Origin of the sequence: Streptomyces sp. NPDC058335 (assembly GCF_042723915.1) — a bacterium.
Lineage (GTDB): Bacteria > Actinomycetota > Actinomycetes > Streptomycetales > Streptomycetaceae > Streptomyces.
On sequence record NZ_JBHXHX010000006.1, the window covers coordinates 76,267 to 132,721 of the forward strand.

The following is a 56,455-nucleotide window of genomic DNA, read 5'->3' on the forward strand; positions in this document are numbered from 1 at the left end:
TACTCGTGGTTGCCGGTGACGAAATAGCTGCCGTGACGTGCCTTCAGCTGCGCGAGGGGCGCGGCCGCCGGGCCGAGGTCCTTCACGCTGCCGTCGACCAGGTCGCCGACGACCGCGATCAGGTCCGGCTGCGTGCCGTTGATCGTGTCGACGACCTGCTGCGCGAAACCGCGGCCGAGGACCGGGCCCAGGTGGACGTCGCTGACGACGGCGATCCGGTAGCCGTGCGCCGCGCGCGGCAGCTTGGCCAGGGGGACGGTGACCCGCTTCACCTGAGGGCCGCGCAGCACACCGTAGGTGCCGTAGCCGACGGTCCCGGCGGCGGCCACGGCCGCGGCGCCGCCGATGACCCGGGAGACGAACAGACGGCGGGAGGGGGCGGCGAGGAGCGTGGAGCCGGTGTCCTCGGGCGCCTCGGGGCGCTCCTCGGGCGGCGCGGGCTTCGCGCTCGTCCGGGAGGACGGCGGCACGGTCTCCGTCTCCTCGTGCCGCGCGTCCACCGGCCGCGCCACCGGCACCTCGGCGGACGCCCGCCGCTCCAGAAAGCGCCGCAGCAGCGGCCGTACGGCCTCGCCCGCCAGGACCGCGAGCAGCAGGTAGATCGACAGGGCCAGCCACAGGAAGCCGGGCCAGGCCAGGACGCGCTGGAGCCAGAAGGGGGCGCCCGCGCGTTCGGCGACCAGGGTGCCCACGGCGAGGGCCCAGCCGCCCGCGATCAGCACCGCGCCGCCGCGCCGGACCCAGCCGCCGGCGCGGGTGGTGTCGCGGAACAGGCGGCGCCACAGGTACCAGTTGGCCCCGACCAGGACGGCCAGGGCGAGCAGCACGAAGAGGATGGCCACGGTTGTCGTATCCCCGCTGTGGTTTGTCGGCGTCGGGCTATGAGGTTCGGCGCAGGGCGCGCAGTCCGCGCAACCCGATGCCCCCGACGACCGTCCCCAGTACGAAGGAGACGACGGCGAGCGTCAGATGGACCCAGAAGTAGGCCGTGGGATCGCCGTCGTCGAACGCGAGACCGCTGCCGTCCTTGATCAGGTTTTTGACGAAAGTGACCCAGATGATCCAGCTCCACACCCCGAAGGCGAGAAGGAACCAGGACACCCGGCGGCTGAGCTTCATACGTTCAGTATCGCCGCCCGGTGTCCGGTTCCATGACGGGGGTGGGGAGGGGGGCGGGACTTCCCGTCGTCTGCCAGGTACTTTCTCCGTCGTGCCCGCACCCTTGAAGCAGACCGCCAGGCGAACCCTGCTGGTCACCTCCGCCACCCTCGCGTCCCTCGCGCTGACCGCGCCCGTGTCCCTGGCGGCGCCGACCCCGACGCCGTCGGCGTCGGCCCCGGTCTCCGGTTCGCCGTCCGCCTCCGGTTCGCCGAACGCCTCGGCTTCGGCTTCGGCTTCGGCTTCGGCTTCGACCAGTCCGTCGGCCACTCCCCCGGCGAAGATGTCGTCGCTGGGCGGGGCCCGCCTCGGACAGGCCGGGACGCAGGTCCAGCTCGCCGGCGGCGCGCCGGTGCTGCCGAAGGACGTCACCGCACGGTCCTGGATCGTCGCGGACGCCCAGTCCGGCGAGGTGCTCGCCGCGCACAACGCGCACTGGCGGCTGCCCCCGGCGAGCACCATGAAGATGCTCTTCGCGGACACCCTCCTGCCGAAGTTCCCCAGGTCCACGCAGTACAAGGTCCAGCCGAAGGACCTGGAGGACCTGGGCTCCGGGTCCAGCCTCGTCGGGATAAAGGAGGGCGAGACCTACTCGGTCCACGACCTGTGGCTCGGCGTCTTCCTGCGCTCGGGCAACGACGCCGTGCACGTCCTGTCGTCGATGAACGGCGGCGTCGCGGAGACGGTCAAGCAGATGAACGAGCACGCCGAGGAGCTCCAGGCCCTCGACACCACCGTGGTCTCCCCCGACGGCTACGACGCTCCCCACCAGGTCTCCTCCGCGTACGACCTGACGCTGATCGCCCGCTCCGGGCTCCAGAAGAAGGACTTCCGCGAGTACTGCTCGACGCTGACCGCGAAGTTCCCGGGGGCCACGACGAAGAACAAGAAGGGCAAGACGGTCCGCGAGACCTTCGAGATCCAGAACACGAACCGGCTGCTGACCGGCGACTACGACATAAGCCAGTACCAGGGCATCGCGGGCGTCAAGAACGGCAACACCACCAACGCGGGGGCCACCTTCACCGGCGTCGCCGAGCGCGCCGGACGGGTGCTGCTCGTCACGGTGATGAACCCGGAGAAGGACGACCACAACGAGGTCTACAAGGAGACCGCCGCCCTCTTCGACTGGGGCTTCCAGGCGGCCGGCAAGGTGACCCCGGTGGGCGAGCTGGTCCCGCCGAAGGGTGCCGCGCAGGCCAGCGCGCAGCCCGGCGCGAAGTCCGGTGAGGACGGGGAGGCCGGCGGCGCCGGCAACGTCTCCGAGAAGCCGGTGGCGGGCGCCGTCGCCGAGAACGGCTCCGGTGGCATCGGGATCGCCATGGCGATCACCGGCGGGGTGCTGGTGCTGCTCGCGGGTGCCGCGTTCCTGGTCAACCGGCGCTGGCCGCTGCCGGACCTGGTGCGCCGCCGCCGCTGACCGCGTCCGGGGTGGCAGCGGTTTCCGTGCCGGTATCGGTGCCGGTGTCGGAGTCGGTGTCGGTGTCGGCGGTCCCCGTCGCCGTCCACGCGGCGCAGAACAGGATCAGTTTCGCGGTGAAGTTGATCCACAGCAGCAGGGCGATGGGCACGCCGAACGCGCCGTACATGCTCTTCGCGGCCACGCCCTGCATATAGCCGCTGAGCAGCAGCTTCAGCAGTTCGAAGCCGACCGCGCCGGTCAGCGCCGCCACGATCAGGCGGCGGCGCGGCGGCTCGACGCCCGGCAGCAGCGTCAGGACGTACAGCAGGAGCAGGAAGTCCGCGAGGACGGCGACGAGGAAGGCGGCGACGCGCAGCAGGATGCCGCCCCAGCCGGACTCGTCGATGCCCGCCTGCTCGATGATCCAGCCGACCATCGCGGAGGCGACGGTGGAGATGGCGAGGGTGGCGAGGACGGCGCCGCCGAGGCCGAGGAGGATGCCCAGGTCCTTGGCCTTGCGCAGGACCGGGTTCTCCTCCTCCACGGGCAGTTCCCACACCGCGCGCAGGCACTCGCGCATCGAACCGGCCCAGCCGACGCCGGTGAACAGCAGGGCGGCACCGGCGATGAGGCCGACGGTGCCGGCGTTCTGCACCAGGCTGTCGATGTTCAACCGGTCGGAGATGCCGGGCACCTGATCGGTGATCTTGTCCTGGAGTTCCTGCTGTCGCTCGGTGCTGAGCGTGGCGGCGCCGACCGTGGCGGCCACGGTGAGCAGTGGGAAGAGCGCGACGAAGCTGGTGAACGTCATCGCGGCGGCCAGCATCGTCCACTGCACCCGGTCCAGCCGCTCGTACGACCGCCACGCGTGCGTGGCCGTCAGCCGCGCGATCCACGGCCCGATCCCGGGGAGCTTTTTCAGCCAGTCCATGATCCGACTCTGCCCTTGTTAGATCCGCGCGGTACTCCGGCCGAGCACCCGTGTCCGTCCGCCGACGGACGTTGCGCCCAGGAACCGTCTACCCCGGAACCGTACGAGGGTGACCGACGACGGGACCGCGGGTCACCAATTGGCGACCGCCAGACCGTACATGGCGAGCCAGGCCAGGCCGATGAGCGCGAGGGCGCGGTCGCCGAGGACGACCTCCTCGGGTTCGCCCGCGGTGCCGCGGTCGGCGAAGACGGCGTAGCGCAGGACGGCCAGGATGAAGGCGACCACGGACAGTTGGCGCCAGGGCAGCACGCTGGTGTGCGGGACGCCGCCCTCCCCCAGGGCCCACAGGCAGTAGCCGAGCACGGCGACGCCGGCCGCGAGCTGCCAGACGAAACGCAGGTAGCCGGTGGTGTACTCGGTGAGCAACGCGCGCGTGGCGCCGGCCGTCCCGGCCATCTGGACGGCCTCGGAGTAGCGCTTGGCCGACACCATGAACAGCGCACCGAACCCGGTGGTGATCAGGAACCAGCGCGACAGCGGGATGCCGAGCGCGAGCCCGCCGACCGTGGCCCGCATCAGGAACCCGGTGGTGACGACGACGAGGTCGACGACGAGGACGTGCTTCAGGCTGACGCAGTACGCCAGTTGCATGGCCAGGTAGGCGGTCAGGAGTACGGCGACGGCGGGTGCGGTCAGCCAGGCCGCGGCGGCCGGTGCGAGGACCGCGAGGGCGCCTCCGACGGCGTACGCGACGGGCACCGGGACCTGTCCGGCGGCGACCGGTCGGTGCCGTTTGGTGGGGTGGGCGCGGTCGGCCTCGGCGTCACGGGCGTCGTTGACCAGGTAGACGGCGGCGGCGCAGGCGGTGAACAGGGCGAGCACGAGGGCGAGTTCGGTGAGGGCGTGGACGGTGAACAGCTGCCCGGCCGCGGCGGGGGCGGCGACCACGAGGAGGTTCTTGACCCACTGCTTGGGGCGGGCGGTGCGCAGGAGGCCGGCCAGGAGGGAGCGGGGCGGCGGGGCGGGGTCGGCGCCGGTGTCGGGGCGGTGGGGGCGGGTGCGCTGTCCGCGGAGGGCCGGTTCCGGGGAGCGGGCCTCCGTGAGGCGGTGGGTCTCGGTGAGGGGCACGGCCTCAGTCATGAGCGCCTCCGCGGACGCCGTGCGCGCCTGCTCTCGTCCAGCGGGCGCCGACGCGCGCCGCGAGTGCCCCGAGGGCGGCTCCCGCGGCCACGTCGGAGGGGTAGTGCACGCCGACGACCAGGCGTGAGAGGCACATCGCGGCGGCGAGCGGGGGCACGGCGTACGCCCCGAGGGCGCCGTAGGCGACGGCGGCGGCCGCGGCCGAGGTCGCGTGCGAACTCGGGAAGGAGTGCCGTCCGGCGGTGCGGACCAGGGGCTCGACATGCGAGGGACGCGGGCGTCGCACGATCCGTTTCACGCCCATGCTGGCGAGGTGCGCGCCCGCGGTGAGCGCGGTGGCGCGCAGCCAGGCACCGCGCCGGGCGCCGTCGACGGTGGCTCCCGCGAGCCCCGCCGCGATCCACAGCGCGCCGTGCTCGCCCGCCCCGGACAGGGCGCGTGCGGCGGCCGCCACGCGCGGATCGGCGCCACGGGCGCGGACCGCCGTGAGGATGCGGTGGTCGATGCCGGGCTCCCTGTCGTCCATGCCGGTCTCCATGTCGTCCATGTGGATTCACTGTTCACGCCGGACTCGCCGGAACTCCGGCAATATTGGGCGACATCCCATTAATCACCCATTTCGGGGAGAGTGGAATGTTTCAAAAGTAATCGCTTACAAAGGGGCGATACGGTCACCGACATGCCTGCCGAGACCGTTTCCGTCACGGGGTGGGGCCGCACCGCTCCCTCCACCGCCCGTCTGATCCGTCCCAGGACGTACGAGGAGGCCGTGACCGCCGTCCGGGACTCGGGGGCGCGCGGGAGCATCCCCCGGGGCCTCGGGCGGGCGTACGGGGACGCGGCGCAGAACGCCGGCGGGGCGGTCCTCGACATGACGGGCCTCGACCAGATCCACGCCATCGACGTGGCCGGCGGCAGCGTCCTGTGCGACGCGGGCGTCTCCCTGCACCACCTCATGGAAGTCCTGCTGCCGCTGGGCTGGTTCGTGCCGGTGACCCCCGGCACCCGCTATGTGACCGTCGGCGGGGCGATCGGCGCCGACATCCACGGCAAGAACCACCACGTGTCCGGCTCCTTCTCCCGGCACGTGGTGTCGCTGGAACTGCTCACCGCCGACGGCACGGTCCGCACGGTCCGCCCCGGCACCGCCCTCTTCGACGCGACCGCGGGCGGCATGGGCCTGACCGGCGTGATCCTCACGGCGACCGTCCGGCTCCAGCCCGTCGGGACGACCCTCATGTCCGTCGACACCGAGCGCGCGACCGACCTCGACGACCTGATGGCCCGGCTGACCGCCACCGACCACCGCTACCGCTACTCGGTCGCCTGGATCGACCTCCTCGCCCGCGGCGCCGCCACCGGCCGCGCCGTCCTCACCCGCGGCGACCACGCCCCCCTCGCCGCGCTGCCCGCACGCGCCCGCAGCGCCCCGCTGTCCTTCCGTCCCGCCCGGCTGCCGGCCGCGCCCGCGTACGTCCCCGAGGGGCTGCTCACCCGCCGGACCGTGGGCCTGTTCAACGAACTCTGGTACCGCAGGGCCCCCCGCGCGCGTACCGGCGAACTCCAGCGGCTGTCCGCCTTCTTCCACCCACTCGACGGCGTCCCGCACTGGAACCGCGTCTACGGCCGCGGCGGCTTCGTGCAGTACCAGTTCGTCGTCGGCCACGGCCGGGAGGAGACCCTGCGCCGGATCGTGGGCCGCATCGCGCGGCGCCGCTGCCCGTCCTTCCTCGCCGTCCTCAAACGGTTCGGGGACGCCGACCCCGGCTGGCTCTCCTTCCCCGTGCCCGGCTGGACGCTGGCCCTGGACATCCCGGCGAACCTGCCCGGCCTCGGCGCCTTCCTCGACGAACTCGACGCGGAGGTCGCCGCCGCGGGCGGACGCGTCTACCTCGCCAAGGACTCCCGGCTCCGCCCCGACCTGCTCGCCGCGATGTACCCGCGGCTGGACGACTTCCGCGCACTGCGCTCGGAGCTGGACCCCCGCGGGGTGTTCGTGTCCGACCTCGCACGCCGACTCACCCTCTAGAACCACCCTCCAGAACCCCAGGAGCAGTCGTGAAGGACGCCTTCGGCCTCCCCCAGTCCCTTCTCGTCCTAGGAGGCACGTCCGAGATCGCGCTCGCCACCGCGCGCCGTCTGATCGCCCGCCGCACCCGCACGGTCCGGCTGGCCGGACGCCCCACGCCCGCCCTGGAGTCGGCCGCCGCGGACCTGCGCGCCCTCGGCGCCGACGTGCGCACCGTCGCCTTCGACGCCCTCGATCCCGAGTCGCACGAGAGCGTGCTCGGCAAGGTGTTCGCGGAGGGTGACATCGACCTGGTGCTGCTCGCCTTCGGCGTCCTCGGCGACCAGGCCCGCGACGAACGCGACCCGGTGGCCGCCGTGCGCGTCGCGCAGACCAACTACACGGGCGCGGTGTCGGCGGGCCTGGTCGCCGCCCGCGCGCTCCAGGCACAGGGCCACGGCTCCCTGGTCGTGCTGTCCTCCGTCGCCGCCGAGCGCGCCCGCCGCGCCAACTTCATCTACGGCTCCAGCAAGGCCGGCCTGGACGCCTTCGCCCAGGGGCTGGGCGACGCGCTGCACGGGACGGGCGTCCACGTCATGGTCGTACGCCCCGGCTTCGTCCGGACCAGGATGACCGCCGGACTGGAGGAGGCGCCGCTGGCCACCACCCCCGAGGAGGTCGCGGCCGCCCTCGAACTGGGGCTGCGGCGCCGCTCCGAGACGGTGTGGGTGCCGGGGGTGCTGCGCGTGGTGATGTCCGGGCTACGGCATCTGCCGCGCGGGCTGTTCCGCAGGCTGCCGGTCTAGCGGCGAGCTTCCTGCTCGGCTCAGCGGGCGGGGAGGGAGCCGCGGTCCATGTGGGCCGCCTGCGGGGGCACGACCGGGCCGCCGAAGACGTACTCGTGGAGCTTGCGCCAGATGCCGTCGGCGCCCTGCTCGTAGAGGGCGAAGCCGGTGCAGGACCACTCGGCCCGGTAGTCGGCGAGGTCCTCGTACGCGCGGTCCATCGCCGCCTCGTCGATGCCGTGCGCCACCGTGACGTGCGGGTGGTAGGGGAACTGGAGGTCGCGGGCGATCGGCCCGGAGGCGTCACGGACCTGCTTCTGCAGCCAGGCGCAGGCCGAGGCGCCCTCGACCACCTGCACGTACACCACCGGTGACAGGGGCCGGAAGGTGCCGGTGCCGGACAGCCGCATCGGGAACGGGCGGCCGGCCTCGGCCACCGCGGACAGGTGCGCCTCGACGGCCGGGAGGGCGCTGTCGTCGATCTCGGTCGGCGGCAGCAGCGTGACGTGCGTGGGGATGCCATGGGCCGCGGCGTCGCCGAAGCCCGCGCGCCGCTCCTGGAGCAGGCTGCCGTGAGGCTCCGGGACCGCGATCGACACACCGATCGTTACGGTCCCCACGTCGTCTCCTTCGTCGCGTCGGATGTGCCGGGCGCCGGCCCGGTGCCGGTTGGTGCCCGGCCGTACGGCTTTCGTACTCAGTCGTACGGCTATCGACTGTACGGCCACGGCCGTGCTGGGGGCAGGCGAAGCGGAAGTGATGTGCAGCGCTCTGCCCGGTGGAACGTGCGTGCGGTGGTGCGCCCTCAGTGCTTGGCGGGCAGGAAGCCCACCCGCTCGTACGTCCGGGACAGCGTCTCCGCGGCGACGGCGCGGGCCTTCTCCGCGCCCTTGGCCAGGATCGAGTCGAGCGTCTCCGGGTCGTCCAGATACTGCTGGGTGCGGTCCCGGAACGGCGTGACGAAGTCGACGACGACCTCCGCGAGGTCCGTCTTGAGGGCGCCGTACAGCTTGCCCTCGTACTGCCGCTCCAGCTTCGCGACGCTGGTGCCGGTGAGGGTCGAGTAGATGCCGAGGAGGTTGCTCACGCCCGGCTTGTTCTCGGCGTCGTAGCGGATGACCGTGTCGGTGTCCGTGACCGCGCTCTTGACCTTCTTCGCGGTGGCCTTCGGCTCGTCGAGCAGATTGATGAGCCCCTTCGGCGTGGACGCCGACTTGCTCATCTTGATCGACGGCTCCTGAAGGTCGTAGATCTTGCCCGTCTCCTTCAGGATGTACGGCTTCGGGATCGTGAAGGTCTCGCCGAAGCGGCCGTTGAAGCGCTCGGCGAGGTCACGGGTCAGCTCGATGTGCTGACGCTGGTCCTCACCGACCGGCACCTCGTCGGCCTGGTACAGGAGGATGTCCGCGACCTGGAGGATCGGGTACGTGAACAGGCCGACCGAGGCGCGGTCGGCGCCCTGCCGGGCCGACTTGTCCTTGAACTGGGTCATGCGGGAGGCCTCGCCGAAGCCGGTGAGGCAGTTCATGACCCAGGCGAGCTGGGCGTGCTCGGGAACATGGCTCTGCACGAAGAGGGTGCACCGGTCCGGGTCGAGCCCCGCCGCGAGCAGCTGCGCGGCGGCCAGCCGGGTGTTGGCGGACAGTTCCTTCGGGTCCTGCGGAACCGTGATCGCGTGCAGGTCGACGACCATGTAGAACGCGTCGTGGGACTCCTGGAGCGCCACCCACTGACGGACGGCGCCGAGGTAGTTGCCGAGGTGGAACGAGCCTGCGGTGGGCTGGATCCCGGAGAGCACGCGGGGACGGTCATTCGCCATGCCCACCATTCTCTCAGAGAGCCGGCGGGGTTCGGTGCGTGGGGAACTGCGGGCCGTGTGTGGCCGGTCGCGCGGTTCCCCACGCCCCCGGGCGTGCTGTCCTGACGGCGTCGATCAGCCGAGGTCGATCTCCGGGTACAGCGGGAAGCCCGCGACCAGGTCGGTCGCGCGCCGGGCGATCTCGTCGGAGACCTTCTCGTCCAGGACGTGGGAGGCCTTCGACGGGGCGCCCGACTTGGTCGTGCCCGGCTCCGCGGTGGTCAGGACGCGGTCGATGAGGCCCGCGACCTCGCCCATCTCGGCCGTGCCGAGGCCGCGCGTGGTCAGCGCCGGGGTGCCGATGCGGATGCCGGAGGTGTACCAGGCGCCGTTGGGGTCGGCGGGGATGGCGTTGCGGTTGGTGACGATGCCCGAGTCGAGGAGGGCCGTCTCGGCCTGGCGGCCGGTGAGGCCGTAGGACGTGGCGACGTCGATCAGGTTGAGGTGGTTGTCGGTGCCGCCGGTGACGAGGGTGGCACCGCGCCGCATCAGGCCGTCCGCCAGCGCGCGGGAGTTGTCGACGATGCGCTGGGCGTAGTCCTGGAAGGCGGGCTGCCGGGCCTCGGCCAGGGCCACCGCCTTCGCGGCCATGACATGCGGGAGCGGGCCGCCGAGGACCATCGGGCAGCCGCGGTCGACCTGGTCCTTGAGGGAGTCGTCGCACAGGACCATGCCGCCGCGCGGGCCGCGCAGCGACTTGTGGGTGGTCGTCGTGACGATCTGGGCGTGCGGGACCGGGTCGAAGTCGCCGGTCAGCACCTTGCCCGCGACCAGGCCGGCGAAGTGCGCCATGTCGACCATCAGGGTCGCGCCCACCTCGTCGGCGATCTCCCGCATGATCCGGAAGTTCACCAGGCGGGGGTAGGCGGAGTAGCCGGCCACGATGATGAGCGGCTTGAACTCGCGGGCCGAGACGCGCAGGGCGTCGTAGTCGATCAGGCCCGTCGCCGGGTCGGTGCCGTAGGAGCGCTGGTCGAACATCTTGCCGGAGATGTTGGGGCGGAAGCCGTGGGTGAGGTGGCCGCCGGCGTCCAGGGACATGCCGAGCATGCGCTGGTTGCCGAAGGCCCGGCGGAGTTCGGCCCAGTCGGCGTCGGAGAGGTCGTTGATCTGGCGGACGCCGGTCTTCTCCAGGAAGGGTGCCTCGACGCGGTCGGCGAGGACGGCCCAGAAGGCGACCAGGTTGGCGTCGATGCCGGAGTGCGGCTGGACGTAGGCGTGGCGGGCGCCGAAGAGTTCGCGGGCGTGCTCGGCGGCGAGGGACTCGACGGTGTCGACGTTGCGGCAGCCGGCGTAGAAGCGGCGGCCGACGGTGCCCTCGGCGTACTTGTCGCTGAACCAGTTGCCCATCGCGAGGAGGGTGGCCGGGGAGGCGTAGTTCTCGGAGGCGATCAGCTTGAGCATCTCTCGCTGGTCGGTGACCTCCTGGCCGATCGCGTCGGCGACGCGCGGCTCGACGGCGCGGATCACGTCGAGGGCGGCGCGGAAGGCGGTGGACTCGGTGGAGAGGGGCTGCTGCTCTGACATGACGTCGGCCTCCGGGTGGCGTGGCGTGCAAGCGGTCACGGTCTCGGTCTGGCCCAGGCGCACGGCACTCGGTCACTCCAGGCCGCTCCCCGATGGTCCGTCCCATCCCAGCGCGCCAGTCACGGCCTGCCCGCCAGCCTACCGGGGTCACCGGACGCCGAAGGTGCCGCGTCCACCATGCGAGCGACGGCCGAAGGGGCGGGCGTCCGTCACCCCTGGAGTCTCTGTTCGTGCTCTTCGCAACGGTGTGTGCCCTCGGTTCGGCCGTCTGCTTCGGGGCGGCGGCGGTGTTGCAGGCGATGGCCGCGCGGGCGGTGGCACCGGGTCCGGACGGCGGGGCGGCGCTGTTCCTGCGGGCGGTGCGGCAGTGGCGGTTCGTCGCGGGGCTCGCGCTGGACGGGGTGGGGTTCCTGTTGCAGGTCGCCGCGTTGCGGTCGATCCCGGTCTTCCGCCGTCGGGGCGGCGCTCGCGTCCAGCCTCGCGGTGACGGCGGTGGTCGCGGCACGGCTGCCGGGGGTGCGGCTGAGCAGGGCCGAGCGGACGGCGGTGGGAGTGGTGTGCGGTGGACTCGCGCTGCTCGGGATCGCGTCCGGGCGGAAGGAGACCTCGGTGGGCCGGCCGCGCTGAAGTTCGCGCTGCTCGGGGTCGCCGTGGCGTCCTGCTGCTCGGTCCGGCGGCCGGACGGCTCCCCGAGCGGGGGCGTGCGGCGGTACTGGGGCCGGGTTCGGGTTCGGGGTGGTCGAGGTGGCCGTCCGGCTGATCGACTCGCCCGACCCGGCGGACCTCGCCACGAACCCGGCGGCGTACGCGCTGCTGGTGGGCGGAGCGGCGGCGTTCCCGGCCCTGACCTCGGCATTGCAGCGCGGCTCGGTGACGGCGGCCACGGCGGCGATGGTGATCGGCGAGACCATCGGCCCGGCGACGGTGGGCGGGGTCTGGCTCGGCGACCGCACGAGGGACGGGCTGGGCTGGCCGGCGGTGACCGGCTTCACGGTGGCCGTGGCGGGGGCTCTGGCACTGGCCCGCTTCGGGGAGGCGCCGGAGGATGCCCCCGAGGGGGCGGCTGCCGCGCCGGAGGGCCGCGGGGAGCGGGGAGCGGGGGGCTGACGGTCCGGGGGCCTCACCCGGAGGCTGCGGCAGGCCGGCCCTCGAGGGCCGGCGGCCGGGAGGCTGGTGGCACTGGGCACAGAGCACAGAGCACAGGGCGTCTCGCCGGTGCGAAGTACGCGGCTGCGGGCTTCGCGGAGCGGCAGCGCCCACTCGGGCGTCGGCTCTTACGGCAGCACCCTGCACAGCGCGTTCAGGGCTCCTGTCCAGGCGTGGTCCGGTGGGGTGCCGTAGCCGACGACCAGCGCGTCCAGGGGGGCCGCGCGGGCCGATTCGTGGCGGAAGTAGGAGAGGCCGTGCAGGGCCAGGCCCTGCCAGGCCGCTGCCTGGAGCACCGACTGTTCGGTGCCGGGCGGGAGGCTGACCACGGCGTGCAGGCCTGCCGCGATGCCGGTCACGTGGGCGTCCGGGGCGTGTTCGGCCAGGGCCGTGACCAGGGCGTCGCGGCGGCGGCGGTAGCGCAGGCGGGCCGAGCGGACATGGCGGTCGTAGGCGCCGGAGGTGAGGAACTCGGCCAGGGTCAGCTGGTCCGGTACGCCGCAGGTGTCGATGCCGCCCTTGGCGTCGGCGGCCTGCTCGGCGAGGCCGGGCGGGAGTACGGCCCAGCCGAGCCGCAGGGCGGGCGCGAGGGACTTGCTGGCGGTGCCCAGGTAGATGACGTGGTCGGGGTCGAGGCCCTGGAGGGCGCCGACGGGCTGGCGGTCGTAGCGGAACTCGCCGTCGTAGTCGTCCTCCAGGACCAGGCCGCCGGTGCGGCGCGCCCAGTCCACGACGGCCGCCCGCCGGTCGCGGTGCAGCGGGACGCCCATCGGGAACTGGTGGGCGGGGGTGAGGAGGACGGCTCCGGCGTCGTTCAGCCCGTCGGGGTCGGTGCCGAGGCGGTCGAAGGGCAGCGGGACGGTCCGCAGTCCGGCCGCCGTGAGCTGCTTCTCGTGCTGGTCGAGGCCGTACGACTCGACGGCGACCGTGTGGACGCCGCGGGAGCGCAGGACCTTGCCGAGCACCTGGAGTCCGTGCATGAACCCGGCGACGACGAGGACGTGTCCGGGGTCCGTGCGGACGCCGCGGGCGCGGGCGAGGTAGCCGGCGAGGGCGGTGCGCAGTTCGACGCGGCCGCGCGGATCGCCGTAGCCGAGGGCGTCGTTGGGGGCGGCGGTGAGGGCGCGGCGGGCTGCCTTGAGCCATTCGGCGCGCGGGAAGGAGGCGAGGTCGGGGGTGCCGGGGCGCAGGTCGTACGCCGGGCGGTGGCGTTCCCTGGGCGCGCGTGCCGCACCGGCCGGCGGGACCACCGCGCGGTCCGCCACGCGCGTGCCGGAGCCCTGTCTCGCGGTCAGCCAGCCCTCGGCGACCAGGTCGGCGTAGGCCTCGGCGACGGTGTTGCGGGCGACGCCGAGGTCGGCGGCGAGCGTCCGGGAGGAGGGCAGCCGGGTGCCGGGGGCCAGCCGGCCGCCGCGGACGGCCTCGCGCAGGGCGTCGGTCAGGCCGCGGCGTACGCCGGGACCGGTCGGTTCGAGGTGCAGGTCGACGCCCAGAGTGGCCCACGGTTTCGCCATGGAAATGGACCATACCCGTGGGCAGCCTCGCTCCTAGGGTCGGAGCCATGACGAACGAAGCGATGACGACCGACGGCGTCCCGAACGACGGCATCACGCACGGGACCGACAGCGCGACGGCCGTGGAGTACGCCCCCGAGCACACCCCCCGGCTGGCCTGGACCGAGCTGGCCCCCGAGGTCTACAAGGCGATGGTCCGGCTGGACGCCGCCGCCCGGAAGGGTCTGGACGCGAAGCTGCTGGAGCTGGTGAAGGTCCGCGCCTCGCAGATCAACCGCTGCGCGCTCTGCGTGGACATGCACAGCAAGGACGCCCTCGCGGCCGGGGAGAGCGTGGAGCGGATCGTGCAGCTCAGCGCCTGGGAGGAGTCGGGGCACTTCTACACGGAGAAGGAGCTGGCGGCGCTGGAACTCACGGAGTCGGTGACCGTCCTCACGGACGGGTTCGTGCCGGACTCGGTGTACGAGCGGGCCGCCAAGCACTTCGAGGAGGCGGAGCTGGCGCAGCTGATCGCCGCGATCACGGTGATCAACGCGTGGAACCGGTTCGGCGTGACCTGCCGGCTGGTGCCGGGGCACTACCAGCCGGGGCAGCACCGGTGACCGGCCGCACGGCCGGCGCCCGCGACGCGTTACGGGGGAGCACGACATGGTGACCAAGGCCGACACCTTCCGCGCCCTGCACCGCGGACGGCTCCCCGACGACCCCCTGGTCCTGCCGGGGCCGTGGGACGCGGCGAGCGCCCGCGCTCTCGCCGACGCCGGTTTCCCGGCGCTGGCCGTCCCGAGCGCCGGGGTCGCCGCCTCGCTCGGCCACGCGGACGGGGAGACACCGCCCGAGGAGATGTTCGCGGCGGTCGCCCGGATCGCCCGCGCCGTGGACGTGCCGGTGTCCGCGGACGTCGAGGACGGCTACGGCCTGCCGCCGAAGGAGCTGGTCGAACGGCTGCTGGAGGCGGGGGCGGTGGGCTGCAACCTGGAGGACTCCGACGGGGGTGTCCTCAAGGACGCGCACGCGCACGCCGACTGGCTCGCCGAGGTACGGTCGGCCGCCGCCGACCAGCTCTTCGTGAACGCGCGGATCGACACCTTCCTCCGGGGCGAGTCCGACCCGGCTCGGGCCATGGAGCGGGCCGCGCTGTACGTCGCGGCGGGCGCCGACTGCGTGTATCCGATCGGCGCCCCCGTCGCCGTACTGCCGCTGCTGCGGTCCGGGATACGGGCGCCGGTCAATGTGCTCGCACGGATCGACGAGGGCCCCTCGCCCGCCGAACTCGGCGAACTCGGGGCCACTCGGGTCACGTTCGGGCCGGGGTTGCAGCGGCGGGCGACGGCCGCGGTCGCGGAGATCGCCGCGCGGATGCGCTAGCCGGGTGGCATGCGCCGGCCGGGTCAGAGGCCTCTCGTCAGGACAGCCACGCGCGCCAGGTGGACTCGTGGCTGTCCACCCACTTCTTCGCCGCCTCCTCGGGGGTGAGCTTCTGGTCGGCGATCAGCAGGGAGACCATGTTCTGGTCCTCGGTGGTCCACTCGAACTTCTTCAGGAAGGCCGCCGCCTTGCCACCGGTCCTCGCGAAGTCCGCGTTGAGGTACTTCTGCAACGGGGTCTGCGGATAGCCGCAGGCGACCTTCTTCGGGTCGGCGTCGCAGCCGTCCTTGTACGCGGGCAGCTTCACCTCGGTCATCGGGACCTTCTCGAACAGCCACTGCGGGGAGTACCAGTAGGTCAGGAAGGGCTTCTTCTCCTGGGCGAACCGGCGGATCTGGGTGATCTGCGCGGCCTCGGAGCCGGCGAAGACGACCTGGTAGTCCAGGTCCAGGTTCTCCACCAGGGCCTTGTCGTTGGTGACGTACGACGGGGAGCCGTCCATCAGCTGGCCCTTGCCGCCGCTCTCCGGGGTGCGGAACCGCGAGGCGTACTTGTCGAGGTTCTTCCAGTCGGTGACGTCCGGGTGGGCCCTGGCGAAGTAGGTGGGGACGTACCAGCCGATGTGCCCGGTGACGCCGAGGTCGCCGCCGCGCGCGATGGTCTTCTTGTCGTCGACGTAGCGCTGTTCCTGGTCGGGGTGGCCCCAGTCCTCCAGGAGCGCGTCGACGCGGCCCTGGCTGAGGGCGTCCCAGGCGGGCACCTCGTCGACCTGGACGGTGTCGACGCGGTAGCCGAGTTCGTGCTCCAGGAGGTACTGGGCGACGGCCACGTTGGCCTGCGCGCCCACCCAGGACTGGACGGACAGCGTCACCGTCCTGGCGCCCTGGGCGTTGGCGAAGGGCGAGGCCTGCTCGGTCATGTCGGCGGCGCCGCAGCCGGTCAGCAGCAGCAGACCGGCCGCCGCGGCGGTCGTGGTCGTACGGACTCGCATGTCAGGCTCCCTTCTTCGCGCGCCGGACGGCCGGCTGGGTCACGCGGTCGAGCATCAGGCCGAGGCAGACGATCGCGGCGCCGGCCACCAGACCGGTCGCGAGGTCGCCCTGGGCGAGGCCGAAGACGGCGTCGTAGCCGAGGGCGCCGCCGCCGACCAGGCCGCCGATGATGACGACGGCGAGGACCAGGACGACGCCCTGGTTGAGGGCGAGCAGCAGCGCGGGCCGGGCCAGCGGGAGCTGGACCTGGCGCAGTTGCTGGCCGCCGGTCGCGCCGAGCGAGCGGGCGGACTCCAGGGCGGCCGGGTCGACCTGCCGCAGACCCTGGGTGGTGATGCGGACGACGGCGGGCAGCGCGTACACGACGGCCGCGGCGACCGCCGGTGCGCGGCCGACGCCGAACAGGGCGACGACCGGGATCAGGTACACGAACTGCGGCATCGTCTGGAAGACGTCCAGGACGGGGCGCAGCAGCCGTTCGACACGGTCGCTGCGGGCCGCCGCGACACCGGTCGCGAAACCCAGCACGAGGGTGACGGCGACCGCCGCGAGGACCTGCGACAGCGTGTCCAGGGACGGCTCCCACACGCCGAGCACACCGATCGCGGCCATGGCGAGGACGGCGGTCAGCGCGGTGCGCCAGGTGCCGATCAGCCAGGCGAGCGCGGCGACCAGCAGCAGCACCGACCACCAGGGCAGCCACTGGAGGCCGTCGCGGACCGGGTCCAGGACCCAGGTGGTGAACCGGCCCGCCCAGTCGGCGGTGCCGCCGACGACGGGCACCCCCGAGTAGAGGTGGTCGGTCATCCAGTCGACGACACGGTTGACCGGCTCGGCGACGGCGACCGTCCACGCGTCCGGCCAGTCGAGCCGGCCGGCCAGCCGTACGGCGACGGCGACGGCCACGACGGCGGCGAGCAGCGCGTACGTCGTGCGGCGCCCGTGGGCCGGCTCGGTGCCGCGTCCGGCGGCCGCCGTCACCCGGTCCAGGACGACCGCGAGCAGCACGATGGGGATGCCGGCGGCGAGGGCCGCGCCCACGTCGACCGAGGCCAGCGCCTGGTAGACGCGGTCGCCGAGACCGCCGCCGCCGATCACCGACGCGATGACCGCCATCGACAGCGCCATCATGATCGTCTGGTTGAGGCCGAGGAGGAGTTCCCTGCGGGCCAGCGGGACACGGGCCGTCAGCAGGCGCTGGCGGGAGGTGGCGCCGAGCGACTCGACCGCCTCCAGGACCTCCTTGTCGGCGCCGCGCAGACCGAGCGAGGTGAGGCGGGCCATCGGCGGGGCGGCGTACACGACGGTGGCCAGGACGGCCGCCGGGACGCCGATGCCGAAGACCAGGACGACGGGGAGCAGGTAGGCGAAGGCAGGCAGCACCTGCATGGTGTCCAGGACCGGGCGCAGGGCGCGGTCCATACGGTCGGAGAGACCGGCGGCGAGGCCCAGCAGCGCGCCCACGACGACGGACGCGAGCACCGCGACCACCATGAGGGCGAGGGTCTGCATGGTCGGCACCCACATGCCGAGCAGACCGCAGGCCAGGAACGCGGCGGCGGTGCCGAGCGCCAGCCGTACGCCCGCCGTGCGCCAGGCGACGAACGCGCCCAGCGCGGTGACGCCGGCCCAGCCCGCGGCCAGCAGGAACAGGTAGACGGCGCGTACGGAGAGGACGACTCCGTTGCTGATGTGGCCGAAGAAGTAGAGGAACAGAGGGTGGCTGTCCCGGTTGTCGATGATCCAGTCGCTGACGTGGGTCAGCGGGTCGGTCAGGTCGACGGTGAGGGCGGCGGGCCAGGTGCCGCTGTGCCAGCGGGCGTGGGCGAGGGGGGCGAGGATCGCTGCCGCGAGGGCGAGGAGGAGGAGTTTGCGGAGGGCTCGGTGCTTCAGGACGCCGGGGAGGGTGCCCCGGAGGGCCGGGGCGGTGACCGTCGCCATCAGACCGCCTCCTCACGGGGTTCCGCCCCCGCGGCGGCACCGGGTGCCGCCCCCGCCACGACCCCCAGCAGGGCGTCCGAGTCGACCACTCCCAGGCAGCGGCCCCGGTCCATCACCCGGGCCGGGGTGCCGGTGCGGGCGACGGCTTCGATGGCCTCGGAGACCGTGGCGTCGGGGGCGACGGCCGGGCCGTTGCCGGCCTCCGCGTGGGTCGCGGCGCGCATGGCCGTGCGGACGGTGAGGACCTGCTCGCGGGGCACGTCGCGGACGAACTCGCGGACGTAGTCGTCGGCGGGCGAGCCGACGATCTCCTCCGGGGTGCCGAGCTGGACGACACGGCCGTCGCGCATCAGGGCGATGCGGTCGCCGAGCTTGAGCGCCTCGCTCAGGTCGTGCGTGATGAAGACCATCGTGCGGCCCTCCTCGCGGTGCAGGCGGATCACCTCCTCCTGCATGTCCCGCCGGATCAGCGGGTCGAGCGCGCTGAACGGCTCGTCGAAGAGGAGGACCTCCGGGTCCGCCGCCAACGCCCGTGCCAGGCCGACCCGTTGGCGCTGGCCGCCGGAGAGCTGGCCCGGCCTGCGGTGTTCCATGCCCTCCAGGCCGACCTTGGCGACCACCTCACGGGCCCGCTCGCGGCGTTCGGCCTTGCCGACTCCCTGGATCTCCAGGCCGTAGGCCACGTTGTCGAGGACCGTGCGGTGCGGGAGGAGACCGAAGTGCTGGAAAACCATCGCGGCGCGGTGGCGGCGGAGTTCGCGCAGGCGGGTGCGGTCCATCGCGCGGACGTCCTCGCCGTCGACGGCGATGGCGCCGGCCGTCGGTTCGATCAGCCGGGTCAGACAACGCACGAGGGTTGACTTGCCGGAGCCGGACAGGCCCATCACGACGAAGACCTCGCCCTTGCGCACGTCGAAGGAGACGTCCCGCACGGCGGCCGTGCAGCCGGTGCGGGAGCGCAGCTCGGCGGCCGGGAGGGCGGCCAGCTCGGCGTCGAGCGGGACGCGTTCGGACTTGGGGCCGAAGACCTTCCAGAGGCCTTCGACGGAGAACACGGGGGTGTTGGGGAGCGTGGTCATCACGCATCGCCCCCGATCAGGTCGACGGCTTTTTCCCCGACCATCAGCACGCCGATCATCGGGTTCACGGCGGTCATGGTCGGGAACACGGAGGCGTCGGCGATGCGCAGGCCCTCCAGGCCACGGACGCGCAACCGGGGGTCGACGACGGCGAGTTCGTCGTCGGCCGCGCCCATCCGGCAGGTGCCCGCCGGGTGGTACACGGTGTGCGCGACCTTGCGGGCGTACTCGCTCAGCTCCTCGTCGCCCGTGATGTGCGGGCCGGGGGCCACCTCGCGCTTGAGCCAGCCGGCGAGCGGCTCGGTCTTCGCGATCTCGCGGGCGATCCTGATCCCGTCGACGAGGGTGCGGCCGTCGTAGTCGTCCTCGTCGGTGAAGTAGCGGAAGTCCAGGGCGGGCTTGACGGAGGGGTCCGGGCTGGTCAGGTACAGCCTGCCGCGGCTCTTGGGCTTGGGGATGTTGGGGGTCATCGAGACGCCGTGCGGGGGGCGTTCGTAGCCGAGGCGCTCCGGGTTGTCCGTGAAGGGGATCTGGTAGAAGTGGAACATCAGGTCGGGGCCCGCGTGTTCGGGGTCGCGGCGCACGAAGAGGCCCGCGTCGGAGTCCATCGCCGAGTTCTCCGGGATCGGTCCGTGCGTCTCCCACACGATCACCGACTCGGGGTGGTCCAGGAGGTTCTCGCCGACGCCGGGCAGGTCGTGGGCGACGGGTATGCCGAGGGCGTCCAGGTCGGCCTTCGGTCCGATGCCGGAGTGCAGGAGCAGGCGGGGCGTGTCGACGGCGCCCGCGCACAGCACGACCTCGTTGCGGGCCCGTACGACGAACTCCTCACCGTCCCGCGCGCGTACCTGCACGCCCGTGGCCCGGGTGCCGTCCAGCTCCAGCCGGTACGCCCAGGTCTCCAGGAGGATGTGGAGGTTCGGGCGCTGGTCCATGACCGGGTGCAGATAGGCCACCGAGGCGCTGGAGCGCTTGTTGTCCTCGGGGTGGTAGGCCAGGTCGAAGAAGCCGGCGCCGTCGGTGAACGGCCGCCGGTTGAAGCCCTCGACGCGGGGTACCCCGAGTGCCGCGAGGGCCGCGTCGACGAAGTCGCGGGCGATGGCGTTCCGGTCCTTCTCGTCGACCGGGACGATGTTGTTCAGCAGGCGGTCGTAGTAGGCCTCCATGGAGACCGCGCCCCAGCCGCGGGCGCCGGCCGCCTCCCACTCGTCCCAGTCGGAGGGGAGCGGCTTGAAGGCGATGAGGGTGTTGTGGGAGGAGCAGCCGCCCAGGACGCGGGCGCGGCTGTGCCGGATGTGGGAGTTGCCGCGCGGCTGTTCGGTGGTGGGGTAGTCGTAGTCGAGTTCGCCGCCGAGCAGGCCCATCCAGCGGCGCAGGGTGAGGACGTCGTCGCGGCCGACGTCGCTGGGGCCGCCCTCGATGACGGCGACGGTGACATCGGGGTTCTCGGTGAGGCGGGAGGCTATGACGGAGCCGGCGGTGCCACCGCCGATCACGACGTAGTCGTAGACGTGGGGGGACTCGGGCATGAGGGACTCCAGGGTGGGGGGAGGTCGGGGGTGGGGGCGGCCGGGGGCGGGGGACGCCGGTCGGTGTGCGGGTCAGCCCGCGAACCAGCGGACCGGCTTCGGCGCGAGGTTCTGGTAGACGTGCTTGGTCTCGCGGTACTCGGCGAGTCCGGCCGGGCCGAGCTCGCGGCCCACTCCGCTCTTGCCGAAGCCGCCCCACTCCGCCTGCGGGAGGTAGGGGTGGAAGTCGTTGATCCAGACGGTGCCGTGCCGCAGCCGGCCGGCGACCCGGCGGGCGCGGCCCGCGTCGGTGGTCCAGACGGCGCCCGCGAGGCCGTACTCGGTGTCGTTGGCGAGGGCGACCGCCTCGTCCTCGGTGCGGAAGGTCTCCACGGTGAGGACCGGGCCGAAGACCTCCTCTCGGACGACGCGCATCTCGCGGTGGCAGTGGTCGAGGACGGTCGGCTCGTAGAAGTAGCCGTTCTCCGGCCGCTGCGGGGAGGGGTCGGGGCGCTTGCCGCCGGAGCGCAGCACCGCGCCCTCGGCGAGCGCCGATTCGACGTACTCCTCGACCTTGGCGCGCTGCTGCGCGGAGACGAGGGGGCCGCATTCGACGCCGTCCTCGGTGCCGCGGCCCAGGCGGATCCGCCCGGCCCGGCGGGCGAGTTCGGTGACGAAGCGGTCGCGGACGGACTCCTCGACGATGAGGCGGGCACCCGCCGAGCAGACCTGGCCGCTGTGGACGAAGGCCGCGTTGAGTGCCTGGTCGACGGCGGTGTCGAAGCCGTCCTCGGTGGCGCAGGCGTCGGCGAAGACGACGTTGGGGTTCTTGCCGCCGAGTTCGAGGGCGACCTTCTTGACGCTCGGGGCGGCGGCCTGCGCGACCTTGGTGCCGCTGGCCAGGCCGCCGGTGAAGGAGACCAGGTCGACGTCGGGGTGCTCGGCGAGGCGGGCGCCGACCGTGTGGCCCGGCCCGGTGACGATGTTGGCGACGCCGGCGGGCAGTCCGGCCTCGGCGAGCAGGTCGATGAGGGCGATCGTCGTCAGCGGGGTGATCTCGCTGGGCTTGACGACGAAGGTGTTGCCGGCGGCGAGCGCCGGGGCGATCTTCCAACTCGCCTGGAGGAGGGGGTAGTTCCAGGGGGTGATCAGCGCGCACACGCCGACCGGTTCGTGGACGACGACGCTGTGGATGTCGGGCGAGCCCGCGTCGACGACCCGGCCGGGGGCCTCCCCCGCGACGAGGTCGGCGAAGTAGCGGAAGGCGTCGGCGACACAGTCGATGTCGACGCGGCCCTCCTCGACGGTCTTGCCCGCGTCCCGGCTCTCCAGCAGGCCGAGTTCCTCACGGTCGCGTACGAGCAGTCCGGCGACGCGGCGCAGCAGCGCGGCGCGCTCGGTGACGGGGGTGCGCGGCCAGTCGCCGTGGTCGAAGGCCTGCCGGGCCGCCGCCACGGCGAGATCGGTGTCCTTCTCGTCGCCCTCCGCGACCAGGGCGAACGGCAGGGCGTCCGCGGGGTCGAGGATCTCGCGCGTGGCGCCGGAGACGGCTTCGCGCCATTCGCCGCCCGCGCAGATGGTCTTCCGCGCCTGGAGTTCTGTAGTGTCCGCCATGATCGGGATTGCCTTCCGTTCCTGTTCGGTGCCCGTGCGTGACATCCGCGTCACCCACCGGGACCGTGAGCGCATGCCCTTCGGCCCCGGTTGCATGCGCGATCCATGGCCGAAAGTGCGCCGCGTCACTGAGAATGCGGACAAAACGGGTAAATGACGGGCTCGGTGGTCCTCCCCCGTCATCGGCGCCGGCCGCCCGGACCTTGCCGGGGGTCTGGTCCGCATTCGTCCCGTCGATCACAATGCTGGGGTGTCCACAGCGATGAACGCCGAGTTAGACGACGGCACGCCGATCAGATTCCTCGTCGGCCCCGCGCCGAGCGGGCCCGCGCCGAGGGCCGACGACCTCCCCGAGGGCATGGGCCGGGCCGTCCCCGTGGCCACCGGCGGCGGTGCCGTCGCCGGCCTCGCGGCCGGGGCACTGCGCGGGGCCCTCAGACCGCTCGGACCGCTGCTCCAGGAGGTCCACGACGCCGTCTCGGCCGTACCGGACCCGCCGGACGAACTGAGCGTGACGTTCGGCGTGCAGGTCGGGCAGGACCTCAAGCTCGGGATCGTGGGCGGGAGCGGACAGGCGCATCTGACCGTCACCGCCAGCTGGAAACCCTCCCCCGGCACGGGGTGAGGGGTGGGCTGGTTCAAGGTCGCGGCGGCGTCCGGCGACGAGGCGGCCTCGTGCGTCGCGTCGGTACGCCGGTCCGCGGACGGCATGACGGCGGGCGGCGCGGTCGTCCTGGGCGTCGACACGCTGCTGACGTGCGCACACGTCGTCAACGACGCCCTGGGCAGGCCCCTGTTCGAGACCCGGGTACCGGCTCTCGACGAGGTGGTCGTCGACGTCCAGGGGCCCTGGAAGAGCGAGCGGGTCCCCGCGCACGTGGTGCACTGGATAGCGCCCCGCGCACGGGACGGCGGGGCCGTTCGCGAGGGTGACGGCGAGTGGCTCGGCGACCTCGCGGTGCTGCGGGTCGACGCCCCGCCCGGCACCGTCCCCGCCCCTTCCCGCCGTACGGGCATGGCGCCGGGGCAGAAGGTGCGCGCCTGGCACGGCAGCGGGCACGGCGCGACCTTCGCCGATCTGGAGGTCGCCGCCCTCGACGGGCCGGTCGGCTACCTCGACGGCAAGGGCACCGGGATGGCCGTGGGCCCCGGCTACAGCGGCGGCCCGTTGTGGTCGGAGCAGGACAACGCCGTCGTGGGCCTGGTCGCCGCCCACTTCATGCCGCCGTGCGGCCCCGACGGGACCCCGCTGCCGCCCAGCTTCCAGCACATGATCCGGCGCAGCTGGGGCATCCCCTGGCAGCGGGTCGAGGCCGAACTGCGGCCCCTGGGCGTCCTGGACACGGAGAACGGGCCGGGCGACGAGGCCGACGAGCCCGCCCACGACATGCTCGTGTCGGCGATCCGGGACGCCCTGCCGTCGCAGTACTCGCGCGGCGACACCGCCCGGCAGCTCGCCCACGCGTGCGGGGTCGAGCCGGGCAGCCCGGTGACGCCGCCCGGGGTCGAGGAGTTCGCGCGGTTCCTGCTCACCCGGCCGCGGGCGCTGGCCGCCCTCAGCGAGATCCTCCGCCAGCGCGACCCCCGGGCCGCGGACCGGGTCCTCGTCGCCGGACGGTTCTCCGGCAGCCCCCTGCTGCTCTCGCCCCGCGAACACCGCCGCCTGCACCAACTGCTGCGCCGGGTGGAACGGCCGGTGCTCACCCGGCTGCCCGAGGCGGTGCGGGAGGCGACGAAACGGGTCGCCGCCCCGGCCGACGGAGACACCCTCGACGTCCTGCTCGACCAGCTGGAGACCCTGTCCGGGGACGGCCACTCCGACGACGGCGGGCCGCGCGTACCGGTGCTGCTGCGCGTCGTGGAGTACCTGGCCGCGCTGTGCCCGGCGCCCCGCCAGGCGGACCTGCGGCTGTGGTCGGACGGCGTGGCGGGGCGGCTCGGCATTCCGCTCGCCGCGCTGCGCGAGCGCCGGTCCGACGCCGAGGAGTGGGCCCGCATGCTGCGCGGCGGGGTCCGGCGGGTGCGCGTCCTGGCCCGGGTGACCCGCGCCGGACGGGGCCGGCACCGGCTGCGCGTGTGGTGCGACGAGGGCACCGGTCCGCGCCAGGTGTCGACGGACAGCTCCGCCACCTACTCGGCCTCCGAGGCCGCGCGCGAGCTGCTGCGCGTCCTGGAGTCCCTGGCGCCCACGGCTGCCACGGACGCCGGACGGCCGCTCGTGGAGGTACTGGTGGACCGCGCCGACCTCAACCTCCCGGTCGACGAGTGGGCCGCGCAGGCACCCGGCGAGGTGGTGCCCGGTGTCCTCGGCGTGGAGTTCCCGCTGGTCGTGCACTGTCCCGAACTCCTGCACCGGCACGAGCGTTTCCTCCCCGACTGGCGCGAGCGGTGGAGGCAGCTCGACTCGGGCGAGACGCTGGTCCTGTCGGACGCGGCCCAGGACCCGCACCAGGTGTACTACGAGCTGATGGGCCGTCTGGAGACGGTCCGGGTCTCCGTCGACGTTCCGCCGGGCCCCCGCGACGCCATCGTTCAGGTCTGCCTCGCCGTGGGCATACCGGTCGTGGTGTGGGACCGCGGGCACGACAAGGCACCGGCCGCGCCACACGTCCCGGCCCCGTCCCACGCGGTCCGGCACATGGCGCGGGTCGCCACCCGTGAACTGCCCGACGGAGTCCGTGTCTACCGGGCCAACGCCCGCGGGACCCGCGCCCCCGAGTTCCCCGGCCGCCCGGTCCTCGCCTGGGCTGACGCCGACCGCACCGTGCCCCGCCTGCATCTGACCGAACCCCAGGAGAGCGCATGACCTCCGCACCCGAGGCCGACTGGCGCCTCTTCCGCGGCGACGGCGTCCCGCGCGCCGTCGCCCTGCCGTCGGCTCCGCCCTGGCGCCGCTTCAGCCCGGCCCCGGACGCCCGCCCGGAACTGCCGTACCTGATCGAGCCGCAGCACGCCGACGTCGTCAACGCCGCGCTCCATCTGCGTCGGCCGCTCCTGGTCACCGGCCCGGCCGGCACCGGCAAGTCCTCCCTGGCCCGCGCCGTCGCCCACGAACTGCGGCTGGGTGAGCTGCTGCGCTGGTCCATCAACAGCCGCTCCACCGTCCGCGAGGCCCTCTACCAGTACGACGCGATCGGCCGGCTGCGCGAGACGACCCTCAGCCGCGACCGGGGTGAACGCGAGCCGTCCATCGGCACCTTCATCCGGCTCGGCTCCCTCGGCACCGCGCTCGTGCCGTCCGCCACCCCGCGCGCCCTGCTCGTCGACGAGATGGACAAGGGCGACGTCGACCTGCCCAACGACCTCCTCACCGTCTTCGAGGAGGGCTACTTCGACATCCCCGAACTGACCCGGCTGCCCGAGGACATGGCGGACATCGACGTCCGGACCGCCGACCACCGCGACACGGTGACCGTCCATCAGGGCCGCGTCCAGTGCGCCGAGTTCCCGGTGGTCGTCATCACCAGCAACGGCGAGCGGGACTTCCCGCCCGCCTTCCTGCGCCGCTGCGTCCGGCTGGGCCTCGAAGTTCCCACCGAGGAGCGGCTGCGGGAGATCGTCACCGCCCACCTCGGCGAGGAGGCGCTACGCGAGGCGGACGATCTGATCGCCGCGTTCCTCAGCCGGCGTGCCCCCGGCGAACTCGCCACCGACCAGCTCCTCAACGCCGTGTTCCTGCGCACCAGCGGCGTCGACCTCGACGCGGACGGCCTGCTGGACGCCGTACTGCACCAGCTCACCGGAGCGTTGTGAGGCCATGAGCGGGTCGGGGGGCGGGGCGCGGCTCGCCGAGGTGCTGCGGGTGCTGCGGGCCGGCGGGCGTGAGCTGGACGCGGGCCAGGTGCTCGACGTGCTCTGGCTGGCCCGGCGGCTGCCCGCCGGGGCGGCCGCCCCGCTGCACAGGGCCGCCCCCGCGGAACCCCCGGCCCCCGTCCCGCCGCGGCCTCCCGAGGAGCGGGAGCCGACGCCCGCCCGGCCCGCGCCGGAACCGGGCGAGCCGGACCTGCCCGACCTCACCGGGCCCTCCCTCTACGGCTCGGCCCGCCCGGCCGCACCACCCCCGTCGATCCCCGACATCCGGCTGCGGCAGAGTCCCGAGCCGGACCGGGCGATGCCCGTCCGCGTCCCCGAGGACAAGGCCCTGACGGGCGAACTGGAACTGGGCCGGGCGCTGCGCCCGTTGCGGCGGCGCCGCGCCAGCCCGCACCGGCTGGAGATCGACGAGGAACGCACCGCCACGGAACTCGCCGAGACCCGGCTGCCCGACGTGGTGCAGCGCCCCGTGCAGGAGCGCTGGCTCCATCTGATCCTGCTCGTCGACGACGGCCTGTCGATGCTGCTGTGGCACCGTCTCGGCGCCGAACTTCGCACCCTGCTGGAGCGGTTGGGCGCCTTCGCCACCAGCCGTGTCCTCGGCCTCGACACCCGGGCCGCCCAGGAACCCCGGCTGCACGCCCGCCCGTTCCGGCACGACAGCACCCCCGTCCCGCTGAGCGCCGTCAACGACCCGTCGGGGCACACGCTCGTCCTCGTCGTCAGCGACGGCATGGGCGCCTCCTGGCGCAGCGGCACCCTGCACCGGCTGCTGGCGTCCTGGGCGTCCCGCGGACCCACCGCCGTCCTGCACACCCTGCCGCCCGACCTGTGGGAGGGCTCCGGCATCCAGGCCGAGCGGTGGCAGGCCACCACCCGGCGCATCGGTGGCGCCAACGCCTCCTGGGACATCACCGATCCGGTGCTTCCGGCCGAGCTGGCCGAGTTCGGCGGCGTACCGGTCCCGGTCCTGGAACCGACGGCGGCCTCCGTGCGGAACTGGGCGCACCTCCTCGCCTCGCCCGGCGCGACGGTCTCCCTGCCCCTGCTGGCCCCGCCCGGCCGCCCGCCCGCACTCGCCCCCGCCGACGGCCGGGCCGACGCCCAGCGGTTCCGGGACGCGGCGACCCCGGAGGCGTACCGCCTCGCCGCCCATCTGGCGGCGGTGTCGCCGCTGACGGTGCCGGTCATGCGGCTCGTGCAGACGGCGGTTCCCTGGCGGGCGCGCACCTCGCACCTCGCCGAGGTCTTCCTGGGCGGCCTCATGCGCCCGCACCCCGCGCCCGTGCCCGGACCGCTCCCCGCCAAGCACCAGGTCTTCGACTTCTCCGAAGCGTCCCGGCTGGTCCTCCTCGACGCGGTCCCGCAGGCCGAACTCCTGCGCACCAGCCGCAGCATCGGGCGCCGTCTGGAGCTGCTCGCGGGCCGCTCCCCCGACTTCCCGGCCTGGCTCGCCCACCCGGACGGCCCGGCCCGGCTGTTCGGCAGCCGCCGTCCGTTCACCAGCGTCGAGCGGCGGCTGCTCACCCGGTTCGGGGTGTCGTTCGACCCGGAGTCGGAGGGACTCGGGCCGGGCCGGGCGCAGACCGCCGCCGCGGAGGACGGCTGGGGCCGGCTCACCGACGACGACCCGCGCCGCCTCGGCCCCTACCGGCTGACCCGCCGCCGCCGCCTGCGCCGGCTCACGGAGTACTACGGCGTCGACGACGAGGGGACGCCCGCCCTGGTGCGCACCCCGCGCCTCGACCTCCCGGCCGGTCACGCCCGGCTGATCGAGGTCGAGGCCGAAGCACTGCGCCGGCTCGGCGGGCAGTACGCGCCCGCGCTGCTCGCCACCGGAGCCGAGGAGGACCCGCCCTGGCTGGCCGCCGCCCCGATCGACGACAGCTCCCGGCAGCACGCCGCGCCACGCCTGTCGGAGATCTTCAACGCGGCCCACGCCGACGGCACCGCCCCCTTCGACAAGATCACCGCGCTGGTCGTCGGCTGGCACCTGGCCGGCGCCCTCGCCCTGTGCCATCTGCACGGACTCGTGCCCGCGGGCCTCAACGCGGAGAACATCTTCGTGCTGCGCCGGTCGGTGGTCCTCGCCGACCTGTCCGACTGCGCGGTGGACGGCGTATGGGCGGGGGCCGGAACCCCGCCGACCCCCGAGGACAACGTGCGGGCGCTGGGCGAACTGCTCCAGCTCGTCAGCAGCAAGGCGGGCTGGGAACTGCCCGGCCGACCCGAGGGCATGCACCTGTGGCAGGGCGACACCTGGAACCGGCTGCGCCGGCTCGTCCTGCGCTGCCTCGACCCCGCCCCCGAGCGGCGCCCCGCCGCGGCCGACGTCGCGGACGTCCTCGCCCGGTACATCGCCCAGTCCCGCGTCGAACGCACCGTTCCGCCGTCGTCCACGGTCACCGCCCGGCCCACGGAACGCGTCCCGCTCGCCCTGTCACCGGCCGCCGTCTCGTCCTACCCGGTCGACCTGCCGCTGCGGCGGTCCCCGTTCGGCGCCGCCCGGCGCGAGGCGGAGGCCCGGCTGGCCCGGCTGCGCGCGCCGCTGCGCCACAGCCGGCGTCTCACCCTCGTCGGCGCCTACCACTACAGCGGCCGGGCCACGACCACGATGGTGCTGGGCACGCTGCTCGCCGCGGTGCGGGGCGAACCCGTCCTCGCGCTCGACGGGGCCGCCCACGAAGGGGCCCTCGACCGCTTCCTCAGCCATCGCAACCCGGCCACCGTCCGCGACCTCGCGGGCCTGCCCGCCGACTCCTCCTACGAGGAGGTCCGCGCCCTCACCACCCGGCTCCCGTCCGGCCTCGAAGTGGCCGCGCACCCGTCCGGCCACGCCAACCCGAACCTCGTCCACGCCCAGGCCTACGAGCACGTCCTGGCCCGCACCGAGCCGTACTACTCCTTCGTCCTCACCGACTGGGCACCGCAACGGCTGGACGCCTCGGCCGACACCGTCCTCGATCTGACCGACCGGCTGATCCTGTGCTGCGGCACCGCCGACTGGTTCCTTCGCGCCGCCCGGCAGACGCTCGACCGGCTGCGCGAGGCACGGCGGTGGCGGCTGGCCGACGAGGCGCTCGTCGTCGTCACCGAGGTCGAGGGGCCCTCGGCCCGCCGGGTCCCGGCCGCGCTCGCGGGCCGCCTCGGGATCAGCGTCAACCAGGTGGTGCCCGTCCCCTTCGACAAGGCGCTCGGCTCGCCGCGGTTCCGGCAGCTCAGCCGGTTGCGGCCCCCGACGCTGAACGCGTTCCTGGACCTGGCGGAGCGGATCGTGGCAGGCACCTAGGTGCCGACGGACGCGCCGGACGCACCGATCCCCGGGCGGTCGGTGCCGCCCGGGGATCGGGGAGTCGGACGCGTGGTGGAGCCGGAGGGCTCAGATGAGGCCGAGCGAGCGGACCGCCTCGCGCTCCTCCGCCAGCTCCTGCACGGAGGCGTCGATGCGGGCGCGGGAGAACTCGTTGATGTCCAGGCCCTGGACGATCTCGTAGGCGCCGTTCTTCGTGGTGACCGGGAAGGAGGAGATGAGGCCCTCCGGGACACCGTAGGAGCCGTCGGACGGGATGCCCATGGAGGCCCAGTCGCCCTCGGCGGTGCCGTTGACCCACGTGTACACGTGGTCGACGGCCGCGTTGGCGGCGGAGGCGGCGGAGGACGCGCCACGCGCCTCGATGATGGCCGCACCGCGCTTGGCGACGGTCGGGATGAAGTCCTCGGCCAGCCACTTCTCGTCGTTGACGACCTCGGCGGCGTTCTTGCCGGCGACGGTGGCGTGGAAGATGTCCGGGTACTGCGTGGCCGAGTGGTTGCCCCAGATGGTGAGGCGCTTGATGTCGGCGACCGTGGAGCCCGTCTTCTTCGCGAGCTGGGTCAGCGCGCGGTTGTGGTCCAGGCGGGTCATCGCGGTGAAGCGCTCGGCCGGTACGTCCGGGGCGGCGGCCTGGGCGATCAGCGCGTTGGTGTTGGCCGGGTTGCCGACGACGAGGACCTTGATGTCGTCCGCGGCGTTGTCGTTGATGGCCTTGCCCTGCGGCTTGAAGATGCCGCCGTTGGCCTCCAGGAGGTCACCGCGCTCCATGCCCTTGGTGCGCGGGCGGGCGCCCACGAGGAGCGCGACGTTGGTGCCGTCGAAGGCGACGTTGGGGTCGTCGGTGATGTCGATGCCCTGGAGCAGCGGGAACGCGCAGTCGTCCAGCTCCATGGCGGTGCCCTCGGCGGCCTTCAGAGCGGGCGTGATCTCCAGGAGGCGCAGCTTGACCGGCACGTCCGCGCCGAGCAGCTGGCCGGAGGCGATGCGGAAGAGCAGTGCGTAACCGATCTGGCCGGCCGCGCCGGTGACGGTGACGTTCACGGGAGTGCGGGTCATGGCGTTCTCCGTATGACAGCTGGCGGTGGGGCGTCCCTGCCCCGGACGTTTGATCGATCTCTTGGCATCAAGAGATCCATCCAGCGGTCAGGCTATCGCGCATCCGGGACGACGTACGTCCGGGGTTGTGTGGCCCGTCCCACAGAGTGACATCGGCTTGCGGTTCGGTACGGCGTCCAGGTGCACGGCCCCGGAGACGAAGAGGCGGCCGCCGGTCCGGGAGAGGGGGGAACCGAGCGGCCGCCGGTGGGGGTACCGGGTCGTGCCGGACTCCCGTGGGGGTACGGTTCGCGTGCCCGGGGCGGAGCCGGGTATTCCTGCGGACGCGAGTTTTTCCCACCCGTTTTCCCGGCCCCCTGCCGGCGCCGCGTGTCGGCCTAGGTGCAGCCCCGCTCCCCCGACGCCAGTTCCGCGCACGCGCGCATCTCGCCCGGTTCCTCCACCGCCACCATCGGGGTGTACGCGAGCGTGTCGCCGACGGTCGTGATGCCGCCGCTCTGCTGCACCCGGCCGACCGTCACCCGGACCGTGTCCCCCTGCACCGCCCGGACGATCCGGCCCCAGGCGGCACCGCAGGTATCGCTGTAGCGGACCTCCACCAGGGTCGTGCCGACGGTGATGCTGGCGGCCGTGGTGACGTGTTCGTCGCCGCACCCCGTCTCCTCCGGGTCCCTGCCGGTGCAGTCCGGACCCGCGCACAGCACGCCGGGCGGCAGGCTGCGGGTCGGGGTGGCGGACGGGGCGGGGGTCCCGGCGGCGGTCCGGTTCCGCTCGGCGGGTCCGCCGTCGGTCAGGAAGAAGGCGCCCACGGCGACGATCACCACCCCGAGCGCCCCGGCGAGGAACATCGTGGGGCGCCGCGTGGGGCGGGCGGCGGCGGGAGGCGGCCCGGCCGCGGATGCCGCCGGGGCCGTCACCGGCCGGGCACGGGACAGGCGTACGGCCTCGGTGGCGTTGTCGTGGCGCAGTTCCGAGCGGCTCCAGGCGCGCTCGGCCAGTTCCCACAGGGTGATCAGCGGGACCGGGTCGGTGCCGGTGACCTCGGCCAGGGCGACGACCGCGCCCTTGGGGGCGAGCAGCCGGCCGTTGAGGTAGCGCTCCCAGGACGTCCTGCCGTAGCCGGTGCGGTCGGCGAGCGCGGCGAGGCTCGAACCGTCGCCGTCCACGATCCGGCGCAGTTGCGCGACGAACTCCGCGACCTGCGGATCCAGTCCGTCGGGCAGATCCTTCCAGCGAGGCATCGATCCCCCTTCCTCCGCCGTGTCCCCCTGCGGTCACCGTAGCGCCCGTCCGACGACCACGGCTTCCCCGGCGGGATCGGTTCCGGGAACGGGGGCGACTGTGGCGTGGCGCGCACACGGTGGCGGAACGGTCACCGCTGTGCCACAGCGCACGGCCGGGCGTTGAACAGGAGCTTCACGGTGAGGCAGCGTGGAACACGGCGCGGCGGCCCGTCCTTCTCGGGGGAGAGGACGGGCCGTCGTACGCAGGGACCGGACCGGACCGTCAGCCGTCGACCGTGAAGTGCAGGGTGTCCTTCAGGAAGGGGATCTGCAGCAACGGGTCGGGCTGGGCCATCAGCGCCAGCAGGACGATCGCCGCGCCCAGCAGGCCGTACGTGGCGATGTCGGTGAAGCGGGAGCGGACGGCGAGCATGCCGACGCCGGGCAGGAGCCAGCGCAGGGCCGCGCCGCCGAGCAGGGCGGCGCCGATCAGGATCGTGCCGACGCGGAACTGGTCGAGGGCGGTCACCAGCAGGCCCAGCGCGACCAGGCCGAGGACGGCGAGCATCGGCCACTGCCGGGCGGGGGCGGGGGCGTCTCCGGGTGCGGCCCGGCCACCGCCCTCGGGGCGGGCGGTGTCCCGCGTGAACCGGGGGAAGCGGCGCGTGGTCCGGCGCGGGACGCCCTCGGCGTCGGGTGCGCTGACCGGGTCGCGGACGACCGGCTCCGTGAACGCCCGCTCGTAGGCGGACGTGTTCGCGTCACCGTCGGCGTCGGTGCCGTCCGTACGGTCGCCGCGGTCGGGGTGGTTCCTCTGGTCAGCCGACACTGCGCTCCGCCGCCTCGACCACGTTGACGAGCAGCTGGGCGCGGGTCATCGGGCCGACGCCGCCGGGGTTCGGGGAGATCCAGCCGGCCACCTCGCGGACGTCCGGGTGGACGTCGCCCACGATCTTGCCCTCCGCGTTGCGGGAGACGCCCACGTCGAGGACGGCCGCGCCCGGCTTGACGTCCTCGGCGCGGACCAGGTGTGCGGAGCCCGCGGCGGCGACGATGATGTCCGCGCGCCTGAGATGTGCCGAGAGGTCACGGGTGCCGGTGTGGCACTGGGTGACCGTGGCGTTCTCGCTGCGCCGGGTCAGCAGCAGCGGCATCGAGCGGCCGATGGTCACGCCGCGGCCGATGACGACGACGTCGGCGCCCTTGATCTCGACGCCGTGGCGGCGCAGCAGGGTCAGCACGCCGTTGGGCGTGCAGGGCAGCGGGGCGGGTTCGTTGAGCACGAGGCGGCCGAGGTTCGTCGGGTGCAGGCCGTCGGCGTCCTTGGCGGGGTCCATCAGTTCGAGGACGCGGTTCTCGTCGATGCCCTTGGGCAGCGGGAGCTGCACGATGTAGCCGGTGCAGTCCGGGTCCTCGTTCAGCTCGCGGACGACCGCCTCGATCTCCTCCTGCGTGGCCGTGCCGGGCAGCTCGCGCTGGATGGAGGCGATGCCCACCTGGGCGCAGTCACGGTGCTTGCCGGCGACGTACTTCTGGCTGCCGGGATCGTCCCCGACGAGGATCGTGCCGAGGCCGGGCGTGACGCCCTTCGCCTTCAGCGCCGCCACTCGGGCGGTCAGGTCCGACTTGATCTCGGCCGCGGTGGCCTTGCCATCGAGAATCTGGGCGGTCATGGACCCATCCTCCCGGATGACGCCCTCCCGGTTCCAATCCGGGTGACTCCGGCCCGGCGCCCCCGACCCGGCCGGTACGACGATCACTCCGGCGGTGATCCATGGGGTTGCACTTGCACAACGTCCCGGGCAACCGGCTGGACAACGAACCGGCCGCTGACGAACGATTGACGCCCAGTGCCGCGGGCAGTACCGGGGGGACGCACCGCATCCGTACGACCTTCCTCCGCATGTGCCACGCGTCGTCCCCGCACGTCAGTGCACACGGAGGAAGGACCGCCATGAGTTTCGGCGAGCCGAACAACCCCTACGGGCCGCCGCCCCAGCAGCCCCCGACCGCCCCCGGCCACGGCCAGCCGCCGCAGCAGCAGCCCGCCTCCGGCTACGGCGTCCCGCAGGCCCCGCCGTACCAGCAGCAGCCCTACCCGCAGCAGCCGTATCCGCCGCAGTACCCGGGCGGGGACCCGCGGTTCCCGGGCGGCTACCACCCCGGCGGCCCGGCGGAGATGCCGCGGCCGACCCGCGTCGCGCAGATCCTGGTGGGCGTGATCGCGCTGGCGCACGCGATCATCGCCGGTGCGTACGTCTACTTCCTGACCCAGTGGGACGAGGTGATGACGGAGGCGGGCATCACCGGCGACGCGGAGGCGGAGAGGTTCGCCGACCTGGGCAAGGGGGTCGTCGTCTTCTTCCTCGCTCTGGCCACGGTGTTCGCGATCCTCGGCCTGGTGCTGCTCCTCCAGTACGCCAAGGGCGGCAACACGGTGCGCGTGTGCTCGATCGTGTACAGCTCTTTCGCGATCGTCACCGGCATCTTCATGCTCGCGTACTGGGGTCTCGGCCTCCTCCTCATGGCGGTCTCCATCGTGGCGATCGTCCTGTCCGCGAAGCGCGAGAGCGCGGCCTGGTTCCAGCGCCCCCGCTACTGAACCTGACGCCTCCCTCTCCGTCCGACGCGCCCGGGAAAGGCATGGGAGTCATGGGAGCAAGCCCTTACCCTGACTCGTCGGACTAGGGGGAGGCCGACGTATGTACACCATCATCGTCGTACCACCGCACTGCGACGGGACCGCCGAACAGCTGAGGATCGGGCCGGGCGAGCGACTCGCCTTCGGCCGGGCGGCCACGGGCAACGACCTGGTGATCTCGCACGACGGAGTGTCCCGGCTGGCCGGGGAGATCACCGCACATCGCGCGTTCTGGATGCTGACCAACCACAGCGCCCACCAGACGTACGTGGTGGAGAACCCCGAAGGGGCCGGCGAACACGTCAAGGTCGCTCCCGGCCGGCAGGACTCGCCCATCCCGTTCGAGTTCTCCCGGGTGGTCCTGCCCGCCGCCGGCGACCTGCTCAGCTTCGACGTATGGGCGCCGTGCCACGGCTTCCGCGCCCGCGCCGCCGGCCCCGGCACTCCCGGCACCACCACGGCCCCGGCGTTCGCGCTCGACCGCACCAAACGCTATTTCGCCGTACTGGCCGCCCTGTGCGAACCCCGTCTGCGCGGCGCACCGCACGCCCCGCTGCCCACCGTCGACGAGGTGGTCGAGCGGCTGCGTCCCTCCTGGCCCGCGGCCGGCCGCTCCTCCGTCGCCTGGAACATCGACTACCTGGCCGTCAAGCTCCGTCTCCGGCCCGGCCCGGACACCGCGATGCCCGGCCAGCGCCTCAACGGCAAGAAGGAGTCCCTGGTCTCGCTGGCCCTGCGCTTCGACCTCGTACGCGAAGAGGACCTGCTCCTGCTCGACGCCCCCGCAACCGGAAAGCTCGGCATCCCCATGTCCGGAAAGGCGGCGTCATGACCGGGTCCACCCACGGGCGGCCGTACGCCGTCGCCGTACCCAAGGGCTACCGGATCGGCCGCTGGGAGGTGCGCGAGCCGCTAGCGTCCGGCGCGTTCGCGACCGTGTACGCGGCGCGGAACACGCTGCCCGGCACCGGACTGCCGCCGGCCGCGGCGCTGAAGTTCCTGCCGACCGGCACCCGCACCCCGCGCCAACTGCACCACCTGCGGGAACTGGCCGAGCGCGAGGTCGAGTTGCTGGAGCGGCTGCGCGCACCCCGGCTGATCCGCATGTACGAGACCCTCACCGTCGAGGACCCGGACCACCCCGAACTCGACGGCGCCACCGTCCTCGTCCTGGAGCGGGCCGAAGGCTCCCTGGACACCCTGCTCGACCAGGCTCCGGCACCCGCCTCCGGTCCCGCGCTGCTCGCCCAGATCTGCGAGGGACTGAGCCAGCTGCACCACGCCGGCTGGGTGCACGGCGACCTCAAGCCCGGCAACGTCCTGCTGCTGAAGGACGGTTCGGTACGCCTGGCCGACTTCAACACGGCCGCCGAACTCGAAGGCACCCACGCCTACTCGCCCGCCTTCACCACCCCCGACTACACCCCGCCGGAACTCCTCTGGCCCGAGGTCAGCGAACGCGGCACCCGCATCCGCCCCACCGCCGACATCTGGGCCTTCGGGGTCCTGGCGCACGTGGTCCTCACCGGCACGTACCCGCTGCCGGGCGCCACCACCGAGGCCCGCACCGACGCGGCGATGCGCTACGCCCGGGGCGCCGAGGAACTCCGCCTCTCGCCCCGGCTCCCCGCCGTCTGGCGGCAGATCATCGCCGACTGCCTCTCCCGCACCCACCAGGGCCGGGCCGCCCACGACGCGCCCACGCTGCTGCGCCGCGCGGAGGAGGCCGCGGGCACCACCCGCTCCGCCCGCCTGCCCCGGCTGCGCCCTCGCAGATGGCGCCGCCCCGCCCTGGTGGCCGCCGTGACCGCGGCGCTCCTGGCGGCGGCCGGGACGGTGACGTACGCGACCCTGCGGGACGAGGGACCGTCGTACGGCTATCACCGCTGCCCGCTCCCCTCCGTCTGCTTCTTCAGCGAGGAGAACGGCAACGGCGAGATGTGCGCGTGGGAGGAGAGCGACCCCGACTGGCTGTCAGGCAGGGAGACCTGCATGTGGACCGCCGACCGCCCGGTGAAGTCGATCTTCTACAACGGGGACGAGTCGACGGGCCTGGGCGGCGTCGCCTACTACCGGGGCCGCGACTACACCCCCCTCGGCGCGGACATCACCCGCCCCAACGCCCGCATGCGCACCGGCTGCACCGGTCAGCACGCCCAGGGCAATCTGGCGGGCACCTACGCGCCCCGGTCCCACCAGCTCATCGGGCACTGCGGGGACGTGACCACCGGCTGAGCCCTGATTCCCTGAAATGTTGCAGGTACCCCCGGCCACCGACCCCGGCCAGCATGGTCCTGGCAAAGCAGCACGTACACACCAACGGGGAAGGAACCACCATGACCCTCCGTATGACGCGCACCCGCCTCGGCGCCGCAATCGTCGCGGCGTCGGCCGCCTGCGCACTGGCGGTCAGCGCCTCGCCGGCCTCGGCATCGGCCTCCAGCGGCTACATCAACGGGGGCGCCACCTGGACGGACGACTTCGGCGACGAGGGGCTGCTGTCCACCTCGTCCTACAGCAACTCGTCCGCCACGTGCCTGTGGCAGCAGATCCTGTGGGCCGAGGGCGCCAACGAGTCGGACGGCACGGACTACGACCTCGCGGACGTCGACGGCATCTTCGGGCCCAACACCGCGCACGCCACCAAGAGGCTCCAGGTGACCTGGGGACTGGCCGACTCGTTCAACGACGCCGACGGAAAGGTCGGCACCAACACGTTCGGCTACGCCGACAGCAAGCTGAGGTACGACTCGGGGAGCAGCGCGTCGGGCGAGTGGCTCCGGGTGAGGTACGACGGCGCGGTCCGCGACCTCGACTTCCTCCGTACCGCCGAGGGCAGGTACATCCTCTACACCTCCGGCTCCCAGGCCGGGGGCGGCGCGGTGTACGCCTCGTACACCGCCAACTACTGCGACTGACCCACGGCGGAGGGCCCGCCGGTCCGCCGGCGGGCCCTCCGCGTGCTCGTGCCGCTCAGTGGAAGAAGTGCCGCGTCCCCGTGAAGTACATGGTGACGCCCGCCTTCTTCGCGGCCTCGACGACCAGCTCGTCACGGACCGAACCACCCGGCTGGACCACGGCCTTCACCCCGGCCTCGACGAGGATCTCCAGCCCGTCCGGGAAGGGGAAGAACGCGTCGGAGGCGGCGTACGACCCCTGCGCGCGCTCGGCACCGGCCCGCTCGACGGCGAGCTTCGCGGAGTCCACCCGGTTGACCTGCCCCATGCCGACACCGACCGAGGCGCCGTCCTTGGCGAGCAGGATCGCGTTGGACTTCACGGCCCGGCACGCCTTCCAGGCGAAGGACAGCTCGGCCAGCTCCTCGGCGGTGAGCGCCTCGCCCGTCGCCAGCGTCCAGTTGGCCGGGTCGTCGCCCTCGGCCTGGAGGCGGTCGGCGACCTGGAGGAGGGCACCGCCGTCGATCGGCTTGACGTCCACGGGGTGGGCGGGGCCGTCGGCGCAGCGCAGGACGCGGATGTTCTTCTTCCTGGCCAGGGCCTCCAGCGCGCCGTCCTCGTAGCCGGGCGCGACGATGACCTCGGTGAAGATCTCGGCGACCTGCTCGGCCATCTCCTTGCTGACCGGCCGGTTGACGGCGATCACGCCGCCGAACGCCGACAGCGGGTCGCAGGCGTGCGCCTTGCGGTGCGCCTCGGCGACGTCCGTGCCGATCGCGATGCCGCACGGGTTGGCGTGCTTGATGATCGCGACGGCCGGCTCGGCGTGGTCGTACGCGGCACGGCGGGCTGCGTCCGTGTCCGCGTAGTTGTTGTACGACATCTCCTTGCCGTGCAGCTGCTCGGCCTGCGCCAGGCCGCCCGTGCCCGCGGTGTAGAGGGCGGCGGGCTGGTGCGGGTTCTCGCCGTAGCGCAGGGTGTGCGCGCGCTCCAGGCTGGTGGCGAGGAACGACGGGAACGGCGAGTCGTCGGCGGGGGCGTAGGAGGAGGCGAACCAGGAGGACACCGCGATGTCGTACTCGGCGGTGTGCCGGAAGGCCTCGGCCGCGAGCCGCTTGCGGCCGGCCAGGTCGAAGCCGCCGCTGCTGACGGCGGCGAGGACGTCGCCGTAGCGCTCGGGGCTGGTGACCACGGCGACCGACGGGTGGTTCTTGGCGGCGGCGCGCACCATGGACGGCCCGCCGATGTCGATCTGCTCGACGCACTCGTCGGGCGAGGCACCGGAGGCGACCGTCTCGCGGAACGGGTAGAGGTTCACGACGACGAGGTCGAACGGCTCGACGCCCAGCTCCGCGAGCTGCCGCCGATGATCCTCCAGCCGCAGGTCGGCGAGGATGCCGGCATGCACCCTGGGGTGCAGGGTCTTGACGCGGCCGTCCAGGCACTCGGGGAAGCCGGTCAGCTCCTCGACCTTGGTGACGGGGACGCCGGCGGCGGCGATGCGGGAGGCGGTGGACCCGGTGGAGACGAGGGTGACACCGGCCTCGTGCAGCCCGCGGGCCAGCTCCTCGAGGCCGGTCTTGTCGTAGACGCTGACGAGCGCGCGACGGATCGGCCGCTGGGTGCTCTCGTTGCTCTCGGCGGTCACTGGATAACTACCTTTCGTCCCTCGATGCGATAGCCGTTGCGGGCCAGGCGCCCCACGACCTCGACGAGCAGCCTTCGCTCGACTTCCTTGATGCGCTCGTGCAGCGCGCTCTCGTCGTCCTCGTCCCGGACCTCCACCACGCCCTGCGCGATGATCGGGCCGGTGTCGACGCCGTCGTCGACGAAGTGGACGGTGCAGCCGGTGACCCGGGCGCCGTACGCGAGCGCGTCACGCACTCCGTGGGCCCCCGGGAAACTGGGGAGCAGGGCGGGATGGGTGTTGACGAACCGCCCACCGAACCGCGCCAGGAACTCCTTGCCGACGATCTTCATGAACCCGGCGGACACGACGAGGTCGGGCTCATGGGCGGCGACGGCCTCCGCGAGGGCGGCGTCCCACTCCTCCCGCGTCCCGTGGTCCTTCACCTTGCACACGAAGGTGGGGATGCCGGCCCGCTCGGCCCGCGCGAGGCCCTCGATGCCCTCACGGTCGGCGCCGACGGCCACGATCTCGGCGCCGTAGGACTCGACACCGGTCGCGGCGATCTCGTCGAGCAGCGCCTGAAGATTCGTACCGGAACCGGAGACCAGCACGACGAGGCGCTTGGCCACGGGCTTGGCGGCCACTGTGGGGCCCTTTCTCGGGGGAGCGTCTGTACGTCGGCCGACTCACGACGCCGCGCTTGTGCATTCATACGAATGCTTCGCGTCCCGGGATACGGGGAAGTCTACGAAGCGGCCGACCGTCAGCAACGATACCGGCACACCCGGCGGCCCCCGCGGGACGGGGGCGTGGCCGGAAGGTAGCGTCTGGGGCGAACGGGCTCGGGAACGCGGTCGTCGTGCGGAGCGTTTCCCGGGTGACCGCTCACACCGAACAACCACCGTCGTGATCACTTAGGGGAAGACGCTCTCTTGATGCCGGACCGCAGTCTGCGACTCCTCACGCTCCCCCCGCAGTCACCACAGGGAGGGGAGCGCGGCGCCGTGCTGCTGCGGGAGCGCCCAACCTCCCCGCCCGACGAGGACTCCTCGTCGAGGGATTCCTCGTCGAAGGACGACAACCCCTTCGCCCCGCCCCCGGAAGGCACCCCCGACCGCCCCTGGCAGCCCCGCCGCCCGGCTCAGGGCGGCGGCGAGCCTCCCGCCGGCGACACCCCCCCGGGGTACTCCCCCTGGGGCAGCCAGTGGAGCGACCGCCAGCCCGGCCGCTCCGGCGACGGCTTCGGCGACCGCCCCGGCGGCCCTCCCGAGGGCGGCAGCCCCGGCTCCGCGCCCAACCCGCGCTGGGACCCCAAGGACCCGTCCCAGCGCCGCGCGCGCTACGCCCTCCTGTGCGGCATGTGGGCCTTCTTCTTCGCCCTCTTCGGCTGGCCCTACGTCGCTCTCCTCCTCGGCGCCCTCGCCCTCAACTGGGGCATCAGCGCCCTCCGCGCCAAGCCGCGCACGCCCGACCCGGACAACCCCGAGCCGCCCGCCCGCCCCCAGACCACGGCAGCCATCAGCGGCCTGGTGACCGCGTCCCTGGCCCTGGCCCTGGTAGCCCTCACCTTCACGGCGCAGTTGGTCTACAGCGACTACTACACCTGCACGAAGGACGCCCTGACCAACGAGTCCAAGCAGTCCTGCGACAGCCTGCTGCCGGAGCCGTTGAGAGACGTCCTGGGGGAGAACAACTAGGGGCCGCTGGAAACGCCGTCGGGCCATCCAGCCCGTCCGGCGTCTGAGGACGAGGCCCGTTCAGGGCCGAAGCGGGGATCCGGGGGCGGCAGCCCCGGTTCGGGCCGGGAAGGGGCGGCGGGGGCGAAAACACGCCTCACGGCGCCCCGTCGCCCTCCCGCTCGAAGTCGTACGGCTCGGCATCGGAGCCGGACGCAGGCGCGGGCACGGCCACCGGCACCGGCACCGGCCCAGCGACCGGCGCAACGCCAACGGCCGCAGCCGCACCCCGCCCCCACCAGCCCCGCAGCCCCAACCCCACCGGCACCCCCACCGCCACCACCCAGACCGCCACCGCGGCCCCCACCTGCCACCCCACCGGCCCGAACGAAGCCAGTGCCCCCACCCCCAACGGCCCCCCGGCCATCCCCGCCAACACCGCGAACCCGACCGCACACATCACCCCCGCCAACCCCACCACCCCGACAACCCGCTTCCACGACCAACCCCCCACCACGGCCCCCCGCGCGACGAACGCCCCCACCACACCCCCGGCGAGCAGGGCGATCACCACCGCGGCCCAGTTCAGCCCCCCACCCACCCCTGCCTCCGGCACCGCCGCCAACAGCGGAAACGGCGGCAACAGCGGAGCCGGGTCGGAGGCCGGCGGCGCCACCACATGCCCGGCCCCCAGCGCGAACCCGGGCCCCACCGCATACGCCGCCCCCCACACCGCCGCGTTCGGCACCAGCACCACGCACAGCAGCAGCACCGCGAACCGCCCCGACCACCCCTCCGTCAGCTCCAGAAACGCCCCCCGCGCCGCCCCGAGGTGCCACACCGACGAGGCCGCCACCAGAAAAGCTCCGCCGCCGACCAGCACCGCGGCCCCCGCCCCCGCCGCCCGCACGGCCATCCCCACCCGCTCGCGCCCCTCCACCCCGAGCACCAGCCGCCGCACCCCGCGCGGCAACAGCGCCAGCACTTTCTCCACCGGCCCACGAGGACGGCCGTACGCCGTCCACACCCCCACCCCCGCCGCGGCGACCACGACCGCCGGCAGGCACGCCGCTGCCCACACCCACGAGGGCCGCAGGGGACCTCCCGCCGCGTATCCCGCGACGGCCGCCGCGACGGCGAGATACCCCACGACGACCCCGGCCCACGCGGTACGGGCGCTCACCAGAGGCGCGTCTTCCGCCCCGCCCCCGTCCACCGCGTCCCGTGCGGCCCGGAGCAGCAGCCACACCGGCACGGCGAGCAGCAGCAGGGGCGTGACGCCGACGGGCGCGGGAACCCCGGACAGGGTGTCGGCACGCACCAGTTCCACCCCGTGCGCCAGCAGCCACAGCGCGGCGGCGACATGCAACGCACCGCCGGGCCCGCTGTCGGGGTAGGGCGAGCTGATCCACAGCACCATCACCAGCACGACGAACGAGCCGAGCCCGAGCCCGGCCGCCAGGACACCGCCGAGCAGTCCGGCGGCCAGTCCCGGGGATCGGTCACGCAGCCGGGCGAGGAGGAGCGACAACGACGAACGGCGAGCGGTCATCTGGATCACGCCCGCCATGGTCGCAACGACACGCGCTTTCCCGTCGTAACAGGCGAACCTCCGTTGTGTCGCTCAATATACGTTTATGTACTTTTTCGTACGAAGGGGTGCCCTGTGACGCAGAGCTTCGACACCCCGCTCCCCCCGCCCGGGGAACGCCGACGCCTGCGCGAGAAGGCCTCGCTGACACAGGCTCAGCTGGCGGCACAGCTGGGCGTCAGCAGGGAGACGGTGCGCGCATGGGAGACCGGCCGCTCGACTCCGAGCGGCCGCAAGAGGGAGTCGTACGGGAAGCTGCTGGCCTCACTGGCGGTCGGACCGTCGGCCGACGTGACGGCCCCGCAGGACCCGCAGCCCGCACCGGAGCTGACGGTCAGTCTGGTGAGGACCGGGAAACCGAGACCCCCCGTCCCCACCGCCGGCCTCACTCCCCCGCCCCCCGCCTCCGCCCCCCTGACCCCCGCTCAGGCCTTCGACGCCCTGTACGCCTTCTGCGCGCCCGCCCTCGTCCGCCAGACCTACCTCCTCACCGGCCGCCGCGAGCTGGCCCGCGAGTCGGTCGAGCAGGCCTTCCAGGTCGCCTGGCAGCGCTGGCCCGAGGTGGCCGTGGACCCCGACCCGGCGAGCTGGGTCCGGGCGACGGCGTACGAGTACGCGCTGTCCCCCTGGCACCGGTTCCGCCCCCGTTACCGCCACCCCGAACCGCCGCCCGCCGACGCCGCCGACCGCGCCCTGCTCGACGTACTCCTGACGCTCCCGCCGTCGTACCGCCGCACCCTGCTGCTGTACGACGGGGTCGGCCTGGGGCTGCCCGAGACCGCGGCGGAGACGGAGGCGAGCACACCGGCGGCGGCGAACCGGCTGCTGCACGCCCGCTCGGCGATCGCCGCCCGGCTGCCGGATCTGGCGGAACCGGAGGTGTTGCACCGCCGCCTGGCCGAAACGGCGTCGACGGAGCGGCTGCGCGCCGCCAAGCCCCCGACGGTACGGAACGGCAGCGAGCGCCGGGCACGGTTCTGGACCAGGGCGGCGATCGCCGTCACGGTGGCGATCATCGGCGCGACGGCCCTGACCCTGCACTCGGCCCCCACCCGCTACGAGCCCCCGGTCCCAGCCGGCGAAACGGTCCCCGGCCTCCCCCCGAGGGCGGCTCCCGGCACCCTCTCGACCGCGGAACTGACCCTCCGGGCGAAGCTCCGGGCGGAATCGGCGAACGGCCCGGAGAAGCTCCTGCCGGAGCCCCGCTGACGCGACGGCTCCGCCCGGCGCACCTCCGGACACACCGGTGGGCCCGCCCCCACGAAGGGGACGGGCCCACCGACGTCCAGCCGGAGGTTCAGCCGGCCAGGCGATGCTTAGCTGCCGAGAATGGCCCGCGCCAGCTTCGCCGTCTCGGTCGGCGTCTTGCCGACCTTGACGCCGGCGGCCTCGAGGGCCTCCTTCTTCGCGGCGGCCGTACCGGAGGAGCCGGAGACGATGGCGCCGGCGTGGCCCATGGTCTTGCCCTCGGGTGCGGTGAAGCCCGCGACGTAGCCGACGACCGGCTTCTTCACGTTGTCCTTGATGAAGGCCGCGGCACGCTCCTCCGCGTCGCCACCGATCTCACCGATCATGACGATCAGGTCGGTGTCGGGGTCGGCCTCGAAGGCGGCCAGCGCGTCGATGTGGGTGGTGCCGATGACCGGGTCGCCACCGATGCCGACGGCCGACGAGAAGCCGATGTCCCGCAGCTCGTACATCATCTGGTACGTCAGCGTGCCGGACTTCGAGACCAGGCCGATACGGCCCGGCTTCGTGATGTCGCCCGGGATGATGCCGGCGTTCGACTGACCCGGGGTGATGAGACCGGGGCAGTTCGGGCCGATGATCCGCGTCTTGTTGCCCTTCGACACGGCGTACGCGTAGAACGCGGCCGAGTCGTGGACCGCGATGCCCTCGGTGATGACGACCGCGAGGGGGATCTCGGCGTCGATCGCCTCGACCACGGCGGCCTTGGCGAAGGCCGGCGGGACGAAGAGGACGGACACGTTGGCGCCCGTCTTCTCGATCGCCTCGGCGACCGTGCCGAAGACCGGGATCTCGGTGCCGTCGATGTCGACGGACGTGCCCGCCTTGCGGGGGTTCACGCCACCGACGATGTTGGTGCCGTCCGCGAGCATGAGCTTGGTGTGCTTCATGCCCGTGGCACCGGTCATGCCCTGGACGATGACCTTGCTGTCCTTGTTGAGGAAGATAGCCATGGCTGTGTCTGTCCCTCTTCCTTACTTCGCAGCCGCGAGCTCGGCGGCCTTGTCGGCCGCGCCGTCCATGGTGTCCACGCGCTGCACCAGCGGGTGGTTGGCGTCGGAGAGGATCTTGCGACCCAGCTCGGCGTTGTTGCCGTCGAGGCGGACGACGAGGGGCTTGGTGACTTCCTCGCCCTTGTCCTTGAGCAGCTGCAGAGCCTGCACGATGCCGTTGGCGACCTCGTCGCAGGCGGTGATGCCACCGAAGACGTTGACGAAGACGGACTTGACGTCCGGGTCGCCGAGGATGATCTCCAGGCCGTTCGCCATGACCGCGGCGGAGGCGCCGCCGCCGATGTCGAGGAAGTTGGCGGGCTTGACCCCACCGTGCGCCTCACCGGCGTACGCGACGACGTCGAGGGTGCTCATGACGAGACCCGCGCCGTTGCCGATGATGCCGACCTCACCGTCGAGCTTGACGTAGTTGAGGTTCTTCTCCTTGGCCGCGGCCTCGAGGGGGTTGGCCGCCGCGTGGTCGACGAGTGCCTCGTGGTCGGGGTGGCGGAAGTCCGCGTTCTCGTCCAGGGAGACCTTGCCGTCGAGGGCGATGACATCGCCGGAGGCGACCTTCGCCAGCGGGTTGACCTCGACGAGGAGGGCGTCCTCCTCGATGAAGGTCTTCCACAGCGTGACAAGGACGTTGACGACCTTGTCGGCGACCTCGGCCGGGAACTTCGCGGCTTCGACGATCTCGCGGGCCTTCTCGGGGGTCACACCCTCGTTGGCGTCGATCGGCGTCTTGGCGACGGCCTCGGGGCGGTTGGCCGCCACCTCCTCGATCTCCATGCCGCCCTCGACGGAGGCGATGGAGAGGAAGGTGCGGTTGGTGCGGTCGAGGAGGAAGGAGACGTAGTACTCCTCCAGGATCTCCGGGGCCGTCTCGGCGATCATCACCTTGTGGACCGTGTGGCCCTTGATGTCCATGCCGAGGATGTCCGTCGCGCGGGCGACGGCCTCGTCCGGGGTGGCGGCGAGCTTCACGCCACCGGCCTTGCCACGGCCGCCGACCTTCACCTGGGCCTTGACTACGGACTTGCCACCGAGACGCTCAGTGGCTGCGCGGGCCGCCTCAGGCGTGTCGATGACTTCACCGGCCAGCACCGGTACATCGTGCTTGGCGAAGAGGTCCCTCGCCTGGTACTCGAACAGGTCCACGCGCTTCCGTCCCTATCAGTGATCTCGCGGTTCGTTGTCTGCGTGGGCGTGCCGCGAGGGCAACGTGACGTCCGCCGTCTGTCAGTCACAAGGGAGGCGCACACGGTGTCCGAGCGCGCGGCATGTCCGCCTCGCAGGTTATCCCTGCTTGCCGGGGGCCTCTAAATCGCGGGTCACACCTGAGCGGTGATACCTGTCACATGATGCCGAGATCACTGGCACGCGGTGCCGCTTGTGAGGTGCCGGGGAGGGGACGAGAGGCACCGGAAAGGGGCCTCACCGGGCTGGGGTTGACCCGGTGAGGCCCCGTGAACAGCCCCGGAGGGCTCAGGACCGGGGCCGCCCCCACCCCAATGGGGACGCCCGGCCCTGTCCGCGGGGTACGGCCGGACACGACCGACGGCTTTCGGCCGTCCGGGTCCTTCCTCCCACGGAGCCGGTACCCGTCGGCGCGTGGCCGACGGGGATCTGCGGGGCCCGCGCGGCGCGGTGCACGCGGGTGCACGCGTCGCGTGCGCGGGCCGGTGGATCAGACGCGGTAGGTGTCGACGGCGTGCCGCACGGAGGCGGGGGCGATCGCCCCGGCAGCCGCCTCGGCACCCGTGAGGGCGTGCCCGGCAGGCGCCTGGGCGGCGGAACCGGCGGTACCGGCCAGGCCGTGCGCCAGCGAACCGGCGTCACCGCTCACGTCGTACGCGAAGGGGGCGACGGGAGCCGTCACATCCTGGCCGAACCCGTGAGCCGTACGGGTGACGGTCTGCGTGAAGGAGGCGACCGGGGCGGTGACGTCGTGGGCGAAGGGGCCGGCCGGGCCGGTGACGGCGTGGGCGAAGGGGGCGACCGGGGCCGTCGCGTCCCCCGCGAACGGGGCGACGGGGGCGGAGACGTCCTGGGCGAACCCGACCACCGGGGCGGCCACCTCGTACGCGAGGGCGACGGCGGGGGCCGACACCTCGTGGGCGAACGGCACGACCGGGGCCGTCGTCTCCCCGGCGAACGGCACGACGGGGCCCGTCACCTGCTGGGTGAAGGGGGCGACGGGCGCCGTCACGTTCCCGGCGAGTGGGGCGACGGGGGCCGTCAGGTCCGTGACCAGCGGGGCTACCGGCGCCGCCACGGCCGCGGTGAAGTCGTCGGCGGTGCCGGTCACGCCCTGGGCGAAGGAACCGGCCTCGCCGCCGACGCCGTACGCCAGCGTGGCCGCGTCCGCGACCGCCTGCCCCGCGACCGGTACGACGGCCCGCACGGCGGTGTGCGCGACGGGCGGCAGGACGGCGCCGGTCGCGTCATGGGTGACCTCGCCGACGAGCCCGGTGACGTACGGCGGGACGTCCGCGAGGGCACCCCCGACGACCGGCCGCAGGCCGTGCACCGCTCCGCCGGCGACCGGCTGGACGTCCGCCACGACCCCGTGGGCCAGTGCGGTCGCGGCGCCGGCCGTGTGCGCGGCGACGGGGGCGACGCCGTGCGCCGTCCGCCCGGCGACCGGGACCGTCCCGTGCACCGCGCCGGTGGTGACGTGCCGCGCCCCGTCGACGGCGGAGGCGGCCACCGGCGGGACGACCCCGTCGGCGGTCTCTCCCGCGACCGGAGCGAGCTTCGTCTGCGCGGCGGCCAGCGCCTGCTCCACCTCCGGCGCGAAGGCGGCGAGGGGTCCGAAGAGGTAGTCGCTGTCGACGTCGCTGTCGATGCCGTCCGCCGGGGCCGTCGGGAGGCCGGAGGCGACGGGGAGCACGGTGTCGGTGACCTTGGTGGTGTCGACGGCCTGGATGCGGGCGGCGGCGTGCGTGGTGTCGACGGCGTGCCTGGCGGCGGTCGCGTGCGTGGCGGCGACCTCGGCGGTCGCGGCGGTCGCGGCGGTCGCGGCGGTCGCGGCCCGTGCCGCCCGCGCGCCCTGGATGGCCTGCGCGCCACGGACCTTGGCCGCCTCGGCCCGCGGGACGGTGGCCTCCGCGTCGACGGCCGTTCCGGTGACCGTTCCCGTGACCTCGGTGGTCGCGGCGGAGGTAGTGGTGGTGGCGGCTTCGAGGGTGTCGTCGACCGTGCTGGTCACGTCCGGGAGGGTGAGGGCGGAGGCGGGCAGTTCGTCCGCTCCGGCGGTGGCGGAGCCGAGCGCCCACGCGCCCGTGACACCGGCGGCTATGACGATGGAACGGCGGATGTTCTTGTTCATGCGTACGTCAGATCCTTGAGACTTGAAGACATCCCGGCGCCGGAGCGACCAGACACAGGCTCCGGGCCGGCGGGCGGCGTGTCTCCACCCGCGCGGCAGGTCCACGGCGGGCGGAGAGAGACCTGCCCTAGCCGGGGAAGACGGGGATGTCCCGGTACCTGTCCCTGATCCCGGCCGCGTCCATACGCACGGCACTGCCGGGCACCAGCAGCAGCGGCACCCGGTGACACGGCGTCACCGCGTGCGCGTCGGCATGGCGCGGACCACCGCTGTCGAGCAGCGACGCGCTGCCCAGCGCCCCGTCGGGCACCCCGGCAGGCGTCACCTGCACGGCTGTGTGACCGCCGGTCGCGGCATGCCCGCCACGATGCTGCCCACCGCCGTGCGCCACCGGCCCCACCGGGGCCTCGCGCACAACACCCCGGGGCCCGTACGACGGCTGCGGCGCCGCCGCCGCTTCCACGGTCCCGAAGCCGGAGTCCTGCCCCGGGCCAGACGCCACGGGCGCCGGAAGCGCCGGTCCCGGCTGCGGCACGGGGAGCGTCGGCAGGGAGCGCAGAGACGGCAGGGTGGGCAGGCTCGGCAGCGAGGGAGCGTCCGGCAGCTCGGGCAGGGAGCCGAGCGGGGGAAGCGTCGGCAGTCGGGAGAAGCTCGGCAGCGACGCCACAGGCGTCACCTCCGTCTCCGCCTCCGCCAACTTCTCGCTCACGCCCTCCAGCACCTCACCGACGGGCTTCACGACCCGCTCCCGGACAGGCGTCACCGGGTTCGTCGAGGCGCCCTGCGGCGAGGCGGTGACCGCCTTGGTCGTCGAAGACGTGGAAGACGTGGAGGTCGTGGAGGTCGTGGCCGCAGAGACCGTCTCCGTGAGGGCCGACGTCCCGTCCGCCGCCTGTGCCTGCCCGCCGAAGAGGAACCCCAGCGCGAACAACCCGCCCAGCAGCACCACACCGCGCAGCGCGAGGCGCAGGGCGGCGGCGGGCAGGAGGGCGGGGCGGGACAAGGGGGAGGAACCTCCCGTGCGACGAAACAAGGCGTTCGATCCTCGCACGGGAGTCCCGAGGTTGCGCAAGCCCCCTGTTACCGATGGGTACTCATGTCCCGTTTACCGCCGCGGTGTCCGGGTCCGGCACGGGAAGCGGGCGTTTCTCGATCGCCGCCGCCATCACGTCCGGGAACAGGTCGGGTGTACAGGCGAAGGCGGGTGCGCCCAGCGCCGCCAGGGCGGCGGCGTGCTCCCGGTCGTAGGCGGGCGCTCCTTCGTCGGAGAGCGCGAGCAGGGCGACGAACTGCACCCCCGACGCCTTCATCGCCGCGACCCGCTTCAGCATCTCGTCACGTATGCCTCCCTCGTAGAGGTCGCTGATGAGCACCACCACGGTCTCTGCGGGCCGGGTGATCTGGGACTGGCAGTAGGCGAGCGCCCGGTTGATGTCCGTGCCGCCGCCGAGCCGGGTGCCGAACAGGACGTCCACGGGATCGTCGAGCTGGTCGGTGAGGTCGACGACCGCCGTGTCGAAGACGACGAGCCGGGTGCTGATCGACCGCATCGACGCCAGCACCGCCCCGAACACGGAGGCGAACACGACCGAGGCCGCCATCGACCCCGACTGGTCGACGCAGAGGATCACCTCCTTCTTCACGGACTGCGAGGCCCGCCCGTACCCGATGAGCCGCTGGGGCACGACCGTCCCGTACTCGGGCAGGTAGTGCTTGAGGTTGGCGGCGATCGTGCGGTGCCAGTCGATGTCGTGGTGGCGGGGCCGGGCGACTCGGGCGCTGCGGTCGAGGGCGCCGGTCAGGGTGGCGCGGGCGCGGGTGGCGAGCCGCTTCTCCAGGTCCTCGACGACCTTGCGCACGACGGCCCGTGCCGTCTCCTTCGTGGTCTCCGGCATCGCCTTGTCGAGGGAGAGGAGTGTGCCGACGAGGTGCACGTCGGCCTCCACCGCCTCCAGCATCTCCGGCTCCAGCAGCAGGGTGGCCAGGCCGAGCCGGTCGATGGCGTCGCGCTGCATGACCTGGACGACGGAGGCGGGGAAGTACGTCCGGATGTCCCCGAGCCAGCGCGCCACGGACGGTGCCGACGCCCCGAGTCCCGCCGAACGGTCCCGCCCGGTCCGCGCTCTGTCCGCCTTCCCGTAGAGCGCGGCGAGCGTGCCGTCCATGGCCGCGTCCCGGCCGGTCAGTTCGTGTTCGGTGCCGTCCGCCTCGCCACCCCCGAGCACGAGCCGCCAGCGCCGCAGCCGCTCCCGCGCGGGGTCGGCCTCCGTCGCCCCGATCGTCATGTCCTCGCCCCCGTCAGATCGTCGTCATGGTCAGTTGGCTGTCATTGCCGTCCCGCCGTTCGCCGTCCCGCTGTCCGCCGTCCCGCTGTTCGCCGTCCAGCCCCAGCAGCAGTCGCACCACGGGGACGACGGCGTCCGCCCGCCCGGCGTCGAGGTCGTCCGCGAATCCGGCGGTCCCGGAGCCCGCCCCCACCACGCCGCCTCTCTCCCCGGGCCCCCTCCGCACCAGTTCGCCGAGGGTCCGGCGCACCCCCGCCTCGTACGCCGAGAACGTGCGCCGCAACAACGGCAGTACGTCCGTGAACGCCTCCGCCGACACCCCCGTCAGCCACCCGTCGACCAGGCCGAGCAGCCGCTCGTCGTGCACGAGGAGCAGCCCGCCGCCTGCCCCGCCCCCGACGAAGCCCTCGATCCAGGCGGCCGCGTCCGCCGGCGGCGTCCCGCGCGACAACGCCAGCCCCATCAGCCGCGCCGCCTCGTCCCGCTCCACCTCCCCGCCGTCCAGCAACAGCCGTACGGCCCGCCCCCGCACGACCGCCGCCACGCTGTCCCGTCCGGACAGCACCCGCAGCACCGCCCGCCAGCGGTCCCGCAGCCGACTGTGGAGCGGGGTGCCTCGGTCCGGTCCGACCGCCGCCTCCTCCAGCAGCGCGACCGCGCCGTGGACGGCGTCCACGTGGCGGCGCATCTCCTCGGCCGCGTCGGCGTCCAGTGCGGCGCACGCCGGGGGCAGGCCGACGAATATCCGCTCGGCGAGGCCCGCGGCGACGTCGGCCAGCGCGCCGGTGTGGGTGCCGCGGACGTCGCCGTAGCGCAGGGAACGGACGAGGGCGGGCAGCGCCTGGGCGAGATGGCCGACGTCGGTGTCCAGTGCCGCCCGGTCGGCGAGGACCCGCATCACCGTCGGCAGGGCGTCCGGCAGCCCGGCCAGCAGGCAGCGCTCCGCGAGGGCGGTCACCTCGGCGAGGCCCCGCGCGGCGACGGCGTCCGCCTCCGCCTTGGCGGTGGCGGCTGCCAGTACGGTCGTGCCCCATACGCCCGCCTCGGCGACCCGCACGGACAGCTCGGGTTCCCAGCGCAGCCGCCACGTCTCCCGGAACGTGCCCGTACTCCCCCGCGAGACCGCCGGCTCTCCCCACTCCACCCGCAGCAGCCGCAGCCGGTGCAACAGCCTGCCGCGCTCGGCGTCGGTCTCCTTGCGCAGGTCCAGCTCCAACTCCCGTTCCCCGGCCTCCGGTTTGAGCCGCAGCCGGCGCTGGAGCCGGTCGAGGTCACGCTGCAAGGGCACCGCGGGCGCGGTGGCGGGCACCTCCCCCATGACGTCCCCGACGACCAGCCGGTCGTGTACCAGCGCGAGCGGCACGTCCGAGCCCTCGCACAGCACCGCCCGCACGGCGTCGGTCGCCTCGCTCAGGCCGGGCAGCGGGCGGCCGCGCAGCGCGGCGAGCGTCTCGGCCAGCCGTACCGCCTCGATGACGTGCGCCGGGGAGACGATGCGGTCCTCCTCCCGCAGCAGGCCCGCCACCCTGGTCAGCCACCGCTCCACCGGCCGGTCGGGCGCGGTGAACAGATGCGCGTACCAGCCCGGCGAGTCGATGCCGGCGCCGTATCCCCCGGCCCGTGCCAGTCTGCGGTGGGTCCACGGCACCCACGTCAGGTCGGCCTTGATCCTGGGCAGCCCCTTCAGCAGCGCCCGGTCGGCGGTGAGCGCCGTCCTCTGCCGGAGCGCGGGCACATGCCATGCCCCGCACACGACGGCCACGGCCCCGTCCCCGAACTCCCGCTGCGCCGCCCGCAGCTGGAGCCGCATGTACGCCTCCCGCAGGGGGTCCCGCTCGCCGCCCGCGGCGCCGTACGTTTCGCGCAGTGCCGTCATGGCCTCCTCGATCGCGGTGAAAGGTGCGAACGGGTCGCGCCGGCCCGCGCCCCGGTGCTCGACGACGTCCTCCCACCAGCGCTCGGGGTCGTCGTGACCTGCGGCGCCGGCGAGGGTGGCGAGCGGGTCGACTCGGAGGTCGTCGCCCGGTGGTGGTCCCGCTGGCTCCGCGTCCTCGCCGGCCTTCCGCTGCCAGGCCAGGGTGTGCGCGGCCGGCAGGTCGATGAAGCGGGCCGGGACGCCGTGCTCCAGGGCCCAGCGGATCGCGACCCATTCCGGGGAGAACGCGGCCATCGGCCAGAACGCCGACCGTCCGGGCTCGTCCACGGCGTGCGCGAGGAGCGCGACCGGGGGCCGCAGGTCCTCGTCGGCGGCCAGCGGGATCAGCGCGTCGGCCTCCGGCGGGCCCTCGATGAGCACGGTCCGCGGCCGGGCGGCGTCCAGCGCCCTGCGCACGGCCCGCGCCGACCCCGGCCCGTGATGCCGTACCCCGAGCAGCAGGGCCTCCCCCGGGCCGGACCGGGACCGCCCGTCCGCCTCTTCCCCCGAAGCCCGGAATCCCGGCCCCCCGACCGCCTCCGCACCGGCCGCCCGGCCGCTGTCGGTCCTCTCGCCGTCACCGTCCGGCATCCCGGCTCCTCCCCCGTGGCTCCCCGTGCGGCCGTCGTCCCCGGGCCCGTGCCCACCCGCGTCCCGCCGGTACGCAGCCCCAGGTCGTGTCCTCGTCCGCGCTCACGCGCTCACCTCGCGGCACGCCCGGTAGAAGTCCGTCCAGCCGACCCGCTCGCGGACCACCGCCTCCAGGTACTCCTGCCACACCACCCGGTCGGCGGCCGGGTCACGGACGACGGCACCGAGGAGACCCGCGGCGATGTCGGCCGGCCGCAGTACGCCGTCGCCGAAGTGGGTGGCCAGGGCGAGGCCGTTGGTCACCACGGAGATCGCCTCCGCGGGCGACAGAGTGCCGCTCGGCGACTTCACCTTCGTCCGGCCGTCGGAGGTGACCCCGGCGCGCAGCTCGCGGAAGACGGTCACCACACGGCGGATCTCGTCGATGCCGTCGGGTCCGGCCGGCAGGTCGAGGGAGCGGCCGATCTGGTCGACGCGCCGCGCGACGATGTCGACCTCGGCCTCGACGCTCTCCGGCAGCGGCAGCACCACCGTGTTGAAGCGGCGGCGCAGGGCGCTGGACAGCTCGTTGACCCCCCGGTCGCGGTCGTTGGCCGTGGCGATCAGGCTGAAGCCCCGCACCGCCTGCGTCTCCTGCCCCAACTCCGGTATCGGCAGCGTCTTCTCCGACAGGATGGTGATGAGGCTGTCCTGCACGTCGGCCGGGATGCGGGTCAGTTCCTCCACCCGCGCCGTCATGCCCTCCGCCATGGCCCGCATGACGGGGCTGGGCACCAGCGCCGCCCGGCTCGGGCCATGGGCGAGCAACTGCGCGTAGTTCCAGCCGTAGCGGATCGCCTCCTCCGGGGTGCCCGCCGTGCCCTGGACCAGCAGGGTCGAGTCACCGCTGACGGCGGCGGCCAGATGCTCGGAGACCCAGGTCTTGGCGGTGCCGGGCACGCCGAGCAGGAGGAGGGCTCGGTCGGTGGCGAGCGTGGTGACCGCGACCTCGACGATGCGGCGCGGACCCACGTACTTCGGTGTGATCACGGTGCCGTCCGGCAGGGTGCCGCCGAGGAGGTAGGTGGCGACGGCCCACGGCGAGAGCTTCCAGCGGGCGGGGCGCGGGCGGTCGTCCTGCGCGGCCAGCGCCGCGAGTTCATGGGCGAAGGCGTGCTCGGCGTGCGGCCTCAGCACCTCCGGCGCGGCTGTGCCGTTCGCGGGCGCGGAGTGGTCGTGGCGTGGTTCGGCGGACGTCGGTTCAGCGGTGACTGACATGGCTGAGGCCCCCTCCAGCTCGGCCGGTTCGGATCTGGTGTCCACCTTGCACCACCCCACTGACAATGCGATCTGACCTGCACAAACACCTCGGCGAGGGCGGTCTCGGGACCGATTGTCAGTGGGGGGATCTACCTTCGATGACATGACACAGCTGGGGGTGCGCTGGACCGCGGACCAGGTGCTGGCGCTGGCGCCTGACGTCGCGTCACGCAAAGCGGGGAGCAAACTCGGCGCGGCCGGGCCGTGGTCCGAGACGGGAAGTTCCGACGAGGGGGCGGTGTGGGGGCTGTGCCGGGGCAGCGGGAGCGGGCCGTATCGGACGATCATCGATGTCGCGGACGCGTCCGGCCCTGCGTACACATGCAGTTGTCCGAGCCGGAGGTCCCCCTGCAAGCACGCGCTCGGGCTGCTGCTGCTGTGGTCGGGCGGGGAGGGGTCGGTGCCGGCGAGAGCGGAGGGGCAGGCGCCGGACTGGGCGGACCGGTGGCTCGCTGTGCGGCGCGGGCGCACGCAGGAGGAACGGGGGGCGGGTGCGCGGGGTTCCGGAGCGGGCTCCGCCGATCCGGAGGCGGCCCGGCGCAGAGCGGAGCGCCGCGCGGAGCGGATCACCGCGGGGGCCACGGAGTTGGAGCAGCGGCTCGCCGACCTCCTGCGCTCCGGCCTGGCCACCGCAGAGCAGGCGGGGTACGGGCTGTGGGAGGAGACGGCGGCCCGCATGGTCGACGCCCAGGCACCCGGACTCGCGGCACGGGTGCGGGAGTTGGGGGCGATCCCCGGTTCGGGGCCCGGCTGGCCGGTGCGGCTGCTGGAGGAGTGCTCGCTGCTCCACCTCCTCGACCAGGGCTGGCTGCACCGCGAGCAACTGCCGGAGGCGCTGGCGGCGACGGTCCGCACCCGTGTCGGCCTCACCCGGCCCCCGGACGGACCGCCGCTGCGCGACGACTGGCTGGTCCTCGCCCAGTACGACGTCGTCGACCCCAAACTGACGACCCGCCGCATCTGGCTGCACGGTGTCGCCTCGGGCCGCACCGCGCTCGTCCTCTCCTACGGCGCCGCGGGCCGCGCTCCCGAACTGAACCTGCCGGTCGGCCTGGCCCTGGACGCGGAGGTGTCGGCGTATCCCGGTGCCGGGCAGCGGCGGGCTGCTCTGGGCGAGCAGTTCGCTCCGCCCGTGCCTACGGCGGTCCGGCCGGCCGGTGTGACCACGGCGGAGGCCGCCGCCCGCTATGGCTCGGCCCTGCGTGACGATCCTTGGCTGGAGTCCGTGCCGGTGACCCTGGACGGCGTCGTCCCCACGCCGGACGGGGCCACCTGGCAGCTGGCGGATGCCGACGGGGACACGGCATTGCCGCTCACGCCTTCGGCGACGGCCCGGCCCGGGTTGTGGCGTCTGGTCGCCCTCTCGGGGGGCACGCCCGTCAAGGTCTTCGGCGAGTGCGGCCACCGCGGCTTCACTCCCCTGACGGCCTGGCCGCCGACCTCCGGAGAGGCGGTCCCCCTGTGCTGACCCCCTGGGGATCCGCCCCAGCCCCGCCAGGTGGCCCCGCCCCCTGAACCCCCGCCCCTGCACCCACCCACCACCCCGTTCGGTCAGCCAAGAAGCCCACGTCGACACGACTCACCCCGCGCACCAGAAGGGAACCCGCATGACCGCCACCGGAAGCCCGTCGGCGTCCTGGGAGGACCTCGTCGCCATGGCTCTGCTGGGGACGGACCGGCGTACGCCGTCAGGAGTGGCGCCCGGCCGGTCCGCGTCCTCGGCGCTGCTGGACAGGGCGGCCGCGGAGACCGTGCGCCGCCGGGCCGGGCTGCGGCCGGGGCGGGCGGCGCCGCGTCCTGAGCCGGCGCCCGAGGACCCACGCCCGGCGCTGCCCGCCGCGGCGGCCCGCAGACTGGCCCGTCTGCTGGCCGACCGGCCCGGCACCGGCGGAGGCGGCCGCAGGGGCACGGCACCGGACCTCATGGAGTTGCTGCCCCAGTGGCTGGCGGCCGCGAACGCCCGTGGGTTCGCCGCGCCCGCCGCGACGCTGCCCGCCCTGCTGGACGCGGCCCGCGGCCGGACCGATCTGCGTCCGGCGGCGCTGGAGTTCGCGGGCCCGCGTGCGCTGTGGCTGGCCCGGTTCAATCCGGACTGGCGGTTCGCCCTGCGCTCGACGCCGGGCGGTGGGGCGTCCCTGCCGGGCCCGGAGGAGACCGGCCGGATCGAGAAGCTGTGGCAGGAGGGCCTGTTCGCCGAGCGGGTCGCCCTCCTCGCGGGGATCCGGTCCCGCGACCCGGACGGCGCCCGCGCGCTGCTGGAGTCGACCTGGCAGACGGAGCGCGCCGAGGACCGCCTGATGTTCCTCGACTCGCTGCGCACCGGCCTCGGTCCCCGGGACGAGCCGTTCCTGGAGCAGTCCCTGGCCGACCGCAGCCGCAACGTCCGTTCCACGGCCGCCGAGCTGCTGTCGGCGCTGCCGGGTTCGGCGCTGGCCGCGCGGATGGCGGTGCGGGCCGCCGCGTGCGTGGCCGTCGACCACACGCGCGATGCGCCGACGATCGTCGTGGAGGCGCCGCACGAGTGCGACGCGGGCATGGAGCGCGACGGCGTGGTGTCCAAGGCGCCGCCCGGCCGAGGCGAACGGTCCTGGTGGCTGGGCCAGTTGGTGGATTCGGCTCCGCTCGCCTCCTGGCCGGCGCGGCTGGGCGGCCGTACGCCGGAGGAGATCCTCGCCCTGCCGGTGGCCGACGACTGGGCGGGCGAGCTGCACGCGGCCTGGTGCCGGGCGGCCGTACGGCAGCGGGACGCCGTCTGGTCGCGGGCACTGCTCGGTGCGCCGTCGGCGCCGGAGGCGGGCGGGCCGGGCGCGGTCTCCCTCGCCGAGCGGGCCAAGCTGCTGGGCACCCTGCCGGCGGGCGAACGGGCCGACTGGGTGGCCGGTTTCATCGCGACGCACGGCCTGTCGGAGGCGTTCCAGCTGCTCGGGGTGTGCGCGGTGCCGTGGGCCTCCCCGCTCGGCCGGGCGGTTCTCGACGC

The 56,455-nt window shown here is 73.6% G+C and carries 45 protein-coding genes and 1 pseudogene (2 of these 46 running past the window's edge); 18 read left to right on the plus strand and 28 right to left on the minus strand.

Annotation, left to right across the window (positions count from 1 at the left end):
* Together ACFWJX_RS12915 and ACFWJX_RS12920 are read right to left on the minus strand one after the other, a co-directional pair.
* Positions 1-842: the 5' portion of a metallophosphoesterase gene (locus tag ACFWJX_RS12915; RefSeq protein WP_383241015.1), read on the minus strand. 448 nt of this gene lie to the left of the window's left edge; only the first 842 of its 1,290 coding nucleotides appear in the window; its start codon is at positions 840-842; its stop codon lies off the left edge, out of view.
* A gap of 37 nt (positions 843-879) precedes the next feature.
* Complete coding sequence (locus ACFWJX_RS12920) at positions 880-1,119, minus strand: SCO4848 family membrane protein (protein WP_086765285.1); 240 nt, start codon at positions 1,117-1,119, stop codon at positions 880-882.
* 91 nt (positions 1,120-1,210) lie between these two features.
* Between ACFWJX_RS12920 and ACFWJX_RS12925 the strand changes: the two genes are divergently transcribed.
* Positions 1,211-2,578: a D-alanyl-D-alanine carboxypeptidase family protein gene (locus ACFWJX_RS12925; protein WP_383241018.1), complete on the plus strand. Its 1,368-nt coding sequence runs from the start codon at positions 1,211-1,213 to the stop codon at positions 2,576-2,578.
* Here the strand turns inward: ACFWJX_RS12925 and ACFWJX_RS12930 are convergent.
* The 3 genes from ACFWJX_RS12930 to ACFWJX_RS12940 all read right to left on the minus strand — a co-directional run bounded on the left by ACFWJX_RS12930 (position 2,532) and on the right by ACFWJX_RS12940 (position 5,181).
* Positions 2,532-3,491 carry a YihY/virulence factor BrkB family protein gene (locus tag ACFWJX_RS12930; RefSeq protein WP_383241020.1) on the minus strand — a complete coding sequence of 320 codons (960 nt, stop codon included), beginning with the start codon at positions 3,489-3,491 and terminating at the stop codon, positions 2,532-2,534. The genes ACFWJX_RS12925 and ACFWJX_RS12930 overlap by 47 nt on opposite strands.
* A 132-nt stretch (positions 3,492-3,623) precedes the next feature.
* Entirely contained in the window at positions 3,624-4,634 is a 1,011-nt protein-coding gene (locus ACFWJX_RS12935; RefSeq protein ID WP_383241022.1) for a decaprenyl-phosphate phosphoribosyltransferase, read from the minus strand.
* Positions 4,627-5,181, minus strand: a complete 555-nt coding sequence (locus ACFWJX_RS12940; protein WP_383241025.1) for a phosphatase PAP2 family protein — start codon at positions 5,179-5,181, stop codon at positions 4,627-4,629. Before ACFWJX_RS12940 ends, ACFWJX_RS12935 begins: the two co-directional genes overlap by 8 nt.
* Positions 5,182-5,313: 132 nt before the next feature.
* Here ACFWJX_RS12940 and ACFWJX_RS12945 point away from each other — a divergent pair, with 132 nt between their 5' ends.
* Positions 5,314-6,663 (plus strand): FAD-binding protein, encoded by a 1,350-nt coding sequence (locus ACFWJX_RS12945; protein ID WP_383241027.1) that lies wholly within the window; start codon positions 5,314-5,316, stop codon positions 6,661-6,663.
* 29 nt (positions 6,664-6,692) lie between these two features.
* Positions 6,693-7,448 carry a decaprenylphospho-beta-D-erythro-pentofuranosid-2-ulose 2-reductase gene (locus ACFWJX_RS12950; RefSeq protein ID WP_383241030.1) on the plus strand — a complete coding sequence of 252 codons (756 nt, stop codon included), beginning with the start codon at positions 6,693-6,695 and terminating at the stop codon, positions 7,446-7,448.
* Positions 7,449-7,468: 20 nt separating this feature from the next.
* Here the strand turns inward: ACFWJX_RS12950 and ACFWJX_RS12955 are convergent, their stop codons facing one another.
* The 3 genes from ACFWJX_RS12955 to ACFWJX_RS12965 form a co-directional block, all read right to left on the minus strand.
* Positions 7,469-8,047 (minus strand): 2'-5' RNA ligase family protein, encoded by a 579-nt coding sequence (locus ACFWJX_RS12955; RefSeq protein ID WP_383241033.1) that lies wholly within the window; start codon positions 8,045-8,047, stop codon positions 7,469-7,471.
* A gap of 185 nt (positions 8,048-8,232) precedes the next feature.
* The gene (gene trpS / locus ACFWJX_RS12960) at positions 8,233-9,246 is read right to left on the minus strand and encodes a tryptophan--tRNA ligase (protein ID WP_383241036.1); all 1,014 of its coding nucleotides are present in this window, start codon (positions 9,244-9,246) and stop codon (positions 8,233-8,235) included.
* Between the two features lie 114 nt (positions 9,247-9,360).
* Complete coding sequence (locus ACFWJX_RS12965) at positions 9,361-10,812, minus strand: glycine hydroxymethyltransferase (protein ID WP_383241039.1); 1,452 nt, start codon at positions 10,810-10,812, stop codon at positions 9,361-9,363.
* Positions 10,813-11,111: 299 nt separating this feature from the next.
* On the opposite strand from ACFWJX_RS12965, the pseudogene ACFWJX_RS12970 reads away from it, so the two are divergent.
* Positions 11,112-11,919: pseudogene (locus tag ACFWJX_RS12970) on the plus strand (hypothetical protein).
* A 167-nt stretch (positions 11,920-12,086) separates the two neighbouring features.
* Here ACFWJX_RS12970 and ACFWJX_RS12975 read toward each other — a convergent pair.
* On the minus strand, positions 12,087-13,472 hold the full coding sequence (locus tag ACFWJX_RS12975) for a PLP-dependent aminotransferase family protein (protein ID WP_383241042.1): 1,386 nt from the start codon (positions 13,470-13,472) through the stop codon (positions 12,087-12,089).
* Positions 13,473-13,534: 62 nt separating this feature from the next.
* Here ACFWJX_RS12975 and ACFWJX_RS12980 point away from each other — a divergent pair, with 62 nt between their 5' ends.
* Both ACFWJX_RS12980 and ACFWJX_RS12985 read left to right on the plus strand, forming a co-directional pair.
* Positions 13,535-14,074: a carboxymuconolactone decarboxylase family protein gene (locus ACFWJX_RS12980; protein ID WP_383241868.1), complete on the plus strand. Its 540-nt coding sequence runs from the start codon at positions 13,535-13,537 to the stop codon at positions 14,072-14,074.
* Positions 14,075-14,120: 46 nt separating this feature from the next.
* A complete protein-coding gene (locus tag ACFWJX_RS12985; protein WP_383241045.1) occupies positions 14,121-14,840 on the plus strand; it encodes an isocitrate lyase/phosphoenolpyruvate mutase family protein in 720 nt (239 codons plus the stop codon).
* Positions 14,841-14,877: 37 nt separating this feature from the next.
* On the opposite strand, the gene ACFWJX_RS12990 is transcribed toward ACFWJX_RS12985, so the two are convergent.
* The 5 genes from ACFWJX_RS12990 to ACFWJX_RS13010 all read right to left on the minus strand — a co-directional run bounded on the left by ACFWJX_RS12990 (position 14,878) and on the right by ACFWJX_RS13010 (position 21,974).
* Entirely contained in the window at positions 14,878-15,831 is a 954-nt protein-coding gene (locus ACFWJX_RS12990; protein ID WP_383241048.1) for an ABC transporter substrate-binding protein, read from the minus strand.
* Between the two features lies 1 nt (position 15,832).
* Positions 15,833-17,773: an ABC transporter permease gene (locus ACFWJX_RS12995; protein ID WP_383241051.1), complete on the minus strand. Its 1,941-nt coding sequence runs from the start codon at positions 17,771-17,773 to the stop codon at positions 15,833-15,835.
* Positions 17,773-18,852, minus strand: coding sequence for a glycine betaine/L-proline ABC transporter ATP-binding protein (locus tag ACFWJX_RS13000; protein WP_383241054.1), 1,080 nt, complete (start codon positions 18,850-18,852; stop codon positions 17,773-17,775). The genes ACFWJX_RS12995 and ACFWJX_RS13000 overlap by 1 nt, the downstream gene beginning before the upstream one ends.
* On the minus strand, positions 18,852-20,381 hold the full coding sequence (locus ACFWJX_RS13005; protein WP_383241057.1) for a GMC family oxidoreductase: 1,530 nt from the start codon (positions 20,379-20,381) through the stop codon (positions 18,852-18,854). Before ACFWJX_RS13005 ends, ACFWJX_RS13000 begins: the two co-directional genes overlap by 1 nt.
* A 72-nt stretch (positions 20,382-20,453) precedes the next feature.
* On the minus strand, positions 20,454-21,974 hold the full coding sequence (locus ACFWJX_RS13010) for an aldehyde dehydrogenase family protein (protein ID WP_383241060.1): 1,521 nt from the start codon (positions 21,972-21,974) through the stop codon (positions 20,454-20,456).
* 262 nt (positions 21,975-22,236) lie between these two features.
* Here ACFWJX_RS13010 and ACFWJX_RS13015 point away from each other — a divergent pair, with 262 nt between their 5' ends.
* The 4 genes from ACFWJX_RS13015 to ACFWJX_RS13030 are packed head-to-tail and all read left to right on the plus strand — an operon-like array spanning position 22,237 to position 29,076.
* Complete coding sequence (locus ACFWJX_RS13015; protein ID WP_383241870.1) at positions 22,237-22,599, plus strand: CU044_2847 family protein; 363 nt, start codon at positions 22,237-22,239, stop codon at positions 22,597-22,599.
* A 3-nt stretch (positions 22,600-22,602) separates the two neighbouring features.
* Positions 22,603-24,780, plus strand: a complete 2,178-nt coding sequence (locus ACFWJX_RS13020) for a trypsin-like peptidase domain-containing protein (RefSeq protein WP_383241063.1) — start codon at positions 22,603-22,605, stop codon at positions 24,778-24,780.
* Positions 24,777-25,727, plus strand: a complete 951-nt coding sequence (locus ACFWJX_RS13025) for an AAA family ATPase (RefSeq protein WP_383241066.1) — start codon at positions 24,777-24,779, stop codon at positions 25,725-25,727. The genes ACFWJX_RS13020 and ACFWJX_RS13025 overlap by 4 nt, the downstream gene beginning before the upstream one ends.
* Positions 25,728-25,731: 4 nt before the next feature.
* On the plus strand, positions 25,732-29,076 hold the full coding sequence (locus ACFWJX_RS13030; RefSeq protein ID WP_383241069.1) for an SAV_2336 N-terminal domain-related protein: 3,345 nt from the start codon (positions 25,732-25,734) through the stop codon (positions 29,074-29,076).
* Between the two features lie 90 nt (positions 29,077-29,166).
* Here ACFWJX_RS13030 and ACFWJX_RS13035 read toward each other — a convergent pair whose 3' ends face one another.
* The 4 genes from ACFWJX_RS13035 to ACFWJX_RS13050 form a co-directional block, all read right to left on the minus strand.
* The gene (locus ACFWJX_RS13035) at positions 29,167-30,156 is read right to left on the minus strand and encodes a malate dehydrogenase (RefSeq protein ID WP_383241072.1); all 990 of its coding nucleotides are present in this window, start codon (positions 30,154-30,156) and stop codon (positions 29,167-29,169) included.
* Between the two features lie 377 nt (positions 30,157-30,533).
* Positions 30,534-31,397: a DUF2690 domain-containing protein gene (locus ACFWJX_RS13040; RefSeq protein WP_383241075.1), complete on the minus strand. Its 864-nt coding sequence runs from the start codon at positions 31,395-31,397 to the stop codon at positions 30,534-30,536.
* A gap of 265 nt (positions 31,398-31,662) precedes the next feature.
* Positions 31,663-32,208 (minus strand): DUF3017 domain-containing protein, encoded by a 546-nt coding sequence (locus ACFWJX_RS13045; RefSeq protein WP_383241078.1) that lies wholly within the window; start codon positions 32,206-32,208, stop codon positions 31,663-31,665.
* The gene (locus tag ACFWJX_RS13050; RefSeq protein ID WP_383241081.1) at positions 32,198-33,052 is read right to left on the minus strand and encodes a bifunctional methylenetetrahydrofolate dehydrogenase/methenyltetrahydrofolate cyclohydrolase; all 855 of its coding nucleotides are present in this window, start codon (positions 33,050-33,052) and stop codon (positions 32,198-32,200) included. Before ACFWJX_RS13050 ends, ACFWJX_RS13045 begins: the two co-directional genes overlap by 11 nt.
* A 281-nt stretch (positions 33,053-33,333) precedes the next feature.
* Here ACFWJX_RS13050 and ACFWJX_RS13055 point away from each other — a divergent pair, with 281 nt between their 5' ends.
* From ACFWJX_RS13055 to ACFWJX_RS13070, 4 genes are all read left to right on the plus strand, one after another.
* Positions 33,334-33,981, plus strand: coding sequence for a hypothetical protein (locus tag ACFWJX_RS13055; RefSeq protein ID WP_383241084.1), 648 nt, complete (start codon positions 33,334-33,336; stop codon positions 33,979-33,981).
* Between the two features lie 100 nt (positions 33,982-34,081).
* Complete coding sequence (locus ACFWJX_RS13060) at positions 34,082-34,852, plus strand: FHA domain-containing protein (RefSeq protein WP_383241087.1); 771 nt, start codon at positions 34,082-34,084, stop codon at positions 34,850-34,852.
* Positions 34,849-36,255 carry a serine/threonine-protein kinase gene (locus ACFWJX_RS13065; protein ID WP_383241089.1) on the plus strand — a complete coding sequence of 469 codons (1,407 nt, stop codon included), beginning with the start codon at positions 34,849-34,851 and terminating at the stop codon, positions 36,253-36,255. Before ACFWJX_RS13060 ends, ACFWJX_RS13065 begins: the two co-directional genes overlap by 4 nt.
* Positions 36,256-36,356: 101 nt before the next feature.
* Positions 36,357-36,938 (plus strand): peptidoglycan-binding protein, encoded by a 582-nt coding sequence (locus ACFWJX_RS13070; protein WP_383241092.1) that lies wholly within the window; start codon positions 36,357-36,359, stop codon positions 36,936-36,938.
* 55 nt (positions 36,939-36,993) lie between these two features.
* Here the strand turns inward: ACFWJX_RS13070 and purH are convergent, their stop codons facing one another.
* Both purH and purN read right to left on the minus strand, forming a co-directional pair.
* On the minus strand, positions 36,994-38,565 hold the full coding sequence (gene purH / locus ACFWJX_RS13075; RefSeq protein ID WP_383241095.1) for a bifunctional phosphoribosylaminoimidazolecarboxamide formyltransferase/IMP cyclohydrolase: 1,572 nt from the start codon (positions 38,563-38,565) through the stop codon (positions 36,994-36,996).
* On the minus strand, positions 38,562-39,191 hold the full coding sequence (gene purN / locus ACFWJX_RS13080; protein WP_383241098.1) for a phosphoribosylglycinamide formyltransferase: 630 nt from the start codon (positions 39,189-39,191) through the stop codon (positions 38,562-38,564). The genes purH and purN overlap by 4 nt, the downstream gene beginning before the upstream one ends.
* A gap of 291 nt (positions 39,192-39,482) precedes the next feature.
* On the opposite strand from purN, the gene ACFWJX_RS13085 reads away from it, so the two are divergent.
* A complete protein-coding gene (locus ACFWJX_RS13085) occupies positions 39,483-40,244 on the plus strand; it encodes a hypothetical protein (protein ID WP_383241102.1) in 762 nt (253 codons plus the stop codon).
* A gap of 136 nt (positions 40,245-40,380) precedes the next feature.
* Here the strand turns inward: ACFWJX_RS13085 and ACFWJX_RS13090 are convergent, their stop codons facing one another.
* On the minus strand, positions 40,381-41,793 hold the full coding sequence (locus ACFWJX_RS13090; RefSeq protein WP_383241105.1) for a DUF6350 family protein: 1,413 nt from the start codon (positions 41,791-41,793) through the stop codon (positions 40,381-40,383).
* A 96-nt stretch (positions 41,794-41,889) separates the two neighbouring features.
* Here ACFWJX_RS13090 and ACFWJX_RS13095 point away from each other — a divergent pair, with 96 nt between their 5' ends.
* Positions 41,890-43,023, plus strand: coding sequence for a helix-turn-helix domain-containing protein (locus ACFWJX_RS13095; protein ID WP_383241107.1), 1,134 nt, complete (start codon positions 41,890-41,892; stop codon positions 43,021-43,023).
* Between the two features lie 107 nt (positions 43,024-43,130).
* Here ACFWJX_RS13095 and sucD read toward each other — a convergent pair whose 3' ends face one another.
* The 7 genes from sucD to ACFWJX_RS13130 all read right to left on the minus strand — a co-directional run bounded on the left by sucD (position 43,131) and on the right by ACFWJX_RS13130 (position 53,436).
* Positions 43,131-44,015: a succinate--CoA ligase subunit alpha gene (sucD, locus tag ACFWJX_RS13100; RefSeq protein ID WP_383241110.1), complete on the minus strand. Its 885-nt coding sequence runs from the start codon at positions 44,013-44,015 to the stop codon at positions 43,131-43,133.
* A 21-nt stretch (positions 44,016-44,036) separates the two neighbouring features.
* Positions 44,037-45,215, minus strand: a complete 1,179-nt coding sequence (sucC, locus tag ACFWJX_RS13105; protein ID WP_383241111.1) for an ADP-forming succinate--CoA ligase subunit beta — start codon at positions 45,213-45,215, stop codon at positions 44,037-44,039.
* 529 nt (positions 45,216-45,744) lie between these two features.
* On the minus strand, positions 45,745-47,388 hold the full coding sequence (locus tag ACFWJX_RS13110) for a hypothetical protein (RefSeq protein WP_383241114.1): 1,644 nt from the start codon (positions 47,386-47,388) through the stop codon (positions 45,745-45,747).
* A 127-nt stretch (positions 47,389-47,515) separates the two neighbouring features.
* Positions 47,516-48,391: a hypothetical protein gene (locus ACFWJX_RS13115; protein WP_383241117.1), complete on the minus strand. Its 876-nt coding sequence runs from the start codon at positions 48,389-48,391 to the stop codon at positions 47,516-47,518.
* A 91-nt stretch (positions 48,392-48,482) separates the two neighbouring features.
* Positions 48,483-49,673, minus strand: coding sequence for a VWA domain-containing protein (locus ACFWJX_RS13120; RefSeq protein WP_383241120.1), 1,191 nt, complete (start codon positions 49,671-49,673; stop codon positions 48,483-48,485).
* 13 nt (positions 49,674-49,686) lie between these two features.
* Positions 49,687-52,179, minus strand: a complete 2,493-nt coding sequence (locus ACFWJX_RS13125; protein WP_383241123.1) for a DUF5682 family protein — start codon at positions 52,177-52,179, stop codon at positions 49,687-49,689.
* Positions 52,180-52,281: 102 nt separating this feature from the next.
* Positions 52,282-53,436: an AAA family ATPase gene (locus ACFWJX_RS13130; RefSeq protein ID WP_383241126.1), complete on the minus strand. Its 1,155-nt coding sequence runs from the start codon at positions 53,434-53,436 to the stop codon at positions 52,282-52,284.
* A 145-nt stretch (positions 53,437-53,581) separates the two neighbouring features.
* Here ACFWJX_RS13130 and ACFWJX_RS13135 point away from each other — a divergent pair, with 145 nt between their 5' ends.
* Positions 53,582-54,946, plus strand: coding sequence for an SWIM zinc finger family protein (locus tag ACFWJX_RS13135; protein ID WP_383241129.1), 1,365 nt, complete (start codon positions 53,582-53,584; stop codon positions 54,944-54,946).
* Between the two features lie 139 nt (positions 54,947-55,085).
* Positions 55,086-56,455: the 5' portion of a DUF5691 domain-containing protein gene (locus ACFWJX_RS13140; RefSeq protein WP_383241132.1), read on the plus strand. It continues 253 nt past the right edge of the window; 1,370 of the gene's 1,623 nt are visible here — the first part of the coding sequence; it begins with the start codon at positions 55,086-55,088; its stop codon lies beyond the right edge, outside the window.

What these genes read in the sequence shown, in the direction of transcription:
- ACFWJX_RS12920 (WP_086765285.1), bottom strand. Translation starts at nt 1,119, where the DNA reads ATGAAGCTCAGCCGCCGGGTGTCCTGGTTCCTTCTCGCCTTCGGGGTG.
- ACFWJX_RS12930 (WP_383241020.1), bottom strand. Translation starts at nt 3,491, where the DNA reads ATGGACTGGCTGAAAAAGCTCCCCGGGATCGGGCCGTGGATCGCGCGG.
- ACFWJX_RS12935 (WP_383241022.1), bottom strand. Translation starts at nt 4,634, where the DNA reads ATGACTGAGGCCGTGCCCCTCACCGAGACCCACCGCCTCACGGAGGCC.
- ACFWJX_RS12940 (WP_383241025.1), bottom strand. Translation starts at nt 5,181, where the DNA reads ATGGACGACATGGAGACCGGCATGGACGACAGGGAGCCCGGCATCGAC.
- ACFWJX_RS12945 (WP_383241027.1), top strand. Translation starts at nt 5,314, where the DNA reads ATGCCTGCCGAGACCGTTTCCGTCACGGGGTGGGGCCGCACCGCTCCC.
- trpS (WP_383241036.1), bottom strand. Translation starts at nt 9,246, where the DNA reads ATGGCGAATGACCGTCCCCGCGTGCTCTCCGGGATCCAGCCCACCGCA.
- ACFWJX_RS12965 (WP_383241039.1), bottom strand. Translation starts at nt 10,812, where the DNA reads ATGTCAGAGCAGCAGCCCCTCTCCACCGAGTCCACCGCCTTCCGCGCC.
- ACFWJX_RS12975 (WP_383241042.1), bottom strand. Translation starts at nt 13,472, where the DNA reads ATGGCGAAACCGTGGGCCACTCTGGGCGTCGACCTGCACCTCGAACCG.
- ACFWJX_RS12980 (WP_383241868.1), top strand. Translation starts at nt 13,535, where the DNA reads ATGACGACCGACGGCGTCCCGAACGACGGCATCACGCACGGGACCGAC.
- ACFWJX_RS12985 (WP_383241045.1), top strand. Translation starts at nt 14,121, where the DNA reads ATGGTGACCAAGGCCGACACCTTCCGCGCCCTGCACCGCGGACGGCTC.
- ACFWJX_RS12990 (WP_383241048.1), bottom strand. Translation starts at nt 15,831, where the DNA reads ATGCGAGTCCGTACGACCACGACCGCCGCGGCGGCCGGTCTGCTGCTG.
- ACFWJX_RS12995 (WP_383241051.1), bottom strand. Translation starts at nt 17,773, where the DNA reads ATGGCGACGGTCACCGCCCCGGCCCTCCGGGGCACCCTCCCCGGCGTC.
- ACFWJX_RS13000 (WP_383241054.1), bottom strand. Translation starts at nt 18,852, where the DNA reads ATGACCACGCTCCCCAACACCCCCGTGTTCTCCGTCGAAGGCCTCTGG.
- ACFWJX_RS13005 (WP_383241057.1), bottom strand. Translation starts at nt 20,381, where the DNA reads ATGCCCGAGTCCCCCCACGTCTACGACTACGTCGTGATCGGCGGTGGC.
- ACFWJX_RS13010 (WP_383241060.1), bottom strand. Translation starts at nt 21,974, where the DNA reads ATGGCGGACACTACAGAACTCCAGGCGCGGAAGACCATCTGCGCGGGC.
- ACFWJX_RS13015 (WP_383241870.1), top strand. Translation starts at nt 22,237, where the DNA reads ATGAACGCCGAGTTAGACGACGGCACGCCGATCAGATTCCTCGTCGGC.
- ACFWJX_RS13025 (WP_383241066.1), top strand. Translation starts at nt 24,777, where the DNA reads ATGACCTCCGCACCCGAGGCCGACTGGCGCCTCTTCCGCGGCGACGGC.
- ACFWJX_RS13030 (WP_383241069.1), top strand. Translation starts at nt 25,732, where the DNA reads ATGAGCGGGTCGGGGGGCGGGGCGCGGCTCGCCGAGGTGCTGCGGGTG.
- ACFWJX_RS13035 (WP_383241072.1), bottom strand. Translation starts at nt 30,156, where the DNA reads ATGACCCGCACTCCCGTGAACGTCACCGTCACCGGCGCGGCCGGCCAG.
- ACFWJX_RS13040 (WP_383241075.1), bottom strand. Translation starts at nt 31,397, where the DNA reads ATGCCTCGCTGGAAGGATCTGCCCGACGGACTGGATCCGCAGGTCGCG.
- ACFWJX_RS13050 (WP_383241081.1), bottom strand. Translation starts at nt 33,052, where the DNA reads ATGACCGCCCAGATTCTCGATGGCAAGGCCACCGCGGCCGAGATCAAG.
- ACFWJX_RS13055 (WP_383241084.1), top strand. Translation starts at nt 33,334, where the DNA reads ATGAGTTTCGGCGAGCCGAACAACCCCTACGGGCCGCCGCCCCAGCAG.
- ACFWJX_RS13060 (WP_383241087.1), top strand. Translation starts at nt 34,082, where the DNA reads ATGTACACCATCATCGTCGTACCACCGCACTGCGACGGGACCGCCGAA.
- ACFWJX_RS13065 (WP_383241089.1), top strand. Translation starts at nt 34,849, where the DNA reads ATGACCGGGTCCACCCACGGGCGGCCGTACGCCGTCGCCGTACCCAAG.
- ACFWJX_RS13070 (WP_383241092.1), top strand. Translation starts at nt 36,357, where the DNA reads ATGACCCTCCGTATGACGCGCACCCGCCTCGGCGCCGCAATCGTCGCG.
- ACFWJX_RS13085 (WP_383241102.1), top strand. Translation starts at nt 39,483, where the DNA reads ATGCCGGACCGCAGTCTGCGACTCCTCACGCTCCCCCCGCAGTCACCA.
- ACFWJX_RS13090 (WP_383241105.1), bottom strand. Translation starts at nt 41,793, where the DNA reads ATGGCGGGCGTGATCCAGATGACCGCTCGCCGTTCGTCGTTGTCGCTC.
- sucD (WP_383241110.1), bottom strand. Translation starts at nt 44,015, where the DNA reads ATGGCTATCTTCCTCAACAAGGACAGCAAGGTCATCGTCCAGGGCATG.
- ACFWJX_RS13110 (WP_383241114.1), bottom strand. Translation starts at nt 47,388, where the DNA reads ATGAACAAGAACATCCGCCGTTCCATCGTCATAGCCGCCGGTGTCACG.
- ACFWJX_RS13120 (WP_383241120.1), bottom strand. Translation starts at nt 49,673, where the DNA reads ATGACGATCGGGGCGACGGAGGCCGACCCCGCGCGGGAGCGGCTGCGG.
- ACFWJX_RS13125 (WP_383241123.1), bottom strand. Translation starts at nt 52,179, where the DNA reads ATGCCGGACGGTGACGGCGAGAGGACCGACAGCGGCCGGGCGGCCGGT.
- ACFWJX_RS13130 (WP_383241126.1), bottom strand. Translation starts at nt 53,436, where the DNA reads ATGTCAGTCACCGCTGAACCGACGTCCGCCGAACCACGCCACGACCAC.
- ACFWJX_RS13135 (WP_383241129.1), top strand. Translation starts at nt 53,582, where the DNA reads ATGACACAGCTGGGGGTGCGCTGGACCGCGGACCAGGTGCTGGCGCTG.